At 54.4% G+C, this 57,010-nt stretch carries 59 protein-coding genes and 1 pseudogene (1 of these 60 cut by a window edge); 32 read left to right on the forward strand and 28 right to left on the reverse strand.

Annotation, left to right across the window (positions count from 1 at the left end; all coding sequences use genetic code 11):
- Positions 1–571 (reverse strand): chromosomal replication initiator protein DnaA (locus tag K9N21_13270; GenBank protein ID MCF8144880.1); only part of this gene is annotated, 571 nt, incomplete at its 3' end.
- 426 nt (positions 572–997) lie between these two features.
- On the opposite strand from K9N21_13270, the gene K9N21_13275 reads away from it, so the two are divergent.
- Entirely contained in the window at positions 998–1,930 is a 933-nt protein-coding gene (locus K9N21_13275) for a D-alanine--D-alanine ligase (GenBank protein MCF8144881.1), read from the forward strand.
- Positions 1,931–1,973: 43 nt separating this feature from the next.
- On the opposite strand, the gene K9N21_13280 is transcribed toward K9N21_13275, so the two are convergent.
- The gene (locus K9N21_13280) at positions 1,974–2,387 is read right to left on the reverse strand and encodes a PaaI family thioesterase (protein MCF8144882.1); all 414 of its coding nucleotides are present in this window, start codon (positions 2,385–2,387) and stop codon (positions 1,974–1,976) included.
- 315 nt (positions 2,388–2,702) lie between these two features.
- Between K9N21_13280 and K9N21_13285 the strand changes: the two genes are divergently transcribed.
- From K9N21_13285 to K9N21_13360, 16 genes are all read left to right on the forward strand, one after another.
- Positions 2,703–3,116 (forward strand): Rrf2 family transcriptional regulator, encoded by a 414-nt coding sequence (locus K9N21_13285; protein MCF8144883.1) that lies wholly within the window; start codon positions 2,703–2,705, stop codon positions 3,114–3,116.
- A 95-nt stretch (positions 3,117–3,211) separates the two neighbouring features.
- Positions 3,212–3,649, forward strand: coding sequence for an MOSC domain-containing protein (locus K9N21_13290; protein MCF8144884.1), 438 nt, complete (start codon positions 3,212–3,214; stop codon positions 3,647–3,649).
- A 78-nt stretch (positions 3,650–3,727) separates the two neighbouring features.
- The gene (locus K9N21_13295; protein ID MCF8144885.1) at positions 3,728–4,903 is read left to right on the forward strand and encodes a homocysteine biosynthesis protein; all 1,176 of its coding nucleotides are present in this window, start codon (positions 3,728–3,730) and stop codon (positions 4,901–4,903) included.
- A gap of 12 nt (positions 4,904–4,915) precedes the next feature.
- The gene (locus K9N21_13300) at positions 4,916–5,323 is read left to right on the forward strand and encodes a 4Fe-4S binding protein (protein MCF8144886.1); all 408 of its coding nucleotides are present in this window, start codon (positions 4,916–4,918) and stop codon (positions 5,321–5,323) included.
- Between the two features lie 996 nt (positions 5,324–6,319).
- A complete protein-coding gene (locus K9N21_13305) occupies positions 6,320–6,886 on the forward strand; it encodes a DUF2318 domain-containing protein (protein ID MCF8144887.1) in 567 nt (188 codons plus the stop codon).
- A gap of 2 nt (positions 6,887–6,888) precedes the next feature.
- Positions 6,889–8,046: an ABC transporter permease gene (locus K9N21_13310; protein ID MCF8144888.1), complete on the forward strand. Its 1,158-nt coding sequence runs from the start codon at positions 6,889–6,891 to the stop codon at positions 8,044–8,046.
- Positions 8,047–8,259: 213 nt separating this feature from the next.
- On the forward strand, positions 8,260–8,937 hold the full coding sequence (locus tag K9N21_13315) for an ABC transporter ATP-binding protein (GenBank protein MCF8144889.1): 678 nt from the start codon (positions 8,260–8,262) through the stop codon (positions 8,935–8,937).
- 216 nt (positions 8,938–9,153) lie between these two features.
- Positions 9,154–10,767, forward strand: a complete 1,614-nt coding sequence (locus K9N21_13320; GenBank protein ID MCF8144890.1) for a phosphoenolpyruvate carboxykinase — start codon at positions 9,154–9,156, stop codon at positions 10,765–10,767.
- Between the two features lie 80 nt (positions 10,768–10,847).
- On the forward strand, positions 10,848–11,894 hold the full coding sequence (locus K9N21_13325) for an efflux RND transporter periplasmic adaptor subunit (protein ID MCF8144891.1): 1,047 nt from the start codon (positions 10,848–10,850) through the stop codon (positions 11,892–11,894).
- A gap of 1 nt (position 11,895) precedes the next feature.
- Positions 11,896–13,761: an ATP-binding cassette domain-containing protein gene (locus K9N21_13330; GenBank protein MCF8144892.1), complete on the forward strand. Its 1,866-nt coding sequence runs from the start codon at positions 11,896–11,898 to the stop codon at positions 13,759–13,761.
- On the forward strand, positions 13,758–14,909 hold the full coding sequence (locus K9N21_13335) for an ABC transporter permease (GenBank protein ID MCF8144893.1): 1,152 nt from the start codon (positions 13,758–13,760) through the stop codon (positions 14,907–14,909). The genes K9N21_13330 and K9N21_13335 overlap by 4 nt, the downstream gene beginning before the upstream one ends.
- A gap of 8 nt (positions 14,910–14,917) precedes the next feature.
- Positions 14,918–16,027, forward strand: a complete 1,110-nt coding sequence (locus K9N21_13340; GenBank protein MCF8144894.1) for an ABC transporter permease — start codon at positions 14,918–14,920, stop codon at positions 16,025–16,027.
- Between the two features lie 561 nt (positions 16,028–16,588).
- Positions 16,589–17,944, forward strand: coding sequence for a KamA family radical SAM protein (locus tag K9N21_13345; protein ID MCF8144895.1), 1,356 nt, complete (start codon positions 16,589–16,591; stop codon positions 17,942–17,944).
- Between the two features lie 19 nt (positions 17,945–17,963).
- Positions 17,964–18,944: a D-alanine--D-alanine ligase gene (locus tag K9N21_13350; protein ID MCF8144896.1), complete on the forward strand. Its 981-nt coding sequence runs from the start codon at positions 17,964–17,966 to the stop codon at positions 18,942–18,944.
- 7 nt (positions 18,945–18,951) lie between these two features.
- The gene (locus tag K9N21_13355) at positions 18,952–19,962 is read left to right on the forward strand and encodes a D-alanine--D-alanine ligase (GenBank protein ID MCF8144897.1); all 1,011 of its coding nucleotides are present in this window, start codon (positions 18,952–18,954) and stop codon (positions 19,960–19,962) included.
- Between the two features lie 194 nt (positions 19,963–20,156).
- Positions 20,157–20,720, forward strand: a complete 564-nt coding sequence (locus K9N21_13360; protein ID MCF8144898.1) for a GNAT family N-acetyltransferase — start codon at positions 20,157–20,159, stop codon at positions 20,718–20,720.
- Positions 20,721–21,176: 456 nt separating this feature from the next.
- Here the strand turns inward: K9N21_13360 and K9N21_13365 are convergent, their stop codons facing one another.
- The 7 genes and pseudogenes from K9N21_13365 to K9N21_13395 all read right to left on the reverse strand — a co-directional run bounded on the left by K9N21_13365 (position 21,177) and on the right by K9N21_13395 (position 28,855).
- Entirely contained in the window at positions 21,177–21,728 is a 552-nt protein-coding gene (locus tag K9N21_13365; protein MCF8144899.1) for a nucleotidyl transferase AbiEii/AbiGii toxin family protein, read from the reverse strand.
- Entirely contained in the window at positions 21,709–21,972 is a 264-nt protein-coding gene (locus K9N21_13370) for a hypothetical protein (GenBank protein MCF8144900.1), read from the reverse strand. The genes K9N21_13365 and K9N21_13370 overlap by 20 nt, the downstream gene beginning before the upstream one ends.
- Before the next feature lie 319 nt (positions 21,973–22,291).
- On the reverse strand, positions 22,292–25,660 hold the full coding sequence (locus K9N21_13375) for a response regulator (protein MCF8144901.1): 3,369 nt from the start codon (positions 25,658–25,660) through the stop codon (positions 22,292–22,294).
- Positions 25,661–25,789: 129 nt separating this feature from the next.
- The gene (locus tag K9N21_13380) at positions 25,790–26,107 is read right to left on the reverse strand and encodes an Hpt domain-containing protein (protein MCF8144902.1); all 318 of its coding nucleotides are present in this window, start codon (positions 26,105–26,107) and stop codon (positions 25,790–25,792) included.
- 22 nt (positions 26,108–26,129) lie between these two features.
- Positions 26,130–26,708, reverse strand: coding sequence for a serine/threonine-protein kinase (locus K9N21_13385; protein ID MCF8144903.1), 579 nt, complete (start codon positions 26,706–26,708; stop codon positions 26,130–26,132).
- 293 nt (positions 26,709–27,001) lie between these two features.
- A complete protein-coding gene (locus tag K9N21_13390; GenBank protein ID MCF8144904.1) occupies positions 27,002–28,132 on the reverse strand; it encodes a GHKL domain-containing protein in 1,131 nt (376 codons plus the stop codon).
- Positions 28,133–28,213: 81 nt separating this feature from the next.
- Positions 28,214–28,855, reverse strand: a pseudogene (locus tag K9N21_13395) (MBL fold metallo-hydrolase).
- Positions 28,856–29,544: 689 nt separating this feature from the next.
- Between K9N21_13395 and K9N21_13400 the strand changes: the two are divergent.
- Both K9N21_13400 and K9N21_13405 read left to right on the forward strand, forming a co-directional pair.
- Complete coding sequence (locus tag K9N21_13400; protein ID MCF8144905.1) at positions 29,545–30,306, forward strand: AAA family ATPase; 762 nt, start codon at positions 29,545–29,547, stop codon at positions 30,304–30,306.
- Between the two features lie 6 nt (positions 30,307–30,312).
- Positions 30,313–31,158: a ParB/RepB/Spo0J family partition protein gene (locus K9N21_13405; protein ID MCF8144906.1), complete on the forward strand. Its 846-nt coding sequence runs from the start codon at positions 30,313–30,315 to the stop codon at positions 31,156–31,158.
- Here K9N21_13405 and plsY read toward each other — a convergent pair.
- The gene (gene plsY, locus K9N21_13410; protein ID MCF8144907.1) at positions 31,113–31,769 is read right to left on the reverse strand and encodes a glycerol-3-phosphate 1-O-acyltransferase PlsY; all 657 of its coding nucleotides are present in this window, start codon (positions 31,767–31,769) and stop codon (positions 31,113–31,115) included. The genes K9N21_13405 and plsY overlap by 46 nt on opposite strands.
- A gap of 248 nt (positions 31,770–32,017) precedes the next feature.
- Here plsY and K9N21_13415 point away from each other — a divergent pair, with 248 nt between their 5' ends.
- The 4 genes from K9N21_13415 to K9N21_13430 all read left to right on the forward strand — a co-directional run bounded on the left by K9N21_13415 (position 32,018) and on the right by K9N21_13430 (position 33,914).
- Complete coding sequence (locus K9N21_13415; protein ID MCF8144908.1) at positions 32,018–32,425, forward strand: DUF3842 family protein; 408 nt, start codon at positions 32,018–32,020, stop codon at positions 32,423–32,425.
- 2 nt (positions 32,426–32,427) lie between these two features.
- Entirely contained in the window at positions 32,428–32,616 is a 189-nt protein-coding gene (locus K9N21_13420; protein MCF8144909.1) for a CooT family nickel-binding protein, read from the forward strand.
- A 38-nt stretch (positions 32,617–32,654) separates the two neighbouring features.
- The gene (locus tag K9N21_13425; GenBank protein ID MCF8144910.1) at positions 32,655–33,281 is read left to right on the forward strand and encodes an MBL fold metallo-hydrolase; all 627 of its coding nucleotides are present in this window, start codon (positions 32,655–32,657) and stop codon (positions 33,279–33,281) included.
- 420 nt (positions 33,282–33,701) lie between these two features.
- Positions 33,702–33,914, forward strand: coding sequence for an HlyD family efflux transporter periplasmic adaptor subunit (locus K9N21_13430; protein MCF8144911.1), 213 nt, complete (start codon positions 33,702–33,704; stop codon positions 33,912–33,914).
- Positions 33,915–34,042: 128 nt separating this feature from the next.
- Here the strand turns inward: K9N21_13430 and K9N21_13435 are convergent, their stop codons facing one another.
- Complete coding sequence (locus K9N21_13435) at positions 34,043–34,507, reverse strand: hypothetical protein (protein MCF8144912.1); 465 nt, start codon at positions 34,505–34,507, stop codon at positions 34,043–34,045.
- Between the two features lie 135 nt (positions 34,508–34,642).
- Positions 34,643–35,785, reverse strand: a complete 1,143-nt coding sequence (locus K9N21_13440; protein ID MCF8144913.1) for a sodium ion-translocating decarboxylase subunit beta — start codon at positions 35,783–35,785, stop codon at positions 34,643–34,645.
- Positions 35,786–36,043: 258 nt separating this feature from the next.
- Here K9N21_13440 and K9N21_13445 point away from each other — a divergent pair, with 258 nt between their 5' ends.
- Both K9N21_13445 and K9N21_13450 read left to right on the forward strand, forming a co-directional pair.
- Entirely contained in the window at positions 36,044–37,723 is a 1,680-nt protein-coding gene (locus tag K9N21_13445) for a methylmalonyl-CoA mutase family protein (GenBank protein MCF8144914.1), read from the forward strand.
- A gap of 123 nt (positions 37,724–37,846) precedes the next feature.
- Positions 37,847–38,254 (forward strand): cobalamin B12-binding domain-containing protein, encoded by a 408-nt coding sequence (locus K9N21_13450; protein ID MCF8144915.1) that lies wholly within the window; start codon positions 37,847–37,849, stop codon positions 38,252–38,254.
- 56 nt (positions 38,255–38,310) lie between these two features.
- On the opposite strand, the gene K9N21_13455 is transcribed toward K9N21_13450, so the two are convergent.
- From K9N21_13455 to K9N21_13470, 4 genes are all read right to left on the reverse strand, one after another.
- Complete coding sequence (locus K9N21_13455) at positions 38,311–39,078, reverse strand: enoyl-CoA hydratase/isomerase family protein (GenBank protein MCF8144916.1); 768 nt, start codon at positions 39,076–39,078, stop codon at positions 38,311–38,313.
- Positions 39,079–39,225: 147 nt separating this feature from the next.
- Complete coding sequence (gene oah, locus K9N21_13460) at positions 39,226–40,362, reverse strand: 6-oxocyclohex-1-ene-1-carbonyl-CoA hydratase (protein ID MCF8144917.1); 1,137 nt, start codon at positions 40,360–40,362, stop codon at positions 39,226–39,228.
- Between the two features lie 82 nt (positions 40,363–40,444).
- A complete protein-coding gene (gene had, locus K9N21_13465) occupies positions 40,445–41,548 on the reverse strand; it encodes a 6-hydroxycyclohex-1-ene-1-carbonyl-CoA dehydrogenase (GenBank protein ID MCF8144918.1) in 1,104 nt (367 codons plus the stop codon).
- A 76-nt stretch (positions 41,549–41,624) separates the two neighbouring features.
- Positions 41,625–42,377, reverse strand: a complete 753-nt coding sequence (locus K9N21_13470; GenBank protein MCF8144919.1) for a 3-oxoacyl-ACP reductase FabG — start codon at positions 42,375–42,377, stop codon at positions 41,625–41,627.
- A 296-nt stretch (positions 42,378–42,673) separates the two neighbouring features.
- Here K9N21_13470 and thrC point away from each other — a divergent pair, with 296 nt between their 5' ends.
- From thrC to K9N21_13490, 4 genes are read left to right on the forward strand one after another with little or no spacing between them, the layout of a single operon-like run.
- Positions 42,674–44,128 (forward strand): threonine synthase, encoded by a 1,455-nt coding sequence (gene thrC / locus K9N21_13475; protein ID MCF8144920.1) that lies wholly within the window; start codon positions 42,674–42,676, stop codon positions 44,126–44,128.
- A gap of 40 nt (positions 44,129–44,168) precedes the next feature.
- On the forward strand, positions 44,169–44,792 hold the full coding sequence (gene nth / locus K9N21_13480; protein ID MCF8144921.1) for an endonuclease III: 624 nt from the start codon (positions 44,169–44,171) through the stop codon (positions 44,790–44,792).
- A gap of 28 nt (positions 44,793–44,820) precedes the next feature.
- The gene (locus tag K9N21_13485) at positions 44,821–45,183 is read left to right on the forward strand and encodes a hypothetical protein (protein ID MCF8144922.1); all 363 of its coding nucleotides are present in this window, start codon (positions 44,821–44,823) and stop codon (positions 45,181–45,183) included.
- 15 nt (positions 45,184–45,198) lie between these two features.
- Complete coding sequence (locus K9N21_13490; GenBank protein ID MCF8144923.1) at positions 45,199–45,597, forward strand: cupin domain-containing protein; 399 nt, start codon at positions 45,199–45,201, stop codon at positions 45,595–45,597.
- Between the two features lie 356 nt (positions 45,598–45,953).
- Here the strand turns inward: K9N21_13490 and K9N21_13495 are convergent, their stop codons facing one another.
- The 8 genes from K9N21_13495 to K9N21_13530 form a co-directional block, all read right to left on the reverse strand.
- Entirely contained in the window at positions 45,954–46,568 is a 615-nt protein-coding gene (locus tag K9N21_13495; protein MCF8144924.1) for a hypothetical protein, read from the reverse strand.
- Entirely contained in the window at positions 46,540–46,677 is a 138-nt protein-coding gene (locus tag K9N21_13500; protein MCF8144925.1) for a hypothetical protein, read from the reverse strand. The genes K9N21_13495 and K9N21_13500 overlap by 29 nt, the downstream gene beginning before the upstream one ends.
- 142 nt (positions 46,678–46,819) lie before the next feature.
- Positions 46,820–47,020, reverse strand: a complete 201-nt coding sequence (locus tag K9N21_13505) for a cold-shock protein (protein ID MCF8144926.1) — start codon at positions 47,018–47,020, stop codon at positions 46,820–46,822.
- Positions 47,021–47,274: 254 nt separating this feature from the next.
- The gene (locus K9N21_13510; GenBank protein MCF8144927.1) at positions 47,275–47,550 is read right to left on the reverse strand and encodes an HU family DNA-binding protein; all 276 of its coding nucleotides are present in this window, start codon (positions 47,548–47,550) and stop codon (positions 47,275–47,277) included.
- Positions 47,551–47,897: 347 nt separating this feature from the next.
- Positions 47,898–48,095 carry a hypothetical protein gene (locus K9N21_13515; protein ID MCF8144928.1) on the reverse strand — a complete coding sequence of 66 codons (198 nt, stop codon included), beginning with the start codon at positions 48,093–48,095 and terminating at the stop codon, positions 47,898–47,900.
- Between the two features lie 98 nt (positions 48,096–48,193).
- Positions 48,194–49,561 (reverse strand): sigma-54 dependent transcriptional regulator, encoded by a 1,368-nt coding sequence (locus tag K9N21_13520; protein ID MCF8144929.1) that lies wholly within the window; start codon positions 49,559–49,561, stop codon positions 48,194–48,196.
- 14 nt (positions 49,562–49,575) lie between these two features.
- On the reverse strand, positions 49,576–50,400 hold the full coding sequence (locus K9N21_13525; GenBank protein MCF8144930.1) for a tetratricopeptide repeat protein: 825 nt from the start codon (positions 50,398–50,400) through the stop codon (positions 49,576–49,578).
- Positions 50,340–51,809, reverse strand: coding sequence for a HAMP domain-containing protein (locus K9N21_13530; GenBank protein MCF8144931.1), 1,470 nt, complete (start codon positions 51,807–51,809; stop codon positions 50,340–50,342). The genes K9N21_13525 and K9N21_13530 overlap by 61 nt, the downstream gene beginning before the upstream one ends.
- A gap of 843 nt (positions 51,810–52,652) precedes the next feature.
- Here K9N21_13530 and K9N21_13535 point away from each other — a divergent pair.
- Together K9N21_13535 and K9N21_13540 are read left to right on the forward strand one after the other, a co-directional pair.
- Positions 52,653–53,078, forward strand: a complete 426-nt coding sequence (locus tag K9N21_13535; GenBank protein MCF8144932.1) for a hypothetical protein — start codon at positions 52,653–52,655, stop codon at positions 53,076–53,078.
- Between the two features lie 394 nt (positions 53,079–53,472).
- A complete protein-coding gene (locus K9N21_13540; GenBank protein ID MCF8144933.1) occupies positions 53,473–53,631 on the forward strand; it encodes a hypothetical protein in 159 nt (52 codons plus the stop codon).
- Positions 53,632–53,747: 116 nt separating this feature from the next.
- On the opposite strand, the gene K9N21_13545 is transcribed toward K9N21_13540, so the two are convergent.
- Positions 53,748–54,245 carry a YaiI/YqxD family protein gene (locus K9N21_13545; GenBank protein MCF8144934.1) on the reverse strand — a complete coding sequence of 166 codons (498 nt, stop codon included), beginning with the start codon at positions 54,243–54,245 and terminating at the stop codon, positions 53,748–53,750.
- Between the two features lie 13 nt (positions 54,246–54,258).
- Complete coding sequence (locus K9N21_13550; protein MCF8144935.1) at positions 54,259–54,465, reverse strand: YwbE family protein; 207 nt, start codon at positions 54,463–54,465, stop codon at positions 54,259–54,261.
- Positions 54,466–54,974: 509 nt separating this feature from the next.
- Between K9N21_13550 and K9N21_13555 the strand changes: the two genes are divergently transcribed.
- Positions 54,975–55,343: a hypothetical protein gene (locus tag K9N21_13555; GenBank protein ID MCF8144936.1), complete on the forward strand. Its 369-nt coding sequence runs from the start codon at positions 54,975–54,977 to the stop codon at positions 55,341–55,343.
- 50 nt (positions 55,344–55,393) lie between these two features.
- On the opposite strand, the gene K9N21_13560 is transcribed toward K9N21_13555, so the two are convergent.
- Positions 55,394–56,047 carry a hypothetical protein gene (locus tag K9N21_13560; protein MCF8144937.1) on the reverse strand — a complete coding sequence of 218 codons (654 nt, stop codon included), beginning with the start codon at positions 56,045–56,047 and terminating at the stop codon, positions 55,394–55,396.
- A gap of 191 nt (positions 56,048–56,238) precedes the next feature.
- Positions 56,239–57,010, reverse strand: partial view of an AmpG family muropeptide MFS transporter gene (locus K9N21_13565; GenBank protein ID MCF8144938.1) — the 3' portion only. Its footprint extends 467 nt past the window's final position; 772 of the gene's 1,239 nt are visible here — the last part of the coding sequence; the start codon falls outside the window, past its right edge — the gene reads right to left on this strand; its stop codon occupies positions 56,239–56,241.

Below are 57,010 nucleotides of genomic sequence, written 5' to 3' on the forward strand. Positions count from 1 at the left end.
GGGACGCGATCATCTCGTTGGTGAAATCCTCGGCCGTCATGTAGAAGATCCGGGATTCGGGATCCTTGTCCAGGATGGTATGCCCGATGGCCTGGGAGAGATGGGTCTTGCCCAGACCGGTGTTGGCGAGCATCAGGAGCGACTGATAGTCGCAGGAGCCGCCCGATGCCATGCTCCTGGACGCGGAATAGGCAAACTCGTTGGATTGACCGACGATAAAGCGGTCAAAGGTAAACTGGCTCTTGAGCCAGAGGTTTCTGGGCCGGGGCATGGAAGGCAGGGGCAACTGGTCGGGGTGGGTCGGGAGAGCGGCGGGAGAGGGCTCCCGCTTGCGGGCCTGGACCTTGAAGTCGACGGCCATATGGCCCATGCCCGAGGCCTCCAGTTTCTCCCGGATCAGGCTCAGGTAGTTTTCCATGACCCAGTTTCTGGAGAACCGGTTGGGGCAGCCCAGGACCATGGATGTCCCGTTCGCCTCCAGGCAGGAGATGGGATGGATCCAGAGGGAGAAGCTGTTTTTTGGAAGATAGGACCGGATTTGGTCCTTGACCTGGTCCCAGACCGCGCTCATGGCATGCTCCTCTTGTGACGTGTGAAGTTGGAAATTTGGAGTTTGAAGTTGAATGGTGAAGCTGCGGTTTGAAATTAGCCTTGTTCGTTGTGCCTTGCGCCTGCAATGTTGATCGAGGCTTTTACACGAAATCGCAAAGGCCTGTCAAAGGTCACGGCGGGGAATGAACACTTACGTTAGGTCTCCTTTTCGACACCTGCTAACCGGTCCCGTTTGCAGGCAAAAACGGATGCGCAGATGTAAGGGGGCGAGAAAAGGGACGAAATCACCTGTAGAAAATCATATGTAAAGACAATGGGTTAATCAAAATTGAAGTATTGTGGAAAATGTTATCCACATCATCGAACTCCCGATTACTTCATCTTTCACACTTTTTTGGCGATTTTCAATTTTTCTGGCTTTTTTTTTCGGTACAGGGGGGAGCGGGTGACGCGCAAAATCAGGATTGCGGTGCTGGCAGGGGGTTGGTCCGGTGAGAGACAAGTCTCTTTAAAGAGCGGAAAGGCTGTTTACGAGGCCCTCAACAGGGAGAGATACGATGTAACCCTCTACGATCCCCGGGACGACCTTGAGACTTTGATCAGAAAGAGGGGGGAGATAGACCTGGCTTTTATCCTGCTTCATGGAAGGTTTGGAGAAGATGGAAGGATCCAGGGGATGCTGGATCTGTTGCAGATCCCCTTTGTGGGATCCGGGGTACTGGCCAGCGCCATGGCTCTGAATAAACGGGTTGCAAAGGATGTTTTTAGAAGGGCCGGGCTGCCGGTGGCAGAGGATATGATCCTGAATCGCGGAGAGGGGTTTTCTGCAGACGAGGTTGCGGAGAGGCTCGGGGTTCCTCTGGTGGTCAAGCCGGTCTCCGAGGGGTCCAGTCTCGGGATCGCTATCGCACATGACAGGGAATCGATCGCGGAAGGTATAAAGAAGGCCTTTCAGTATGACAGGGAGGTGATGGCCGAGGCATATGTGGCGGGAACCGAGATTACCTGTTGCGTTCTGGGGAACCAGGCGCTCGAGGCACTTCCTGTTGTGGAGATTGTTCCGACGGATGCGTACGCCTTTTTTGACTACGAGGCCAAATATACGCCGGGCGCCACCCGTGAAATCTGTCCGGCCCCCATCCCGCAGGTCCTGGCCCAAGAGGCCGCCAAATGGGCAAAAGCAGCGCACACCGCCCTGGGCTGCCGCGTTTGGAGCAGGAGCGACATGATCATTCGGGATGAGACCCTCTATCTGTTGGAGACCAATACCATCCCCGGAATGACCGAGACCAGCCTTTTTCCCCTGGCGGCCCGGGCCGCAGGCATGTCCCTTTCCGATCTCCTGGACAGGATGATCGCCCTTTCCCTGGAGGATTAGCCGATCTGATTTACAACATCTCCCCCAGACTCCCCGCACCGGGTTAGGGCCGGCGTTTTTCAATGATCATCATGCGGCCTTTTCCGACCGCGGCCACCGATCCATCCTCCAGGCAGGCAGTGGTGTCGATATCGAGCAGTCCTTTCTCCTCCCTTTTTAACGCGGCTTTCAGGATGAGCCGGGATTCCAGGGGCACCGGCTGACGGTACCGGACCTCCAGTCTGGCCGTGACCGCGTCATATCCCAGATGGAATGAGACCCACCCCAGCAGTTCGTCAAAGATAAGACTGATCACCCCGCCATGAAGATACCCTGACCATCCGCAGTATCTCTTTTCAGCGATGAAGTCGGTCTTGACCCCCGCCGGTCCGTGATTGACGATGCTGAGCTGGAGTCCATTGGGATTGTCTTTTCCGCAGCAGAAACAATAGGCATCCTTTATAAGGGGGTGGTTCATCGGGCATCTCCTTCAGCATTTCGGGTTCAGTCCGGCTTCACCTGGTGCGGCCGCCGGATGCCGTTCCCACCGGTATTAACGCCGGAAAACACCTGTGTCAAGCCGTGAATACAGCCGACAAGATCCGATGGCCCTGCACGGTTGCCAAAAGGGTTTGGAATTATCTTCTTGTGAACAAAAACTTTTTTATTGACAGGCGAGGGACGGATTCATACTATACAAGAATGCTATAGAATGAAATGCTATAGAATCTTGGACGAATAAGGCCTGGCCGTATGGGGAGGGAGTGCATCGTATGCAGAATGAGGCGCTGGCATGAAATTATCCACGAGAAGTCGGTACGGCACGCGAATGATGCTCGATTTGGCCGCCCACTACGATGAAGGACCGGTGCAGATCGGAGATATTTCAAGACGTGAGAATATCTCTGTCAAATATCTTGAACAACTCATTATCCCGCTTAAGAAGGCCCGCCTGATCGAGAGCGCCCGCGGTCCAAAGGGGGGGCATATGCTGACCAAATCCCCTGAGGAGATTACCATTGGAGAGATTGTCCGGGTGATGGAGGGGGGGATAGACCTGACCCACTGCATAGAAAACCCGGACGTGTGCGAGAAGACCAACAGTTGCCTGACCCGTACCGTCTGGGAGGATGCCACCCGGGCGATTTATGAGAGACTCGATGCCTCAACCCTGGCCAACATCATCGAGAAGGGAAGCAACAGATAAGCGGTAGGCGATGTCGCCTGCCAGGGAATGCTTAAATGGATGAGAACACTGAAAAAGTCAGCATCGTCGACGCAGGACAGGGTGAAGGGGGCAACATGAAAATTGCCTCCATCGCCATCAGCAGGAAGAAAGGGACCCCCAAGGGGGAGGTGAGAGAAGCGTCACTCCTCAAGGATTACGGGATTGAAGGTGATGCCCACGCAGGCCCGTGGCACCGGCAGGTGAGTTTCCTTTCGGCTGAAAGCATTCAAGGTGCACGGGGTCGGGGGCTGGATGTGGCTTTTGGAAGCTTTGCAGAGAATATCGCCACAACAGGGGTTGACTGGCAAGCGATTCCAGTGGGGACCCGGATGGGCCTTGGAGATTCAGCCCTGGTGGAGATCACACAGAAAGGGAAGGATTGTCACAAGCGGTGTGCGGTCTACTATCTGTCCGGGGATTGCATCATGCCCCGGGAAGGGGTGTTCGGCAGGGTGATCAGTGGCGGGAAGATCCGGTGTGGCGACGCGGTGCGCATCGTGGGGAGGCCTTGATGCGACCCTACGACGTTAAGACGATGCCCGGATGCGTCAAGGGGCCCACGCATCCGTTTAAGGACAGGAGAAAACCAGATGGCAAGAACAATAGAAGAAATAAATGAAAAGATCCGGGCAGGGTCTGTCGTGGTGTTTACCGCTGAGGAGATAATCGAGGTGGTTCGTGAAAAAGGGATTAAGCGGGCGTCGCGAGAAGTGGATGTTGTGACCACCGGGACCTTCAGCCCCATGTGTTCTTCCGGGGCGTTTATCAACCTCAGGCAGGAACAGCAGAAGATGAAGTTTGGCGGCGGGTATGCAACCCTCAACGACGTTCCCGCATACGCCGGATTGGCCGCCGCAGATATTTACCTCGGGGCAACCGCACTTCCCGAGGGTGATCCGCGTAACAATAACGGCCGGCCGGGACGTTTCAGATACGGGGGCGCCCATGTGATTGAAGAGCTGGCGCAAGGCAAGAAGGTCCTTCTCAATGCAGGGGGTTACGGAACCGATTGTTACCCCAAGAAAAGGCGCGAGCAGATGATCGGATTTGAAGATATGAATGAGGCGTTTCTTTTCAACCCCAGAAATTGTTATCAGAATTATAACGTGGCGGTGAACCTCTCTGACAAGCCGATCTATACCTATATGGGTAAGCTCAAGCCGAGACTGGGAAATGCCAATTATTGCAGCGCTGGTCAACTTTCCCCGCTCTTGAACGATCCGATGTACCGCACCATCGGCATCGGCACCCGTATATTCTTTTGCGGTACCGAGGGATATGTGGTTTGGAACGGAACCCAGCACAACCCTGACGTCCCCAGGCTGGCAAACGGAACACCCACTGCAGGTGCCGGGACCCTGGCGCTTATCGGAAATTTGAAGGATATGGACCCCAAATGGCTGCGGGCCGTATCTTTTACCGGATACGGGGTCAGCCTGAGTGTCGCCGTCGGCCTTCCCATCCCGATCCTCGATGAGGAGATGATGCGGTTTGTCTCTATCTCTGATGCGGAGCTGAAAGCACCCGTGATTGACTACGGTGTATTTTATCCGACCGGAGAAGGTAAACCCAAGCTGGCCGAGGTAACCTATGAGGAACTCAAGAGTGGGACCATAGAGGTCAACGGAAAGAAGGTGCCGACCGGATCCTTTTCCAGTTATGCCAAGGCCAAGGAGGTCGCAGGATATCTCAAGTCCTTAATAACGGATGGAAAATTCTTTATGACCCAGGCGGTGCAGCCGCTGCCGGGGCCGAACCATAAATAAGGAGACACCGGGATGAAGAAAAAAAAGGTGGTCCTCACCTTCCCCCCCAGCAGTGTGGAAGATCCCATAATCTACCATCTGATCAGCGATCACGGCCTGAAAGTCAATATTCTGCGGGCGGCCATCGATCCAGGCAAGCTGGGCCGGATGGTGGTGGAACTGACCGGGGAGGAAAGTCGGCTCTCGGGCGGGACCGCTTACCTGGAACGCCAAGGGATCGGGATTGAGCCGCTTGCCGGGGAGATCCGGCATCTGGAAGATCAATGCACCAGTTGCACCGCCTGTGTTCCGGTATGTCCCACCGGCGCGCTCGATGTCAACCGCGAGACATGGATGGTTTCTTATGATGCAGACAGGTGTGTGGTCTGCCTGTCGTGCGTGGATGTTTGTCCGTACAGGGCCATTGTGTCGCACTTCTGATCCAAGAAGGATCTACACCAAATGAAATTACTGAGAATTCTGACTGTACGTCCGATTTCGAATCCAAAAGTTTCGCTTTCTATCCAGCCCGGCGGGTTTTCCAGCCGGCGGCCATCTGAGATGGGATGGGCATGAAGATTCGGAAAACCATATTTAAGACAACCGCTTTGGGTCTGGCCCTTTTTTTTGCAGTCGCCGGTTATGCGCACGCGGTGTCCAATAATACCTGCCAGGGCGAGTGCTGCCGGAAAAAGAGAGCCATGCAGCCTGAGAGCGCATGTCATGATGTTTCATTGCATCAAGCCGAAGAAGTGGTGCCGCGCTCTCCTCTCTGTGTTCCCCGATATGGTGACCCGGCGGCCGAGACGATCCAGAAACACGTCTGTCAAGATGAGAATCTCCCTTCATGCTGCAAGCTGGCCCAAGGGAACAGGAAGACCGACGGTCTGACACCCACATCGATACTTAGAACGGATCGGTTATTAAATTCGGGTCTCGCTGTTATCCCTTCAGCGGTTGATCTTTCGCATATGCCCAACCGGCCGGTCCCTGCTCAATATCTCCTGCCCGCAAGGGCTGCCCCCATTCCGCCACACCTCAAAAATTCCGTATTTCTCTGTTAACACCTGTGCCCCGGGTATCGGCATTGAAATCCGCTGCCCGTATAACGGCCGCTTTCCCTTTATCATCGGTCTAAATCCATAAGTTCGTAACCGGCCAGGTCCTGTCGCAGGGCCTGAAACTGGTGCCCGATGCTCAGAGAGCGTTGTGTAGTGGCTTTGCGACCGGTCAAAGAGGTGTGGCCTGGATCAGGGTTGTGTGCAAATCAGCTGGCGGTGTCGCTGCCCGGTAATCTCAGTCCCGCGGGCTGCCGCCTATGATGCCATAAAAAGAAGATCTGGAACAGGCTGTACGGAATCGGAAGGCTTCAGGCAGGTGCTGTTCGGCCAGATGATCCAGAATGGAACTAATTACTAAAATTATAAGGAGTTAACCATGTCGGATAAAAAAAAGAACCGAATCCAAGAAAAGAGCGCTGAAAAAAAGGCCTTGATCCTGAAGACAGGAAAGAACCGTCGGCTTTGGTGGGCGCTCGCAGGTGTTGTTTTCGTCCTATTGCTGGGAGCCGGTGTGCTGCTTGCCACCCAGAATACCGAAAAGGAGGGGAGGTCTGACACTTTTTCCGGTTCACAGGGGTCGTCGACCTTGGTCTCCTACCCGGTTGCGCTTTTTTCTGACGGGAAGGCCCGGCATTTTCGCTATGAAGCCGGGGATGCCATCACGGTTCAATACTTCATTCTTAAAAGCGCCGACGGTGTCATCCGGGCGGCCTTTGACGCCTGCGACGTCTGCTGGCATGCCGGAAAAGGGTATAAACAGTCAGGGGATGCCATGGTTTGTCTGAATTGCGGACAAAAATTTCCGTCCAACCGCGTGAACGAGGTCAAAGGGGGATGTAACCCGGCGCCGCTTGAGAGACAGATCCAGGGCGTGAATGTGGTGCTGCGGGTCGAGGACATCCTTGGCGGGAAAAAGTATTTTGATTTCTCAAAGAGGGGATAGAGATGAATCTGAGAGATATTGCATTCAAGAACCTCTTGCGGCGGAAGGCAAAGGCCCTGTTTGTCCTTGCCGGGCTTGTCATCGGGGTCTCGACCGTAGTTGCACTGGTTAGTTTCGTAGGCGCGATGACCCACAACATCAATCATAAGCTGGAGAAATACGGCGCTAATATCCTGGTTGTCCCGAAGACGGAGAACCTCTCACTCAGTTATGGCGGACTGTCATTAGGCGGCGTTTCCTTTGAAATGAAGGAGATCAAAGAGGAGGATCTGGCCAGGGTCGGCTCGATAAAGAATGCGGCCAATGTGGCGGGGCTGGGCCCGATGGTATTTGGGGTGGTTAATGTGTCCGGTCACAGGGTTCTGCTGGCCGGAGTCGACTTTGAGGTAACTCCCATTCTGAAACCGTGGTGGAAGATCGACGGGACCCTGCCGGGTGGATCGTGCGTTCTCTTGGGGGCGGACACGGCCGCGGTTTTAAACCTGAAAGCGGGGAGCACAATAGAGATGAAGGGGAAAGCCTTCTCTGTTTCGGGTGTCCTGAGAGCGACAGGATCTCAGGACGATCAGCTGATCTTTGTTCCCCTGAAGACCGCCCAGGGGATCTTGAACATGGAGGGCCGCGTGTCCATGGCCGAAATCGCGGCCCTTTGCAAGGATTGCCCGATTGAAGATATGGTGAGCCAGATATCAGAGGTGGTACCCGGGGCCAAGGTAATGGCTATTCAGCAGGTGGTAAAAGGCCGGATGGAGGCCCTGGCCCATTTCAGGAAATTCTCATATGGCGTTTCTATGGTGGTTGTGCTGGTGGGGAGCCTGGTGGTTCTCGTCACCATGATGGGAAGCGTAAGAGAGCGTACCGAGGAGATCGGGGTTTTCAGGGCCATAGGGTTTCGAAAGCGCCATGTCTTCAAAATCGTGCTCCTTGAGGCCGGGTTTATTTCTGCAATCGCCGGGATTATCGGGTATATCGCCGGGGTCCTGGTTGCGGCGGGCGCCATCCGCTTCTTTTCCGAAAGCGGGGGGGCATCGGTTCACCCAAGCTTGGGGCTTGCGATCGGGGCATTTGCGTTAGCGGTCCTCGCAGGACTTGTTTCCAGTACCTATCCGGCGTTCATGGCCGCACGCATGGATCCGAATCAGGCGCTGAACGCCCTTTAGACGCGTTATCTGTAACTTCTCTGCAACGTGCGAAGAAGTCTTGATGGGTCTGTTCCGATCCTGGAAGAAAGATTCAGGATCAGAACAAACCCAGCCCTGCCGGGCGGTAGTCCGTTATTCGGTAGGAGCCTTTGGACAAAAAAAGCTTTGTGTCTCTGTGCCTCTGTGTGAGACATTTTTTGGTTGTGGTTGCACCGCGTTAGGAGGTAAATCATGAGCTACATAAAAGCAGAGCATCTTGTAAAACAATATGGTGTCGGCGACACATCCGTGATGGCCGTTCGCGATATCAGCTTTGAGGTCCAGGCCGGTGAATTTGTCGCCATCATGGGGGAGTCGGGGGCCGGGAAATCGACCCTTCTTTCAATTATGGGGGCCATGAACCCGCCGACTTCGGGAGGGTTTTTTGTCGATGGTATCGATGTCTACGGCCTCGGTTCCGAAAGAAGAACAGACTTTCGAAGGGAATTCATAGGCTTTGTGTTTCAAAGCTTTCATTTGATCCCTTACTTGACGGTTGCGGAAAACGTCATGCTTCCGCTGACCACGGTCAAGATTGGCAGGAAAAAGAAACGTGCGCTCGCAGAGGATGCCCTGGATCAGGTGGGTCTTTCAGGAAAAGGAGGGCGTCTTCCCAGCCAGATATCCGGAGGTGAAAAGGAACGCGTCGCCGTGGCCCGGGCCATCGTGAACGGTCCGCCGGTCCTGTTGGCAGATGAGCCCACTGGCAATCTTGACTCCATAACATCCCGCGAGGTGATGCGCCTTCTTCAAAGAATCAACCAAGAGGGGGCGAGCATTCTCATGGTCACCCACAGTTCCGATTGTGCCGGTTATGCGGAAAGGGTGTTGAGGGTCTCGGACGGTCGCCTGGCGGCAACGGTTGAGTAATGGCCGTGCAGCAGCTGCTTCCAGGGAGGCGCAAAGGAACTTCAGTTTATTGTTTACACGACTGTGTCTTCGAGTGAGTCAGTATTTTTGATTTGTGTTTCGTGTCGGTTCTTCGTTGCCTTAAAGGGGGGTTCTGTGCAATATAGGGGTGGGTTGGACGCATGTTTGACGCGCCTGTCACCTCCCTGGTGCAGCAAGATGGAAAGGAGAAGGACCATGGAAATGCATGATCTGATTCCCGATTACGGGCTGGAAAACGCGGGGCTTAATGATCTTGGGCAGGTGCACTGGAACCTGTCGACGCCCATGCTGTACGAATGGGCCGTCCGCAGATACGAGGGGACCATTGCCCACCTGGGGCCGCTGGTGGTGAGCATGGGACAGCACACCGGCCGGGCTGCCAAGGACAAGTACGTGGTGGATGACCCGGAAACCACCAGGGACGTCTGGTGGGGAAAGGTCAATGTAAAATATCCCGAGAAGAAATTCCATGCACTTCACAGACGCATGGCGGCTTACCTTCGGGGGAAGACCGTTTTTGTCCAGGACTGTTACGCAGGGGCCGAGGAGCAGTTCCGGCACTCGGTTCGCGTAGTCAATGAGTATGCCTGGCACAACCTCTTTGTCCGAAACATGTTCATCCAGATGCCCCGCGATCGGGAGATCATCCGGCAGTTTGTTCCCGATTTCACGGTGCTTCACTGCCCCAATTTCAATGCGGATCCGGACGATGACGGGACCCGGAGCGGGACTTTCGTGGCGCTTCACTTAAGTAAGAAGCTGATCCTCATCGGCGGAACGGCCTATGGGGGGGAGATCAAGAAGTCCATCTTTACGGCCCTCAACTTTCTCCTTCCGGGCCGGAAGGTCCTTTCCATGCACTGCTCGGCCAATGTGAGCAAGGCGGACCCCGATGATGTGGCCATCTTCTTCGGCTTGTCAGGCACCGGAAAGACCACCCTTTCCGCGGACCCCAACCGGCTGTTGATCGGGGATGACGAACACGGGTGGTCCGACGCGGGGGTCTTTAATTTCGAGGGGGGGTGTTACGCCAAGGTGATCCATCTCTCCAAGGAGGCGGAACCGGAAATCTATGCGTGCACCCGGCAGTTCGGCACCATCCTGGAGAATGTGGCCATGAATCCCGCTATCCGGCGTATCGACCTGGACGACAGCCGCCTCACGGAAAACACCCGGGCCTCCTATCCTCTCTCCCACCTCCCCAACATCGTCCCTTCCCGGATGGCAGGGCATCCCAAAAACATCATCATGCTGACGGCCGACGCCTTCGGGATCCTTCCTCCCATCGCCAGGTTGACGCCCGAGCAGGCCATGTATCATTTCATCAGCGGTTACACGGCCAAGGTGGCCGGGACGGAGAAGGGGGTTACCGAGCCCATAGCCACCTTCAGCGCCTGCTTCGGGGCCCCTTTCATGGTGCGGCACCCCTCTGTCTATGCCCAGCTCCTGGCTGACAAAATCGCCGGGCACGGGACCGCCTGCTGGCTGGTGAACACGGGCTGGACCGGCGGGCCTTACGGAACCGGGTCGCGCATGAAGATCCAACACACCCGGGCCCTTCTCGATGCGGCCCTTAACGGCGCCCTGGAAGGGGTGGAGATGCGAATCGACCCGCTGTTCTCTTTCAAGGTCCCGGTAAAGGCCCCTGACGTTCCGTCGGAAATCCTGAATCCGAGAGACACCTGGTTCGACCCTGCGGCCTACGATGCCCAGGCGAAAAGACTGGCAGGGCTGTTTCAGGAAAACTTTGTTCAATTCCAGGATCAGACGCCCAAAGCGGTGTTGGAGGCCGGTCCCAGGGTGGGTTAACGTCAAGGGATAGGGTTCTGAATTCCAGCAGAAATCGGCATGCCGATCCATGGGGGTCGGGTGCGTTTTTTGAGGATGGTATGGCAAAAAGAAAGACGGTCCGGGTGGTGCTCCTCCTCTTGCTGGCAGGGGCCGCGGCCGTAGCGTGGGTTTCGTTTGGGGAACGGGAAAAGGCCCCGCAGCGGGTGCTGACCCTTTACGGAAATGTGGACATCCGTCAGGTTAACCTGGCCTTTTACGATACCGGCCGCATCCTTCGTCTCCTGGTGGAGGAGGGGGATCGGGTCGAGGCGGGGCAACTGGTGGCCGAGATGGACCCGGTCCGCTATTCAATCGATGTGAGGCAATTGGAGGGGAAGCTGGAGGCCCAGTTTCAGGAGGTGACCCGCCTCCACAACGGCACCCGGCCTCAGGAGATCGAACAGGCCAAGGCTGCGGTTCAGGCCAACGAGGCCACCTTCAAGGACGCGGAGCTCACCTACCATCGGATCAAGGGGCTGGTGGCCACGGATTATGCGCCCCAGCAGGAGCTGGACGATGCCACGGCCAAGATGGATACGGCCCGGGCCCGCCTGAAAGAGGCGAAGGAGGCCCTTGAACTGGCGGTGATCGGGCCCCGGGAGGAGGACATCAAGGCGGCCGAGGCCCAGCTTCGGGCCACCCAGGCCGGCCTGGATATGGCCCGGCAGCAGCTTCTGGATACCCGGCTCTACGCCCCGGCCCCCGGGATTATTCGGGACCGCATCCTGGAACCCGGGGACATGGCCTTTCCCCAGAGTCCTGTTTTTACCCTGGCCCTTACCAGGCCCATGTGGGTCAGGGCATATGTGCCTGAGCCCAGCCTGGGCAAGATCGTCCCCGGAATGCAGGCCCACATCAGCACAGACAGCTATCCCGGGAAGACATACAAGGGGTGGATCGGATTCATATCCCCCACTGCGGAATTCACGCCCAAGAATGTGGAGACCCCGGACCTCCGCACCCGCCTGGTCTATGAGGTGAGGGCTTATATCTGCGATCCTCAGGACGAACTCCGGCTCGGCATGCCGGCCACGGTCTCCATCCCCCTGGATCAGCCTCCCTCCCGGGCGGGCGGTTCCGATGGGGGATCGTGTCAGGACGGATGATATGGCCAAGGAGACGGACGCTGCTTCGGATCCGGATGCCCTGGCTCTGGATGCCGTGACCAAACGCTTCCGATCCGGCAGGCATAAGGTGACCGCGGTCAAGGAGGTCTCGGCCAGGGTGAAAGCCGGGGTGGTTACCGGCCTCATCGGCCCGGACGGGGCCGGCAAGACCACCCTCATGCGCCTCATTGCTGGTCTCCTCCTCCCGGACAGCGGCACCATTCACGTGCTGGGCATGGACGTGAAGCAGGAGGCCCTTCGGGTGCAGGCGGCCATCGGATACATGCCCCAGCATTTCGGCCTGTACGAAGACCTGAGTGTTCAAGAAAACCTGGACCTGTATGCCGACCTTCAGGGGGCCCCTAGGACCGAGCGACCGGCCCGGTATGAGACCCTCATGAAGATGACCGGACTCGGCCGGTTTACCAAAAGACTGGCCGGAAGGCTCTCCGGCGGCATGAAACAGAAGCTGGGCCTGGCCTGCACCCTGGTCAAGCCCCCGGCCCTTCTCCTCCTGGACGAACCCACCGTGGGCGTGGACCCGGTCTCCAGACGCGAGCTGTGGGAGATCGTCTATCACCTGGTGGAGGAAGAGGGAATGAGCGTCCTTTTGAGCACCGCCTATCTGGACGAGGCCGAGCGATGCCAGGAGGTCCTTCTCCTTCATGAAGGGACCGCCCTGGGCCAGGACGCGCCGTCGGTCTTCAGCAGCCGGCTTCAGAATCAGACCTTTTTCCTTACGTCCCGGTCCCTCCGCAGGCGAAAGATTCAGAAGGCGTTCCATGGAAAGCCAGGGGTCTTGGACGCCGTGATCTCAGGGGACGGGGTGCGCCTGGTCATGGGCACTCCCCTGCAACCTGAGGCCGTGGCCGCGCTTATGGAGGCCTCTCGTGAGGTCGGCGGTCAGGACTTATCTGCCCGCGCTTCAACCTCCAAGCCCCGAGGCCCGAGCCCCGAGCCCGCGGTAACGGTCACCCCGACGCCGCCCCGGTTCGAAGACGCCTTTATCGCCCTGCTCACGGCCCATGTCGATGAAAAAGGAGGATCGCAGCCTGCAGATGACCCGAAGATGGCTGCCGGCATTCCCACCGGACCTGACAGGGACGGGGATGTCATCGTGGTGGAGGAGGTGGAGCGGCGATTTGGTGAGTTCGTGGCGGTGAACAAGATCAACTTCCGCGTGCGGCACGGCGAGATATTTGGTCTCCTGGGGGCCAACGGGGCCGGCAAATCCACCACATTCCGGATGCTTTGCGGTCTTCTTCCGCCCTCCGGGGGCCGGTTGACCGTGGCCGGAGTGGACCTTCGAACCGCGCCGGCCCATGCCAGGGCCCGAATCGGCTATATGGCCCAGAAGTTCTCCCTCTACAGCGGACTGAACGTGACCCAGAACCTCCGGTTTTTCAGCAGTGCCTATGGGTTGTGGGGGAAGCGCCAGAAGGATCGGATCGACTGGGCCATGGCCTCCTTCGGCCTGGGGCCTGTGGCGGACAGGGCCAGCGGGGACCTTGCTTTAGGCTTCAAGAAGCGGCTGGCCCTTGCCGCCGCCCTGATGCATGAACCCGACATCCTGTTTTTAGACGAGCCCACCTCCGGGGTGGATCCCATTGCCCGGAGGGAATTCTGGCAGCGCATCGGTCAGTTGGCCGAGGCCAACGTCACGGTCCTGGTGACCACCCACTTCATGGATGAGGCCGAATATTGCGACCGTCTGGTCATCATGGCCCAGGGCGAGATCTTAGGGGAAGGGACCCCGTCGCAGATCAAGGAACGATATCGCTCCCCGGACCTTCCGGACCCGAGCCTGGAGGACGCCTTTATCGCCATGATCGCATCCGGCGAAGAAGCAGTGAGGGACGCTGCATGAACCGCCCGAATCCATCGGAACTCCCGACCGGAAAGCGCCTGATGCGTCTGAACGGCCTGATGAAGAAGGAGTTTCATCAGATCGTCAGGGATCCTTCCAGCATTGCCATCGCTTTTGTGCTTCCCGTGATCCTCCTGATCCTTTTCGGATACGGGGTGTCCCTGGATGCCGAGCATGTCCCCATCGCCCTTGTGGTGGAACACCCGGGAACCGAGACGGCCTCATTTGTGGGGGGATTTCAGGAGTCCCGCTATTTCAGGCCGAAGACCATGAACACGATTCAGGTTGCTGAAGAGGCCCTGATGCATCGGGAGGTGGATGGGATCGTATGGCTCCGCGGCAATTTCGCCAGGGAGATGCGGGGCCCCGGATCTGCCTCCATCGGGGTGATTGTCAATGGCGTAGATGCCAATCAGGCCAGGATCATCGAGGGGTATGTGACAGGGGTGTGGTCGAAATGGCAGGAGCGACTGGCTTTGGAGCGGGACAGCCCCCTTAGCGTCCCTGTGGCGGTGGAACAACGCATCTGGTTCAATGCGGAGATGCGGAGCCGGAGCTTCCTGGTGCCCGGTCTCATTGCCATCATCATGACCCTCATCGGGGCCCTCCTCACCGCCATGGTGGTGGCCAGGGAGTGGGAGCGGGGGACCATGGAGGCATTGATGGTGACGCCGGTCCGGGTACAGGAGATCCTCCTGGGAAAGATCATCCCCTATTTTATCCTGGGCATGGGCGGCATGACCCTGTCCGTGGCCATGGCGGTCTGGGTCTTTGACGTCCCGTTTCGCGGTTCCTATTGGGTCCTCTTTGCCACGGCCGGACTCTTTCTCCTGACCTCTCTGGCCATGGGGCTCCTGATCTCGGTGGCCGCCAAGAACCAGTTCGTGGCCGGCCAGATCGCCATTATCGCCACCTTTCTCCCGGCATTCATCCTCTCCGGCTTCCTCTTCGACATCGGTTCCATGCCGAAGGCCGTGCAGTTCATCACCCATATCATTGCCGCCCGATATTTCGTCAGTATCCTTCAGACCCTCTTTCTTGCGGGCGACGTATGGAGCGTGGTGGCCTGGAACTCCCTGGCCCTGGGGATCATGTGCGTCCTTTTCCTGGTCCTGGTACGGAAGCGGATGAAAAAACGTCTGGAATAGGGGATAGAATGCTGCGCCGCATACTGGCCTTGATGATCAAGGAAATATTCGCCATTGTCATTGACCCCAAGAGCCGGATGGTCCTGATCGTCCCCCCCATTGTCCAGCTCATGGTGTTCGGATATGCAGCGACCTTCGATCTGGAGCATGTGACCTATGCCGTGTACAATGAGGACCGGGGCCGGGCCTCGAGGGACCTCCTGGCGCGGCTGGAGGGATCGCCCAACTTCCAACTGGCGGCCCGGTTAGAGAGCGACCGGGAGGTGAGGCCCCTCATCGATGACCGGAAGGTCATGGCCGTGGTCCACATAGGGCCCAGGTTTTCGGAGGACCTCCTGCGGGGCCGACCGGCGCGTGTTCAAGTGGTGGTGGACGGCCGCAACTCCAATACGGCCATGATTGTGCTCAATTATGTGCGGGGCGTTGTCACGGGCTTCAACACTGCCTGGTCCGCGGGCCGGGGAGATGCCCCGGCCCCGGCAGAGTTGCGCATTCGATTCTGGTTCAATCCCAACCTGGATTCCCGCTGGTTCATTATTCCGGGCCTGGTGGCCCTCCTGACCCTGGTGGTAAGTCTCCTCCTGACGGCCCTGTCCGTGGCCAGGGAGAGGGAGGCCGGCACCTTCGATCAGATGCTGGCGACCCCCCTGAGGCCGGTGGAGATCCTCATCGGCAAGGCCCTCCCCGGATTTATCATCGGCATGGCCGAGGCCACCTTTATCCTCCTGATGGCCATGTTATGGTTCGAGGTCCCTTTCAGGGGCGCCTTCCTGCCCCTCTATGCGGGTCTTTTCATGTTCCTCTTATCCGCGGTGGGCGCGGGCCTCATGATCTCGTCCCTCTCGGTCACCCAGCAGCAGGCCCTTTTGGGGACTTTCCTGTTTCTGGTCCCTTCCATCATCCTATCAGGCTTCGCCACCCCCATCGCCAACATGCCCCCGGCGGTCCAGTATCTCACCTACCTCAACCCCCTGCGTTATTTCCTCATCATCGTCCGGTCGGTCTTCTTGGAGGCCGCATCCTTCGATCTCCTCTGGAACCTCTACTGGCCCATGGCCCTGATCGGCGCGGCAAGCCTGGTCATTGCCGGGTGGCTCTTTCGTCGAAGGATGTATTGAGGGATTGAGGAATTGAGGGATTGAGGAGTTTGGGGATTGAGGGATTGAAGGCAAAGATATTTGAGGTCGGGACGGGCTACTCCTTGCGCGTTGCAGGTCTTGGGCACACCCTCTTACCTTCTTCCGACGGCGGCTTACGGCGTGTGAGAGATGAACGCTCAGGATGATGGCTGTTTTGCGGCCCGGTGTGAGATCTCAGCGATTCTCATTTTGGGAAAATAGCCATGTGGGAGCGGCTTCCCCCGCTAAAGACGGGATCTGCGACAAGCCGCGAAACGTCGTGGCAAGATGCCGCTCACACAGGATGTTGATACCGGGTCTGCCTCATTAATGAGAATTGCTGGTGAGATCTTTTCTGGTTGACGACATGCCGCATTAAAAAAAATGCACATTGCGCGCACGTCTGTTCACTTTTTTGTTGCAATGCGCTAGAAAAGGCCTATATTAGCCCGCCAAAAGGACGGCCCTCGGGTCATTTTTTCTGAAAATTCAGCCAGAGCAACAGGTTATATGCCGTTTCAGACGTTTTGGCGACCCACACTGAAAAGAGAGGAACACGCTATGCACGAGACCACGCAAGAAAGTAGTCCATCTGAGTTCCTGATAGACGAAAACGACGAACCTCCCAGCGGAGAAGAAGCCGAGGAGCCCCCCAGCGGATTTGCGGCGCTCCCCTTCCAGCACGCCCATTCCGCCCCGTTTGTCATTACCCCGACCCATTCCTTTCCTGTTCCACCCTTTGTCCAGCCCAGACGCGTTGCCCGGACCAGCCCCGGGACCCGGGCCTTCCGCAAACGGTTTTATCCCCAGGTGAAAGACACCCAGTGGAACGACTGGCACTGGCAGATCCAGAACCGCATTCGAACCCTGCAACAGGCCGAGATGATGCTCCACCTGTCGCCCCCGGAGCGGGATGCCCTGGTGCATCTCGGGACATCGCTCCCCTTCGGGGTAACCCCCTATTATATGAGCCTGCTCGCTGTGGACAATCCTCTGGATCCCCTGCGCCGCTGCGTGATCCCGACCGCATATGAGCAGATGGCGTCGCCGGGGGAAGCGGATGACCCTTTGGGCGAGGACTCCCAGAGCCCGGTACCGGGCCTGGTGCACCGGTATCCCGACCGGGTCCTTTTTCTGCTGAGCGATTTCTGCTCCACCTATTGCCGCTATTGCACCCGCTCCAGGATGGTGGGCCATGGATCGCTTACACCTCAGCGGGATCGATTAGAGGCGGCCCTGGCCTATATTCGACGGACGCCCACGGTTCGGGATATCCTACTTTCGGGAGGCGATCCGCTGACCATGGGAGAGGAGAAGCTGGAGTGGGTCCTCAAGGGATTGAGGTCCATTCCCCATGTGGAGATCGTGAGGATCGGGACCAAGGTCCCGGCGGTGCTCCCCCAGCGCATCACTCCGGCCCTTGTGCGCATGCTGAGAAAATATCACCCTCTCTGGATCAGCGTGCACTTCATCCACCCGGACGAATGTACGCCCGAGAGCGCCAGGGCGTGCGCCATGCTGGCGGACGCCGGTATTCCTTTGGGATCTCAGACCGTGTTGCTGAAGGGAATCAATGACCGGGTGGAGACCATGACCGCCCTGGTTCACGCCCTCCTCAAGATGCGGGTCCGGCCCTACTACCTCTACCAGTGTGACCCCATCTCCGGCTCGGCCCATTTCAGGACCCCGGTGGAGAAGGGCCTGGAGATCATTCGAGGGCTCAGGGGCTTCACCAGCGGCTATGCCGTGCCCACCTATGTCATTGACGCCCCCGGCGGGGGGGGCAAGGTTCCGCTGATGCCCGATTACGTGGCCGGAAGGCAGGGCGACGCCCTGATCCTGCGCAACTATGAAGAGAAGTTTTTCAGCTATCCCGATGCCGCGGACGCCTCCTGTCCGGACGGGCTGTATCAATAGGTCCGAGAGAAGAGAGGCTATGCGCATCGGACTGACCTACGACCTCCAGAGCGAATACCTGGCCCAGGGATACGGCGAGGAGGAGACGGCCGAATTTGATCGGGACGACACCATCGAGGCCATCGAAGGGGCCCTGGCCGAGCTGGGCCACCAGGCCGAGCGCATCGGAAATGCCCGGAACCTGGTGGAGGCCCTGGCCGGGGGCGCAGCGTGGGATCTGGTCTTCAACATTGCCGAGGGGCTTCACGGCATGGGCCGCGAGGCCCAGGTCCCGGCTATCCTGGAGGTGTACGGCATTCCCTATACCTTCTCTGATCCGTTGGTCCTGAGCCTCACCCTTCACAAGGGGATGACCAAGCGGGTCATCCGGGATGCGGGACTGGCCACTGCGCCGTTCCTGGTGGTGGGGCCCGGTGAGTCGGTCCCATCGGTTCCCTTTCCGCCGCCCTATTTTGTCAAGCCCGTGGCCGAGGGGACGGGCAAGGGCGTGACCCCGGAGTCCCTGGTCCACCGGGAGGAGGACCTGCCCGGGGTCTGCACCCGGCTGGCAGCGCGATTTCATCAACCCGTGCTGGTGGAAGGCTTCCTCCCCGGCCGGGAGTTTACGGTGGGCATCGTGGGCACCGGGTCGAAGGCCGAGGTGCTGGGCGCCATCGAGGTGGTCCTGGGGAACCGGGCCGAGGCGGGCATGTATTCCTATGGGAACAAGAAGCACTACGAAGACCGGGTGGAATACCGGCTCTGCCGTGCCCAGGATGATCCGCTCATCGCCCAGGTGGAGGCCCTAGCCCTGATGGCCTACACGGTCCTGGAATGCCGGGATGCGGGGAGGGTGGATATCCGGTGCGACGGGGAGGGCCGCCCCCATTTTTTGGAGATCAACCCCCTGGCCGGGATTCATCCGGTCATATCCGACCTGCCGATTATCTGTAACTTTTTGAAAATTCCTTACATCTCTCTCATCGGCCGGATCGTGGCCTCGGCCCTGGAGAGGGTTTGAGGCCCCTGTGCGCTTAGCTGTTGTCCACCATGCGGTCGGCCCGGATGCCCCAGCCGACGAACAGGATGTCCTGGACCAGGCTGCGGCCGTGGCCTCGGCCCTCGAGGCCCTGGGACACGAGATGAGCGTCCTTCCCTGCACCCTCAATCTGGAACATATTCGTGGGAACCTGACGAGCCGGCGGGTCGAGGCGGTCTTCAATCTCGTGGAATCGCTCCATGGAACAGGCCGGCTGATCCATCTGTTTCCTGCCCTTTTAGATGCGATGGGCCTCCCCTATACGGGGTCGAGCGCCCTCTCGATCCTGACCACCAGCCATAAGATCCTGGCCAAGAGACGTCTTCGGGCCGCAGGGATTGCGACCCCTTCCTGGGTGGGACCGTTTCCGCCGGACGGGAGCGGGGACGATGTTTCCGGTGCTGTAAAAGACGCAGGGGATGTGTGGATCATCAAGTCCCTGTGGGAACACGCATCCATCGGTCTGGACGAAACATCCATTGTTGAGGGGAGGAGGGAGGACGTGGCCGCCATGCTCCCGCAAAGGGCGTCCCTCCTGGGCGGCGCCTGTTTTGCCGAGCGGTTTGTGGAGGGCCGGGAGTTCAACCTGTCCGTCCTGACGGGGTCTGAAGGTCCCCAGGTCCTCCCTCCGGCCGAGATCCTGTTTAAGGACGTTGCGCCAGGCGCCCCCCGCATGGTAGGCTACCAGGCCAAGTGGGACCCGGGCTCCCATGCCTGTCAGAACACCCCCCGGCGATTCTCAGAAGGCGGCGAGGATGGCCCACTGCTTCACGAACTTACCGAGGTGGCCCTCCGGTGCTGGGACCTTTTTTCATTGAAGGGCTATGCGCGGGTGGACTTCCGGGTGGACGACCAGGGAAGGCCGTGGGTTCTGGAGGTGAATGCCAACCCGTGTCTCTCGCCGGACGCCGGATTTGCCGCGGCCCTGCAGCAGGCGCGCATACCTTTTGAGGAAGCCATCAGGCGAATCCTTGAGGAGACTGTTGGAATTGGCGATTAGATTCTGGTTACTGGATACTGGATATTTGCTGCAATTGAAAAATGAAAATGGAATATTGAAGAAGTGAAAGGCTGCCCGATCACCTATGACCTCAGCCTTGTGCTCGATACAGGAATGAAACAGGTCGTTAGCCGTTCGTCACCGGGTATTGCTCATTAATTGTTGCTCTTTCGACATTGGATGTTCGGTGTTGAATGTTGGACGTTGATCCTTTTTTTGGTAAAAGCGTGCCTGCCCTAAAACATGACCAGGAAGATCGTCTAAAAGGCGTAGCGTTCCGCTACGAGGTCCTCCCCAAGGATGTGGAGGACGTGCGCGCCCTTGTAGAAAAGACCGGGTTCTTTCGCGTCGACGAGATATCGGTTGCGGCCGAGCTGGTGGCCGAGCGCTTGAACCGGGGGCCGGAGAGCGCATATTATTTTGTCCTGTCTGAGGAGGGGAGTCGGCTTTCAGGGTATGTGTGCTATGGCCCCATCCCTTGTACAATCGGGTCTTATGATCTGTATTGGATTGCTGTGGATCCCACGTTCCAGGGAAAAGGCCTTGGTAGATCTCTTCTCCATGAGGCCGAGCGTCTCATCCGGGAGATGGGCGGGACCCGAATATATGTGGAAACCTCCTCCCGGGGCCAGTATGTCAGCACCCGTATCTTCTATGAGCGTTGCGGGTACATGCTCGCATCTGTGCTCGATGACTTCTACGGCCCCGACGACAGCAAGGCAATCTTCCTCAAGGTACTGACGTCTTCCACAGGGTAACCCGCGGCCTAATCCCCGACAGAACACAGTCCTCTTCTCCATCTTGACCGTGATTTCTATCCCATCGTCCGTCACCCTCGGCATATCCTCGCAACAAACGATGATCCTCCGTCGAATGGCTCTGCCGCGACCTCTCTCTTCAGGTAATTTGCCACAGAGGCATTCAGGAATCGATGCGGCTGGTCGGCAAGATATATGACAGGAAGCTATCCATGATTCAGAAGCCTGTTCAGATCGAAGTCAGGGGCCAGCTCCGCGGCGTTGAAGCCGAACAATTCATAACGGACGTGCAGGAAAGGGACACCCTTTATACCTGTATATTCACCAGATCTATCACTCTCTGGAGATCGACCCCTTAAGCTGCCAGAGCGGGTTTCCTTTCCATGGCACGATAAAAGTCATTCATTCACCGGCACTGTGGGAAGCCGGAGATTGGAGACGATAAGACACTCGCGTTCAAGAGGCATTTTTCAGAACACTCTCAAAACGATCAACAAAAGACTCACCTGTGGCCTCTGCCAGGTCATTCAGCCAGCGACGGATGTAAGGGGTGTCCATTTCGGGGTTTTTGATCAGGATGGATTTGACATCTTCCATATCACGGGGCCTTCCGGCAAAGATTTTATGTATTACAAGATCCTCAGCCGATGCGAACTTTACGTCGACGCCTTCCATGTTCACCAGGCGTACCATTTCCATGGCTTGACGCTCATAGGGAGAAAAAGAAAAGATGAAATCAACACGGATGTGGCTTTTGGGATCTTGACAGGGAAGGACCATGGTTCGAAGAGTAAAATCGGTAGGGTCTACGAGAGGTTTTAATCCAACTGATCCAACGGCATCCAACATCTGATCAATTTTGTCGGTTCCAATCCCAACGGTCACATCGATGTCTCGAGTCATGCGGGGCTCTCCGTGGAGGAGAACAGCCTGCCCTCCAATGACCATATAGGGGATGCGTTTTCGATCCAGCACCAGGGCGATTGTTCTAAGAAGTTTTGTGAACATTGAGTACACGCGCAAGTCTGATATCGTTTTCAATCCCTTCCAGCGGATCTTTCAGCGGTAACGCCCCCATTGCAATGGCCTCGCGATAAAGCCCTTCAAAGAGAGCGAGATTCTCGAAATAGTCGGGGGTGGAAGACCGAATCAGAACTTTGTTCAGCTCTTCAATCAAATGGATATTCTGAATCATGCGCTGCACGAACTTTCTTTTGATAAGAGGTTTGGAAAGGGGGCCATTAGCCGTCACGCCCTCCTATTCTCTCACGCATGGATCGGATAATTCGAGCGTGGTGGATTACACTCAGCTTAAGAATATCCTATTGATTTGTCAATTAATATTCCTTTCTTTAAACCGCATCCTATTCAAATTTCCTGGCGGCGAAATGTAGAACCAGAAAAGCCACTCCGTCACGAGGTCTTTTTTGCTTCTGCATCTGATTTCTACGGCAGCACCGGTCCTTCCATGCTGCTTCGGTTGGGAGATGGCGCTCCGGTCGGAAAGTAGACCAGGATTGCCGGCAAGCGGTATTTCGACGAATCTACCGGCATGAACGGTCTCCCGGTTGTCATCCACGGCTGAAACTGGAATAGACAGAAATCTTGTCAAAGAGTGCTGCCTTTTTCAGCGGCTTGGACAGATAATCGGTGCACCCTGCATTCAGGCATTTCTGACGGTCATCCGCCAGGGCATGGGCGGTGAGGGCGATGATCGGAGTGGCGTCTTTGTTGGTTTCCTTTTCCCACTTCCGGATCTCACGGGTCGCGGTATAGCCGTCCATGACCGGCATACGCATGTCCATGAGCACAAGGTCATAGTCTCCGGATACGAATTTATCCACGGCGATTTCCCCGTTTTCGGCGACTTCAATGGTGTGCGGACTCTTTTTTAAGAAGGCCTTGACCACGATCTGGTTCTCTTTTGCATCTTCCACCAGGAGGATATGGAGAGGACGGATCGTTTCTTCCGTTTCTCCCTTTGTGTCCGGGGCTTCCTCCTGAGGGGGCGCCTCTGCCTTTCCAAGTGCTGTTTGAATCGCCTCTTTCAACTCCTGGCGCTTGACCGGTTTAACCAGATAGATCGAAATGCCGATCTCCCTGGCCCTTGAGATATCCCGGCTGCTCTCTTCCGAGGTAATCAGCAGCAAGGTTTGTTTCATATGATCGAAGCGCTCCTTGATCTTCCGCGCGGTTTCAAACCCGTCCATTCCAGGCATTCTGCTGTCTAACAGGATCAAGGGGAACGGTTGATGGGTCCTTTCGGCCTCCGCAATGATCTCCAGGCACTCCGAACCGCTTTTGGCCTCACTGACCTCCAACCCCCAGGAGGTCAGTGTTTCATTGAGAATGAGGCGATTGGTGGCATTGTCATCAACCACCAGGGCCCGAACCCCTTTAATATCCGAAGGAACCGGCATCTTTGTTGCCGCGGGCTTGGGATCGACCTGGAACCACGCGGTGAAAGAGAAGGTGCTTCCCTCACCCGGGCGACTCTCTACCCGGATATCCCCGCCCATCAACCTGGCCAGACGCCGGGAAATGGCCAGGCCCAGACCCGTACCCCCATACTCCCGTGTGGTGGAGGTATCGGCCTGGCTGAAGGTCTCGAAGATTATGTCCTGCTTATCCTTTGGGATGCCGATCCCGGTATCCCGAACCGAGAATTCGAGCGACACTGTGCCCTCACGCTCCTCAGCCGTCCTTACTTCCAGGACGATCTCGCCCTTGTGGGTGAACTTCACCGCATTTCCGATTAGATTCACCAGGACCTGCCGTAACCTGATAGGGTCTCCCACAAGGTGCACCGGTGTGTCGGGCAGCACATGACAGAGGAGTTCCAGTCCCTTCTCGTGGGCCCTCAGTGCCATGAGTTCACCGATCCGCTCAACCACGGCCAGGAGATCAAAACCGGTTTCCTCCAACCCAATCTGTCCGGCCTCCACCTTGGAGAGATCCAGAATATCATTGATCAGGTCCAGAAGTCCTTCTCCGGCATTGCTCAGGATATGGACATATTTTTTCTGTTCAGGGGTCAGAGAAGATTCCCGGAGGAGATCGGCCATGCCCAGGATGGCATTCATCGGCGTCCGGATCTCATGGCTCATGATGGCCAAAAACTCACTCTTGGACTGGTTTGCGCGGGCCGCCAGTTCCTTTTCCTGTCTGAAGGTACGGATGCGGTCCCCGAGGGCCAGGGAGAGCAAAACGGCCTCCAGAGAGATCGAGGTCTCAAATATTTCAAAAGACAACTGGAAGTAGGGGAGTACCCCCTCCAAGATGAGGGCGTAATAAACGCCTGAAATACATGCGATAATTTCAGCCAGCAAAAAAAACCTCGCCGGTTTGAAACCCCGCTTCCAGCATGCCAGGCCGATCCAGACAAAAATAAAGGATGAGATAAAAATCAATAGTGAAAGGCATTGACTTAAGACCCGGATATCACCAAACAGGCTCGACACCACAAGTATCAGGCATAAGGCCAAAAAGATGACCAGCACCTTGTCGCCCAGGGGGTAGTTTTGTTTTGTGGCCAGGAATGATCGGGTAAACATCACCAGGAAGACGAAAAATGTCCCCCCAAAGAAGAGGACCACGCGCCCATGTCGCATAAATTCGTGGGGGCCGATGCCCCCTAAGAAAGTGGTGTCAATATGACCATACACATAGACGGCGAAAGACAGCAGGTAAAGGACATACCAGAGGTAGCTTCTGCTCCGAAGGCTGATAAAGAGAAACAGGTTGAATGCTGCCATGGAAAAGATGACGCCATAGTTGATGCTTTTCCATGTCTTTTTCACAATGGATACGTCAAGATAGGCGGCATCTTGATAGATATTGAGGGGCAACAGGATATCTGATGCGCCTTGTAATCGCAGATAGCAGGTGACGGGTTTTTCAAGATCGTTCGGGAGATGAAAAAAGGGGAGTTTCCGATGGGATCGGCCGGGGAAGGCGCCTGCGGAGGTTCCAACCTCCTCCATGATCCACCCCTCTGATGCGCCGCCCGTATCCCTGGCGGACCTGGGGATATAGAATTGTGTAAACAAAGGAAACGGCCAGTCCACGTCAAGAAGCCATTTTTGTGGGGTCGGGCTGTCTCCTGGGCCTGGCTCGGCCTTGACTGTGAAACGGAGCCAGAATGCAGAAGCGCTCATGCCCAGGTTCGGGGTCTGTGAGTCCACAAGTTTGAATTGGTCCGACAAGGGGGGAGTCGTCACATCATCGATGGTCCATTTTCTCTCTTTGTCCTCTAGGATTTCTGCGTAGGGCGACAGGTCATAGTGATCCTGACCGGGCTGGAGCTGAAGCGTTGGAACATCTCCTGCCGTGCAGACAGGGGCCATGAACAGGCACAGGATCAGGATTATCGTGAGCTGACGGATAACCCCGCCCTTGGCCGCCTTTTCCAGCTTTTCGGGCGGTATCGCGCCCAAGTCCTTGATGTCCTCGACGACATTCACCACATCGGCGGTGTATTCTGCCTTGTCAAGTCCTTTTATGATCGCCTCATCGGAGGGATATGAACGGATCAGGATGTCCAGAACCTCATGTTCCGTGGCGATGACCACATGGACACGATAGCCGCAAACAAAGGTCACCTCATCCATGGCCTCGTAGTCAATGGGGTTGCTCATGGCCACGGCAACCTCCCGGCCCCTGATGGACAGGGGTATCAAGCGCCTTTTGAAACAGAGCTTTGCAGGGAGGAGTCGCAGTATCTTGGGGTCCACTTTGACATTCTTGAGGCTGATCATCCGGATGCCCAACTGTTTGGACAGGGTGCGGCAGATGTCCATCTCGGAGACCCACCCCATTTCAACGAAAACCTTCCCGATGCGTTTCCCTGTCTGGCCGGATATTTTCAGGGCCTCCTGGACCTGCTCTTCGCTCAGAACGCCGGCTTCCTGAAGGATCTCGCCAAGTTTTTTGCGTTTCATGATGTGTCCTTGTGGGAGCTTAAAGGTGAAAGCTCAAAGCTGAAAGCTCAAAGGATCGTTCAACCCGCTTTCAGCTTTCAGCTTTGAGCTGAGGGACGAAATTGGGCGGGTACGTCCCGCCTTCCCCTTTCAGCTTTCGGCTTCTTCGTAGACGACCTCTACTCGGTCGATATATTCGGAAAGGTTCTGGACCTGGTTTTTGATATCACCCGTATTCAGTTCCTTTGCCGCCATTTCAATGGATTTTCCTATCTCCGAAACCGCGTCAAACCCAAAGGTTTCCCCGCTTCCCTTCATGCGGTGGCCCGCATCCCGAATGGTTTCGAAATCGTCTTTTTCAAGGGCCGCACCAATGGCTTCTATATATTCCCGTACCTGCCCCATATACCAGGGAATGTCATCGGCCAGGTCCGGGTCCGCATGCACGACGATCCGTTCTGTTTCCATAGCCATCTCCTCCTATCTGTTTTCAGGGTTCCAGGCCCTGATGCATGCGGCCTGTCTGCTCTGGAGAGATGTACGCCAAGGCCCCTTCCAGGGAATGCGGGTTTTCCGAGGCGACGGTTTCAATGGATTCGAAGGTGGAAATTCTGAAGCCGATGATTTTGACCCGGTCTGATTCCGGATGATGGAGGATATGGGATGGGTTGATGTTCTTATGGATGATGCCTGCGGCATGGATGACCCCGAGGTGTTCTGAAATTATGGAAGCCATCTGCAGAAAAACATTGGGGTCTGCATATGTGCCGGATCCCTTCAGCCGGTACAGAGAGCGGCCGCCAAAGTCCTCCAGTACCAGTACATGGCGGTTTCTCAGGGCCAGATCTCCATGCAGTTTAATGATGCCGGGGACATCGGACTGATTCAAAATGGAGAGGATGTTATATTCCTGTTTATACCGGGTCATCTCCGCAATGGAAGGATAAGCGTTCCTCATTGCCATGAGGACCACCGGAAGATCGTCCTTGATCCGACGAGCGCCGAGGATCAGGGACGTGTGGCTTTCACATAGGGTTTCCTTTGGCTGATATCCGGGAATTGACATCATGGCCATCGACTTCCACAGGTTTTTGAGATATTCCAGGATGCTGCATCTGCGGTACTCTTAGATAAGAAAGAGAGGTTTGTCAAGGAAGTTGTCGCCGTTCGCCACGAGCATCACCGAAGATCAGAAGTCGGCTTTCGGAGCCGCGCGCGCCCGGAAAATTTCTGGGAGTTGCACCAATACCTTTTTGGTTGCGGCTGTTAGACCGCCTTGGGAAGAGAGGGGTATAGAACTCAATCTAGCGAGTGCTCTGCAACTACGAAAAAATTGATATCCGTTTGATAATGCTCTTCAAATTAGCTGCATGGGAGGGATATTAAGAAGGTGGTGCCTTCCGCCTCTGTGGAGGTGAAAGACACATGCCCGTTCAGATATCGTTCGGTGAGAAGCTTAATGCTGTAGGTTCCGAGGCCTCTTCCCTTTCCTTTGGTAGAGAAGGATCGTTGAAAGACCTGGAGCTGGCTGTCCCTGGGCATGAAGCCCGGATTGTGAACCCATATTTCAACACGGTTTTCTCTCCGTCTGGCGCCAAGAGTCACGGTTTCTCCGGCGGCAGAGGCCTCCAGGGCGTTTTTCATCATATTGCCCAAGACGCGTCTTAGAATAGTTAAATCAGCTGTGAAATCAAATGGTTGTGCTTCAACATGAATGGCCGTACGCCGGCCCTTCGATACCATATGGTTCTCATATAGACCGGCGACCTCCTCCAGGAGAACATCGGCCCGAACCGTCTCCGGATCAACTGTGAGTTCGCCGGTTTCCGCTGCGCTGAGCGCCTTCTGGGCTTGTATTTCTTCAATGAGACTATGGGCCCCGATGCGGATGATGTCAATGAGTTCACCGGCCTTCCGGGGATCGGCCTCCTCTTTCAGAAGTTCTGCCAGACCCTGGACCCCGCCGGCAGTATTGAGGACATCGTGAAAAAAGATCCGCTCAAGGGCCCGGCGCCGCTTCTCATGGGTGATGTCTTCAAGGGCAAAGGATATAAATTCATTTCCATCTGTCCATGGGCAGGCAAAAGCCCTCAGATCCAGCGCTTCTCCGTTTCGGGTGGTGATCCGGCACTCCTGCATATTTGTTTTCCCGCCGATGGCGGCAACAATGGCCCGGGCCGCCCCGCACGTCCTGCAGAATTCGGTTGTGCCGCATCCTCCCGCTATCTCATCCAGATGGACGCAGTTAAGTGCTTCCCCGGGCCGGAGCCCGTATAAGGCCTGGGGGTGTTTTTTTCCGGCGAGATCCGCCAGGGCCTGGTTTGCAAAGACGATCTGGCGATGGGTGTTGAGCACCACGAAAATGGTGGGGAGTGCGTCGGCAAATTGTCTGAGATAGGATAGGTTGGAAAAGAACGCCGATTGGATCTGGATCTCCTCCGGGGGCAGCCTTTCTGCGGGTGCGAACCGGGTCGGGAGGGCGGATGGTTCCATTTTTGTCTCCTCGGATATAGGGGGCCCTGACCTGAGGTGAAAAACGTGGGCTATCAGCGATATGGAAGGGACTCGATGTCGCTATTCCAGGAATCCGGTGATATAGGGGTTTGTCTCCCTTTCCCGGGCGAGGGTCGAAACCGGCGCGTCGCCGTAATCGTGTCCCGGCCATACCCGCGTTTCAGGCGGCAGGGTTAAAAGTTTTTTGAGAGAATCCAAAAGAGTCTCGAAAGACCCGCCCTTCATATCGGTCCTGCCGACCGCCCCGACAAAAAGGGTGTCGCCTGTAAAGAGGTTTCCTTCTCCATAGAGGCAGATGGCGCCGGGGGTGTGACCGGGCGTATGAATGACCTTGAGACCGGTCTTCCCGATCCGGATGACATCCCCGTCGGTCACCAGTAAATGGGGCGCCGGCGAGGGTCATTTCCCCATGGCCATGCTGAATGCGCGGTTCAATCCCCTGAGGATCTCGCCGGCCTCCTCCCGGTGCATCACCAGGTCGGCCCCGGTTTTTGCCAAGACCGCCCGGTTGCCGCAGGTATGGTCCGCATGGCCATGGGTATTGACCACATATCGGATGGTGAGTCCCATGTCCCCGGCCTTTGAAACGATCTTACTTTCGGATCCGGCAGGATCGATGACCAGGCCTTCTTTCTCCTGTTCGCAGGCTACGATATAGGAAAAGACCGCCATAGGCCCGATCCGCATCTGTTCTACAATCATGGATATCTCCGTTTAACTTTAACCGTATAGCCTGTTTTCATAGGAGGCGTCAAGGATGATGCCGTATCGAAACCAATGAAATCGTGAATCTTTCCTTTAATCCCTCGACCAAACCAACCCCCCGAGGCTGTTTCTGCTTTGGGGATCTCAAAGCTGCCTGTATGGCTCAGCCTATTGATATTAAGTTATTTGAGAGGATTTGATCCGTTGGTCTTGATAAATACCTGCCTCTGAGGAACGTATGCCGCTTAGGTTGGATGAGTCACTTGACGCCGCGAGAGATAAACGGACTTCCTGCCGGTGCTCCCTTTTTCGGTGCGTAACCCCTTTGTTCGTGCCGATAGCGCGATTCCGGCCTTTCCCTCCTCTGCATCTGGAATCTACATTGAATTCCTCGGCCGGCCCTCCCCCAAGCTTATTCCAATTTTAAAGATGGCAAAACTGGCCCTGAAAGGACTCCCTGTGATCACTTTCGAATTTCCAGGATGTTTCACGTGAAACACCGGTATTCGGAATGAGTGTTCGAATTGGTGTTTTGCGATCCGATGTTTCACGTGAAACATGGTTTTGTCTTTTCAATCCGGAAGGATTGTGCTATCAATCCACTTGTCTTTGATTCACTTGTGCCCAGGGGCGGAAATTTCCCGGGGCGGGATCTAACATTCCTTAACAGGCGGTTACTTTCAGTCATGGGTCATGTCATCTCCATCTCCAACCAGAAGGGCGGCGTGGGAAAAACCACCACCGCGGTCAACCTTTCCGCCTCCCTCGCCGCAGGAGAGAAGGAGTGTCTTCTTATCGACTGCGATCCTCAGGGGAATGCCACCACCGGGCTGGGCATAGACCCGGCCGACATAGCGCACGGCCTCTACGATGTCCTCCTCGACGGAGTGCCGCCCCATGAAGCGATCACCGCGACCCTCCTTCCCAGGCTCCATTTGATCTGCGCCAGCCGCAATATGATCGGGGCCGAGGTGGAGATGGCCTCCATGGAGGGAAAGGAGTTCCTCCTGCGGAATGTGGTTGCCGCACTCAGGAATGAATACGACTACGTATTTATTGACTGTCCCCCCTCTCTGGGCTTTCTGACGGTGAATGCCCTCACTGCCACCGAATCCGTCCTGGTTCCGCTTCAATGTGAATATTATGCCCTGGAGGGACTCTCTCAACTCCTTACTACCGTCAATGCGGCGAAAAAACGACTTAATCCGCGGCTTCAGCCACCGGATATTCTCCTGACCATGTATGACAGCCGCAACAATCTCTCACGCCAAGTGGAAGAGGAGGCCAGGTCGCTCTTCAAGGACCGGGTGTTCAAGACGGTAATTCCGCGGAATGTCCGTTTGAGCGAGGCCCCGAGTTATGGAAAACCAATTATTTTGTATGACATCAGCTCCAAAGGGGCCCAGAGTTACCTGGCCCTTGCCAGGGAACTGATCAAGAGGGGATAGGGTATCATGACCAAAAGGAAGGCCCTCGGAAAAGGCTTGTCCGCACTGATCCCGGATGCCGACCGTCTGGATGGGGAAGAAGCGGTCTTTTTTCAGTGTCCCATAGAGACGATTTCGCCGAATCCCAATCAGCCGAGGCAGCAGTTTTCCCCTGTCGAGCTGGATGAGATAGCGACATCAGTTAAGGAAAAAGGGATTCTCACACCGCTTTTGGTCAGCCGGATCGAAGGCGGGTATCAACTCATTGCAGGCGAACGCCGGTGGCGGGCGGCTCAGAAGGCGGGTCTTGAGCGCGTGCCGGTGGTGGTCAGGGACGTCACCCCTGTGGAGGCCCTTGAACTGGCGCTCATTGAGAATATCCACAGGACGGACCTGAATCCCATCGAGGAGGCGGCTGCATACCACAACCTGTTGGAACAGACCGGGATGACGCAGGAGGAACTGGCCAGGAGGCTGGGCAAGGATCGGTCCTCGGTAACGAATCTGCTGCGCCTTTTACGGCTCCCGCGTGCCATTCAGCAGGATGTGATGGATGGGCGGTTGAGCATGGGGCATGCCCGGCTGTTGGCCGGACTCAAGGACGCTACGGCGCAGAAGGCCCTGTGGGATGTCATCGTGAAGAGAGGGCTTTCTGTCAGGCAGGCGGAAGCGTTGGCAAAAAGAGGAAAGGCCTCTTCAGGCGCAGGGGGAAAAAGACCGTCCAGGGATCCCTATGTTCTATCCCTGGAGGACAGGCTCAAACGCTCCCTTGGCACCAAGGTCGAGATCAAAACAAGGGGCGGGAAGGGCCATATTATGGTGCACTTCTATTCCGATGAGGAATTGGACAGACTGATGGAATTCTTTGGTTGATGGCCCTTTTTTTTCCATTTCCGCTCTTCTCCCCTGATAAGCTGTCTTATGTTTTCCCTGTGTTTGAAGCAGATAAGCACCGCCATGACCAGGGAGACAGCGATGAACGGGTATGGCTTTCCAAATAGAATGAGGAAAAGGGGGATGGCGCAGGCTGCAATGAGAGAGCCCAGGGAAACAAAGTCCCATATGGCTACCACCAGGAGAAAGAGGATGAGCCCGCACAGGCAGGATAGGGGCGACATGACCAGGTAGATACCCAGTGCGGTGGCCACCCCTTTGCCGCCCCTGAATTTTAGAAAAAGCGGAAACATGTGCCCCAACAGGGCGCACAGGCCGATGCCGGCAAGGGCGATTTCATAGGAGGTTCCTGATTCGGACGTATGGAGAGCAAAGACGCTCATAGGGACCAAGCCCTTTAGCATATCCAGAATGAGGGTGATGATCCCCCATTTCATGCCGATTTCTCTGGCGACGTTGGTCGCTCCGATATTACCGCTTCCCCGACGAGTGATGTCGATATGGGCCACATACCCTGCAATGAGTTTCCCAAAGGGGATGGAGCCGACGATATAGGCCGCGGTGGCAAAAAAAATGGACGGATATGCCATGATATACCTCTTCGAATTGATGAATTGAAGATTCCGCCATCCGGTGATGGATCTTTACACTTTCCAAGAGCTTTGTTATTCTAACAGCAACATGATCGCATCTTCGATTAAATTTTATGAAACTTTAGAAAAACCATTGAAATTGAAACCATTGCACTTCTGAACCCATGAACGGGTACATATATTCTTTTTGATACGGATGCAAATTCTTTTTTGGCGCCGGTCTTTGCCGGTGGACAGGGGTCGGGATGAAATTGATGGTGATGGACGGACAGGGCGGTGGCATTGGGGCAGCCGTCATCAAGGGGTTGCGGCAATCCATCGGGAGTGATCCGGAGATTTTAGCCCTCGGCACCAATTCAATTGCCACATCCAAGATGATGAAGGCCGGGGCAAACCGGGGCGGTACGGGTGAAAATGCCATCCTGTGTACCAGCCGGATCGCGGATGTGATCATCGGGCCGCTCGGTATCCTGATGACGAATGCCATGATGGGCGAGGTGACCGCTCAAATGGCGTCCGCCGTGAGTTCAAGCAGGGCAACTAAGATCCTGATTCCGCTGACGCAGGAGAAGGTCCGACTTGTGGGGTTCTCGGGGGAGCCCCTGCCGCACCTGGTGAATCGGGTCATTGAAATGGTAAAGGAGATGATGTGAAGATGTGTGAATCGACAGCCTATCTTTTGAAGGACGCAAGGGAAGAGATGGTTTTTGAGGACATCGAATCCCTGGAGAACAGCGGCGGTGAGATAAAGATGATCAGCATCTTCGGGGAGGAGAAAACCATTCGCGCGAGGCCCAGACGGTTTTCGCTGGTAGATCACAAGATCGTATTAGAGCCTCAATAAAGGAAGATGATGGACTATTTTTCGAAGGAGGTGGTGAGATGATTGCGTCGTTTGCCGATAAAATTACGTGGCTGGGTCACGATGGGTTCCGCATAGACGCGGGCAAGACGATCTATTTTGATCCCTATCAGATCGCCGGCGGTCCTACGGCGGACCTGATTCTGGTCTCCCATGAGCACTTCGATCATTGTTCACCTGAGGATATCGAAAAAATTCAAGGACCTGCAACCACTATTCTCACAGAAAAAGACTCTGCAAAGAAGCTTACCGGAGATGTGAGGGTGATGAAACCGGGAGATGTCCTCGATCTGGGTGACGTAAAAATAGAGGCCGTTCCCTCATACAACATGGACAAGGAGTTCCATCCCAAAAAAAGGGGGTGGCTGGGATTTGTTGTGGAGACGGAGGGGGCCAGGATCTATCATGCCGGCGATACAGACTTTATTCCGGAGATGAAAAACTTAAAGGTGGACATCGCGTTCCTGCCGGTGTCCGGGACATATGTCATGTCGGCGGAGCAGGCCGTTAAGGCGGCCCTTGGCATTCGACCCAAACTTGCCATCCCGATGCATTACGGGGCGATTGTGGGAGATGCCGGAGATGCGGACCGTTTCCAGAAGGCCCTTTCAGGGAAGGTGGATGTGCGGATTTTTGAAAAAGGGTAGCAGTCGGTTTGGGGATATTGTTCTTGACAAGGCATGCCGGTTAAATGTTATATGATGCCCACACCAGCGGCTGTTAAAGGCTGCGGTTTTGTTGAGAGGCACAAAGAATCCGACGCATGGTGCCGAGCAGCTTTGGGGTGTTCTTTACGACAACTCGCAATTAGAGGTCCCGGGAATAACTTTTTATAACAGGGCGTGTTTTCAGATTTCCTTCGGCGACAGCTGACTGTGTCGTTGATCTGGAATGATGAAAATGGGGAATAATGGAATGACGGGCATGAAAAACAGAAAGTCATCTTTTTCTAGGCTTTCCATTCCGCTATCCCATATATTCTAAATGCTTCATCACTGCAATTGGGTCGAAACCCACTAACGTATTTATTTTATTATCATATTATTAATTCAAAGGAGGTAATGAACGTGAGCGACATTATTGCTCCCATGGGAGGAAAGGTCATCGATGTGAAGGTAAACGTAGGTGACGCGGTTAACGAAGGGGATGAGGTCGTGATCATCGAGGCCATGAAAATGGAACTGCCCATCACAGCCGAGGCATCCGGGACGGTCAAAGAGGTCAAATGCAAGAAAGGCGATACGGTTGAAGCAGAGGGCGTCCTGATCGTATTGGAGTAATAAAGCCTGAAACAGGGGGATGGTCTTATCGAACACCCTCTGTCACCAGAAATGGTAATGCCGGAGGATGCTAATGTTCTCCGGCATTTTTTTGTGTCCCCCGGCAGAGGAATACCCGCTATGGCTGATCAGTGAGCCGCCTTTTTGGCGTCCATTCTGGCCACCGACCTGGAGATAATCCTTCCGGAAACAGACATCCCGATGAGGAGCACCATCAGGACCATAAAAACTCCGATATATCGGAGAACAAGGGTCCCGATTATCCATGTCCAGTTGTCTTTGACGATAGTGATCTCCGTCTCGGTTTCCCCGCCTTTTGAGACGGTGATGGAATGCCACGGCATCCTGCCGTCGTCTTCAATATAGGTGGCGTCTTTCCAATTCCTGAATTTGATATCCTGAAAGTCCTTCAGGGCCTCCCTGTAGAAAGCGATGACTTCGTCGTGGGAGAGCCCGACCTTCATCTCCAAGCGGTCATCGGTCTTTTTGGTCGTCGTCCCCTGGGGAATGACCGGCGCCCCGAGAAAATCCTCGCCATAGGAGGCGACGGGCAGGAAGATCACGAATGAGAGTAACAGTATCCATTGTTTCATGATTCATCACCTTAAAATATTATAGGTTGAACCGTTGTGCTTAACCTCTCGAAGTTTTTTACAACTTTCTGTAACTGTGTATCTTATGTGCTTGTTTTCCAGGTTGACCCATTATTCCAGAATTCCACCATTCGATTAATCAAACATGGCGATAAACATGCCTGCTGCAGCGGCCGATCCGATAACCCCTGCCAAATTGGGTCCCACGGCATGCATCAGGAGATGATTGGTCTTGTCATACTTAAGCCCCTGCATCTGGGAGACGCGTGCCGCCATGGGTACTGCGGAGACGCCTGCCGAGCCGATGAGGGGGTTGATCTTCTCCTTCAGGAAGAGATTCATGATTTTCACCGTAACAATCCCCCCGACGGTACAGACCGCAAAATCCACAAGGCCCAGGCTGAAGATGAAGAGGGGTTTCCAGCTTAAGAATTTATCGGCATGCATGGTGGCCCCCACTGAAATTCCCAAAAATATAGTGACAATATTCATGAGAGAACCTTGGGCCGTATCGGTCAGCCTGCCCACGACGCCGCTTTCCTTCATCAGATTGCCCAGCATGAACATCCCCATCAGGGGGATGACGGAAGGCACCAGCAGGGCGATGATGCCCGCGGTGACCAGAGGAAAGAGGATTTTTTCCTGCCGTGAGACCGGTCGCAACTGGTGCATGCGGATCTTTCTCTCCTTTTCATTGGTCATCATCCGCATGATGGGAGGCTGGAGAAGGGGGACCATGGCCATATAGGAATAGGCCGCCAGGGCATTGGGGCCTAAGAGCTGGGGGGCCAGATGCTGGGTCAGATAAATGGTGGTGGGGCCGTCTGCGCCCCCGATAATGCTGACAGAGGCCGCCTCCTTGAGAGTGAACCCCACCAGGACCGTACCAGTAAAGGTGATGAAGACCCCTAATTGTGCGCCGGCCCCGATCAAAAGGGTCTTGGGGTTGGCAATGAGAGGACCAAAGTCGGTCATTGCGCCCAGTCCCAGGAAAATGATGCAGGGGATGACCTCCCATTCCAGCCCATAGTGGTAAAATACCTGCAGGAGCTGGGCATGGCCGTGGGAGTAGCCCATTAACGGGACCAGGGGGAAGTTGACGATAAATATCCCGAAACCGATAGGGAGGAGGAGGAGGGGCTCATATTTCTTGGCGATGGCCAGGTAGATGAAGAGGCTTCCTATGCCCCACATGATGATCAGGTTCCACTGGAAATTGTATACCCCGGTTGTACGGAGGGTCCCGTACAGCAGGTCCAATATCTCATTTGCTGTCATGGCAACATCCTCTCCCAGAAATCGTTTCATGCGTGCTGTCCCGAAAAGGGGGCCAGCATTTTAATTGTTGATGATCACAGGTGTAGCTATAATAAAGCTACAATCCGTTGTCAAGATCAAAATCAGAACACCGGAGCGAAAGATGTCGGGCCGGAGCCGTTTAAAAATGATTTGACAGATGTCAGGGTGTTGAAATAGTTTCTCATGAAAACCCGCAAGTTTTAGAAGCGTTTCTCAGAAGACAATCAGGAGGCTTAGATGGGGAATCAAAAAGGTCATGAGGACTTGCAGACCGCCCTGAAACGGTGGTCGGAGGCGGTGGAAAAGACCGTGAGCAAGCGGCCGGAACGGAAGGCTGCATTTGTCAATACCTCGGACATTCCGGTCAAACGACTCTATACGCCCCTTGACGGGAACGATGTCGACTATCTGTCGGAAGTGGGCCTGCCCGGGGACTACCCCTTTACCCGGGGAGTACAGCCTACCATGTACCGGGGACGATACTGGACCATGCGACAGTATGCCGGATTTGCCACGGCCGAGGAATCCAACCGGCGATACCGGTTCCTGTTGGATCAGGGTCAGACAGGACTCTCTGTGGCCTTCGATCTTCCTACCCAGATCGGGTATGATTCGGACCATGAAATGGCCATGGGCGAGGTGGGCAAGGTGGGAGTGGCCATCGACTCGCTCAAGGATATGGAGATCCTTTTTGATCAGATCCCCCTGGACAAGGTGAGCACCTCCATGACCATCAATTCGCCTGCTGCCGTACTGCTGGCCATGTACATTGCCGTGGCGGAAAAGCAGGGCGTTTCAGCCGACAGGCTGACGGGCACCATTCAGAACGACATCCTGAAGGAATACTCATCCCGGGGCACCTATATCTTTCCCCCCAAACCGTCCATGCGGATTATCACGGACATCTTTTCCTATTGCGGGGATCATGTGCCGATGTGGAACACCATCAGTATCAGCGGGTACCATATCCGGGAAGCGGGATCTACGGCCGTGCAGGAGGTGGCCTTTACCCTGGCGAACGGGATTGCCTATGTTCAGGCGGCCCTGGACGCCGGTCTGGATGTGGATACCTTCGGGCCCAGGCTGTCATTCTTCTTCAACGCCCATGTGGATTTCCTGGAAGAGATCGCCAAGTACCGGGCAGCGCGGCGGTTGTGGGCCGAGATCATGAAGGAGCGGTTCAAGGCCAGAAATCCCAAATCCATGATGATCCGATTTCACACCCAGACCGCCGGGTGCACCCTCACTGCCCAGCAACCCAAGAACAACATCGTGCGGGTGGCGTTTCAGGCCCTCTCCGCGGTCCTGGGGGGCACCCAGTCGCTCCACACCAATTCCATGGATGAGGCGCTCTGTCTCCCGTCGGAGGAGGCCGTGCAGATCGCCCTTCGGACCCAGCAGGTGATCGCCCATGAGACGGGCGTGACCGATACGGTGGATCCCTTGGGTGGATCCTACTATCTGGAGACACTCACCCGGGAAATCTATGCGCGGGCCGGCGATTATATCCGGAAAATCGATGAATTGGGCGGTGCGGCCGAGGCTATTGAGAAGGGTTTTGTGCAGCGGGAAATCCAGGACAGCGCCTACCGATACCAGCGGGAGATCGAAAAAGAGGAAAGGATCGTCGTAGGACTCAATCGATTCCACGTTGCGGAAGAAAAGCCGAAAAACCTCCTCAGGGTGGACCCGGCGGTTCGCACTTCCCAGGTCGATCGTCTCAAGCGGCTCCGATCGGAAAGGGATGGCAAAAAGGTGGAAACATGCCTGGCCGACCTGAAGCGCGGGGCTGAAAGCGACCGGAATCTGATGCCACTCATCCTGGAGGCCGTCAAGGCGTACGCGACCCTCGGGGAAATCTGCGACGTATTGAGGGAAGTGTTTGGGGAATATCAGCCGGTCAATACGCTGGGGTAGCCCAGGTAACGGAATGCTGAATGCTCGATACCGGATGCAGGGATAGCGGCCGCGCCGGTGAACCATGGCGATAATCTGTGCCAATCTGCGAAATCTGCGGATCAGGCAGCAGGAGGGTGGGAGATGACCAAAGACAAGAAGATACGGGTATTGGCGGCAAAGCCGGGCCTTGATGGGCATGATCGGGGGATCAAGGTTGTGGCCTCGGCCCTTATGGACGCCGGGATGGAGGTGGTTTACACCGGCCTGAGACAGACACCCTCGCAGATCGTCTCATCCGCCATTCAGGAAGATGTGGACGTGATTGCCATGAGCATCCTTTCCGGGGCCCATGATTATCTCTTCCCAAGAGTTATGGAACTCTTGAAGGAGAAGGGCGTAACAGACATGCTGGTGGTCGGCGGCGGGATCATCCCGGACGAAGATATCCCGCCTTTAAAGACCGCGGGCATTGCCGAGATCTTCGGTCCAGGGACGACCACCACGGAAATCATCGATTATATAAAAAGCAATGTAAGAATCCGGAACTGATAATAAAGAGAGGCCCTGATGACCTTGGCATCATAAGGCCTCTCAATGCTTGTTCATTACTCATTTTTCCATTCCGGCTTCCGCTTTTCCAGAAAGGCTTTCAGGCCCTCCTGGGCGTCGGCGGTCTTCATGAGTTCGTCTAAATAGATCCCTTCGATAACCTTTAAGGACGGTTCCAGCTCATCCATGAGACCGGCCATGACGGCCTTTCGGGTCTTTCTCAGGACCTCGGCGCTCAGCTTGAGGTAGGGCTTGAGAAATTCCTGGGTAGCTGCCTGCAGGTCTTCCTTGCCGACCACCTTGTTGATTAGGCCCATTGCCAGGGCCTCTTGAGCGGAGATGATTCTCCCGGAGAGGATCAGGTCCATGGCGGCCTTTCTTCCGATGATTCGGGGCATGATCTGCGCGGCAATGGGGGGGAATACTCCCACCTGTACCTCCGGCTGCCCATATTTGGCGTCATCCGAAGATATGACGAGATCGCAGAAGATGGCCAGTTCACATCCTCCGCCCAGGCACGACCCGTATACCGAGGCCAGGGTAGGTACGCCCAGACGATCCATCAGACGGAACATCCCATGAAAGACCCCAATCATCTTGGGGGCCAGGTCCCCCATGTGTTCTCCCACATCCACGCCGGCAGAGAAGCATTTTCCTTTGGCATCGAAGAGGACGGCCTTGAGGTCTTTCTTCCCCCGCCAGTCCTCCAGCACCTCATTGATCTCTTCCATCATCGCGATATTCAGTATGTTGACCGGGGGCCGGTTCAAGGTGATGGTCCCCAGCCCATCCTGGAAGCCGGTCTCAATATGTTCATAAGCCATGATTATCTCGCTCCTCTTGTTCGGGTTATCTTCATCATGGGTCAATGTCTGATCATCAACCCGGAATCGCATTTTTAAAAAAAATGGCAGGAGGGTTTGGTCTTGCCGCCCTGCCTGCCACATGGGTTCTTACCGTCAATAAGGCGACTATTCCTGAGGCTTTCCAAGAACTTCCGCGAACATATCCATATCCCATCCTTTGGTTTCCGCAATGTTCTGGCGGAATTTGATAAAGTCGATGGTATCCTTGCCGGTGATCTTTTTGGTGTTAAAGGCCCCGAAGCCTAAGAAGGCTTCGCCGCCCATGTTGGCTGCCAGCCAGTGCCTGTGGGCGTTTTTCATGGTATCCCAGAAAAATTTCTTCTTCTGGCGAACGCTGTCGATGGATTCGATAAGACATGCGGGGAAGAGATTGGCAAAGGTCCATACCATTTTATCCACTTCCTTGTCCAGGAGCTCGAAATCCGCATTGGGCTGATGTTCCTTGGCAAAGGCGCGGGCCTCTTTGGCCTCAGGACCTGTCTTGAATTCGCCATAGACGATCTCGCCGTCCTGGATATACTGATCCGTGATGATCATGGGGTTTCGGACCCACTTGCCATCCACCTTCAGGACCGGGACAATCTTGCTGATCAGGTTCTTGGCCTTCATTTTGTAGGCGGACCACATCTCGCACGAGATACAGTTCCACATGGCGTCTTCAATGCTGAGATACCAGGGGAGAAAATCCGAGGCCCCGCCCACGGGGGCCGACCCGTGTCTGGGCCCGGCCTGTCCATAAATGGCCAGATCCGACGAAACGGCCAGGTCGCATGCCATGCCGATCTCCTGACCGCCGGCCACCCTCATGCCGTTGACCCTGCAGATAACAGGCTTTTTACAGGCGAGGATGGAATCGACCATATGGTTGAAAAGCTCCATGTACTGGCCGTATTCATCCGGTCTTCGGCTGTAGTATTCACTGTATTCCTTGGTATTTCCGCCGGTGCAGAAGGCAAAAGGCCCGGTGCCCGTAAAGACTACGGTGACAACGCTCCTGTCCAGGGAGGCGTTTTCAAACCCGGCGATGACGCCTTTCACCATCTCCGTGGTATAGGAATTGTATTGTTTAGGGTTATTGAGACGAATCCACGCCACATAAAGACCCTCCACGACGTTTCCCTGCGGATCTGTCAAGGGTCTCTTTTCATAGACCACGCACGGGGCATCGGTTCCCCAGTGGCCGTCGGTGTGCAAAATGTGATCTTTCTTCTCATCTTCTCTCGGCATCCATTCTAAAGCCATAATGTCTCCTCCTTTTTCTTTTTAGTTGTTTCTCTGCTCTGGTTTAACGCCTCTGTTTCAAGCCTGGAACGGCTGGACCGCCCTAAAAATCAGGCGTGAGAACGATCCGTTTCATGGGCGGCGTCTTGTGGGCCTCGGCAAACGTCTCGGCGATGGTGCTCATGGGCCGGACTTCCACGAAGTTTGCCATGTTGATCTTGCCGCTTAAGACCATATCCAGGACAATCGGATAATACTCGGGGAGGCATCCCCAGGTACCGATAATCTCCGCGTCAAAGGCCATTAATCGACCGATGGCGTATTCGTTTTTGGCAAGGCCGAATCCCACCACAACCAGTTTGCCGGTGAATCCGAGCAGGGCCAGCGCAATATCCTGGCCGCCTTTGGCACCGGTGACCTCAAAAATCTTCCAACCGAAATTGGGAAGTTCGTTTTCCTTGCAGATAGTCTTAAATTCCTTGGAAACGGCCTTGGCATCCTTGTCCCTGGAATTGATGACAAAGTCAGCCCCGTACTGAAGGGACCTGTCCAGCTTCTCCTGATTGCGGGCGATCCCGATCACCGTCTTTGCACCCAAGGCCTTGGTGATCTGACCCACATACTGGCCTACCCCGCCGGTGATCCCCACCACCACCACATTGTCGCCCGGCTGCAGGTCGACCCGTTTGGCCGCCTGATAGGGGGTTGTGGCGGCGTCGGCCACCACGGCAAGGTGGGCGAGGGGGACATCTCCACGGGTTTTGACCTCGCACAAATCGATGCTGGGGACAGGAATATGGCTGGAAAACCCCCCATAGAGGCCGAGGCTGTTTCCGGGCATTTTCTGGTCCAGGCATCGGTTTCCGCGGCCGGTCTTGCAGAGGATACATTTCCGGCAGGGCATTACCGCAGGGATGATCACCTCTTTGCCGATCCAGGCATCATCTCCAGCCACGACCGTCCCTGAAATTTCGTGGCCCAATGTCAAAGGGGGCTTTGATACAGTGGGGACGCCATCATAGAAATAGCCCAGGTCTGTGTGGCACACGCCGCACCCGGCCACCTCCACAAGGACCTCTCCGGCCTGCAATTCGGGAACAGGGATCTCGGTCTTCTCCAGTTTGCCGGGCGTGGACTCTTTGGTTTCCCGGTTGAATGTCGTGGGCTGAACCATCTGCCAGGTCTGAATTTTATCTGGTACTGTCATGATATCCTCCTTGCTTCTGGATTGATGTGGTTGAGTCCCGCATACCTGAGGCGGGATTGATGGTCAATTTTTCATGTTAAATCATTCCGTAGCCTCCGTCCACACAGAGCAGCTGGCCGGTGATGTAGTTGCTTTCGTCTGAGGCAAGAAATACAAAAGCCGGAGAAATATCGCCGGGTTCGGCAAACCGCTTCAAGAGTATCCGGTTCATGTATATCTCTCTGAGTTTATCATCGCTTCGTATCTTCTCCGTCATATCGGTGGCCACAATGCCGAGAGAGATGACATTACAGCAAACATTATAGCGGGCCAGCTCGCGGGCAATGGACTTGGTCATACTCAGGATGCCCCCTTTGGCAGCGCTGTAGTTGACCTGTCCCACGGTGCCCACCAGTCCCGCAACCGACATCACGTTGATGATTTTGCCGTTGTTTTGCTCCTTCATGCGCAGCCCGGCGGCCTGTGAGCAGAGAAAGGCCCCTTTCAGGTGGATATCCACCACCTGATCCCATTGGTCTTCCGTCATCTTGAGGAGTAGGGCCGGTCGGGTAAACCCTGCGTTGTTAACCAGGATGTCGATTCTGCCGAAGGTCTCAACGGCCGCCCCCACCAGGTCTTCTGCGTCTTTTTTCCGTGCCACATCCGCCTTGACGGCAACGGCCTTGGTCCCGATGGCCTGAACAGCGTTTACCGTCTCCTTAGCCGCATCTTGGTTGGAAGTGTAGTTGATGACGACATTCGCCCCCTGTTGTGCGAAACCGAGGGCAACGGCCTTTCCCACACCCCTGCTGCTGCCCGTTACTATTGCAACTTTGTCTTTCAATCTCATAACTTAACCCTCATCATCAGGTCCGCTGCCGAAGCGGAATGAAACGTTTAGGGACCTCACGGATCCGTAAAAATATAATCACATTGTAATCACAATATAGTTACAGTGCCAATTTAAAAGAAATGCCATTTTCATGTCAAGAAAAATCGAATGAGGAAGATTGCCGGGACTTTATTACCCTTTGACACGCGAAACCTTCAAATATATACTCTTGCCTGAGTCAGGAGGGGCCGGGGAAGGGAAACGACGTTCCCTACTGCCTACTGCTTACTATCTACTTTTTACGGGAGCCTTACATGGGCCGGATCACCTACTACAGCACCAATAACCCGTCAGAACATGCCAGTTTCGAGACCGCATTGATGAACGGCCTTGCCTCCGATTATGGTCTGTACATGATTTCGAAGAGAGATATCCCTTCACTCCCCCCTGATGCAATTCAGGCGATGAAAGGGCAATCCTACGCACAGATCGCTTATCAGGTACTCTACCCGTTTTTAAAAGAGGACATTGAAGGGTCGGACCTGAGGGAGATGCTCGCGGATGCCTATGATGAGGAGATCATCCCCACCCAGGTAGCCCATGTCACGGGTAAGACCCATATCATGTGGCTGACCCGGGGCCCGACCTATTCCTTTAAGGATTATGCGGCCCGGTTTTTCGGAAGGGCCCTCAATTATTTTCTCACCCGATCGGGGTCCCGGCGGGTGGTCGTCGTGGCTACCAGCGGGGATACGGGGGGGGCCGTGGCCGATGCCCTGCATGGCCTGGAACAGATCGACAATATCGTCTTTTTTCCAAAAGGATCTGTCACCGAAAGACAGCGGAGACAGATGACCACCCTGGCCGGCAACGTGTATGCCTTTGAGATAAACGGCGATTTTGATGTGTGTCAAGCCCTTGCCAAACGTCTCTTAGGGGACAGGGCCTTTGCGGAGGGCCTGTTCGGGGACCCTGCGCGGTTCACCTCTGCCAATTCCATCAGCGTGGGCCGGCTCCTGCCTCAGGCCGTCTACCCTTTTTTCGCCTATTCCCGCATTGCCGCATATGACGAGCCGATGATTGCCAGCGTGCCCTCCGGGAACTTCGGAGACATGATGGGCACGGTCTTGGCCAAGGAGATGGGTCTTCCCATCCGGAAGATCGTCTGCGGCGTCAACGAGAACGATGAGTTTCCCCAATTCCTGCAAACTCAGGATTACCGGGTCAAACCCTCCAGGAAATCCCCGTCGTCTGCCATGATCGTCTCCAATCCGAGCAATTTTGCGAGACTGGTGGATCTGTATGGGGGGCATGTCTACGACAAAAGGGATGAGGAGGGAAATGTGATTCAGGAAGGCGTCATGGACGTGAGGCCGGACATGGCAGCCATGCGAAGAGATTTTTATTCCATCAGCGTCAGCAACCCGGATCACTATGCAGCCATTCGGGAGGTCTATGAGAGATTCGGGATCATCCTCGAGCCTCATGGGGCCGTGGGCTGGCGGGCCCTGGACGATTTCCTTGAACATCATCATGACCGGCTTGCCGTCATCTATGAGACCGCGGACCCGGGGAAATTTCCCGATGACGTCAAATTGGCGATCGGCGTGACGCCGGATGTGCCTGAACGGATCGCCAGGCAGGCAACACTCAAGGAACGGATATATCGTGTCGGGGCGCCCCCCTTGCAGCGGAAGGATGGTTCCATGGCGCTGAGCGACGGGCAGTACAGGGAAGCAAGAGAGGTCCTAAGAGAGATCTTCGGCTGAGGAATTGAAGGGTTGAGGAATTATGGAAAGCGCAAAAAAGATGAAGGAAAGGGCCGGTCTGATCTACGAGACGCTGGATCCCATCTATACTCACGAAAAAACCGCTCTCACCTATAAAACCCCGTTTCAGCTCCTGGTATCAACCATCCTGTCGGCCCAGTGCACGGACAAGCAGGTGAATATGGTGACAAAGGACCTGTTCAAAAAGTACAAATCCCCCCGGGACTATGTCTCAGCGCCCATTGAAGAACTGGAAGCGGACATCCGGCCGACCGGATTCTACAAGAATAAGGCAAAATCCCTGAAGGGATGTTCTCAGGGTCTGCTGGATCTCTATGGAGGAGAGGTTCCTGCCAGCATGGAGGCGTTGATCAAGCTGCCGGGCGTGGGGAGAAAGACAGCCAACTGCGTACTGGGAGCTGCCTTTGATATCCCCGGTGTAGTGGTGGATACCCATGTGAAGCGGCTTTCCCTTCGGTTGGGGCTCACCCAGAACGAGAATCCGGACAAGATAGAAACCGACCTTCAAAAAATCCTTCCAAAAGAGCGGTGGCGTCGCTTTTCAGACCTTCTCATCTATCACGGAAGGGCGGTCTGCAAGGCCAGAAACCCGGACCATGGCCGTTGCGTTATCTCGGCATATTGCCCATCACGATCAATATGAAGTGCATGATAGGAAAGGGTGAAGACAGATGATGAAAATAGCAGTAAGTATCCTCCTCTTAGGGGCGTTGATGCTTGGAGGATGTGCGGAAACCCCCTACCGGGAGTCCAAAATTCGATATCAGTATCCCAAATGGGATGATGCCACGATCCGGAAGGTGGCCAAACGGGAAGTGGAACCGGGGATGACCGGCGACATGGTGCGGGCCGCTTTGGGGATCCCTGACGCCATTTCGCGCCAGGGCGATGAGGAACGGTGGGGGTATGCGGTCATGGTAGGCGATATTCAGCCGCAGGAAGAACTGGTTTTTTTCGTTTATTTGAGGCATGGCGTCGTGACACGAACCGCCGGGGACAGGGATCGACTCAAGACACTTTCCTGGCATGACTGAGAAAGGGCAACCACAATGGATATCTTGAATGTCAACGACAGGGAAGAAATGCGGATTGAGAGCTTTCCGTATAAGGGTAGATCCCTGAAGGTGCGCGAAGTGGGAATCCGATGGTTGAGCCAGGCCGGTCCCGACGATTCCCCGGAATACGGCCTCAGATTCTTTACCGTCGGCCCCGGGGGTGAAATTCCCATCCATAATCATTTCTATGTGCAGACCATGTTTATCCTGAGCGGGCGGATGGTCGTCTATTCATATGACAGGGAGACGGATGAGCAGACCAGCGAACGGACAGTGGGACCCCATGATATTATTTTTGTCCCCAGCATGGAGCCTCACGGCATGAAGAACGCCAGCGGGACCGAGGAGGCCACCTTCCTCTGCTGTATTGCCAATGTCTATGAAGAGGAATGAGTTCTCACGGTACGCTCATATGGCGATGATGTGCAGATGCGGGAAACAGTCCGAACTTGTCAGGAGATGATCAGGGGTTTTTATCGTCTGCAGGTCCTGCGGACGGGAAAGACCTCTGAGGGTGGATGATATAACCGACGAAATAGAGGCGTTGCTGGCCCGAATGCGATGCGATCGCATTTGATTCAGCCCATGATACGGCACTCCAGACGGTTTCCTTGACGCCGTCGCCGTCCCAGAAAGCCCGAGCCCGGGAAAAAATGGCTGGGAAGAAGGAAAAAAACACAAGCCAGTTGAGATCCAACGCCTGCAGGTGAGCTCAGCCGGGGGGTCTCCGATAGAAGCTGATTAACCCCTTAACTGCGTAACCTTGCAGCGGCGGGTCTTCTGGCAGGTACATTTGAGCTGTTCACAGGTCTTTTTACTTTTTTTTCCCGCAGCCGGATGCCGTTTTCTTCAAGGTCAATCAACCTTTTTTTGTACAGATTGCCGATGGCCTTCTTGAATGATTTCTTGCTGATGCCGAAAAGGTCGGCGATCAGCCTTGGCCGGCTCTCATCGGTGACCCGGATAAATCCCCCCTGTTGCTGCAATTCGTCCATAATTTTTCGTGACACAGCATCGACGGATTTGTAGCCGGGTCTTTGCAGACAAAGATCTATTTTCTTGTCGTCGCGCACTTTTTTGATAAATCCGTCAATTTCCTGACCGATCTTCAGCGGCTGAAACACCTCGTTTTTATAAAGGATGCCCTTGTGGGTGCCGTTGATGTCGGCCAAAAACCCCATCTCGGTTTGAGAGGAGATGCGCAGCGCCACCTTCTGGCCTTTAAGAAAATCATTTTTCGCCGAAATGGCCCGGCCCTTCTTATTTTCCGGCCTTAGCCTTTGAATAACCCCGGCAATAGGTGCGGATCGATCCCTGCGACTATCGATCAATGGTTCAAGAATTCGGGGACTTTTCAGCATCATCGTTTTCCACCGACTTGTTTTCCTGCTTGCGTTGTTTTTTTTCCTCTTTTTTCTTTTTCTTGGCTAATTCTTTCTGGCGTTTCTGAAACTCGTAATTGGGTCTTGCCATGGTATTTCCTTTCAGGGTGTATGGATAGGGTCTCTGGTAACAGGGAAAGAACCTCCGCCTGTATGAAAGATTTGATGGGAAAAACGACAAAAAGGCATCCCCCGCTTCACAGGAGATGCCTTTAATTGCCTTTTAAAGCATGTTAGACAGCCGTCACATTGACAGCAGCCGGACCTTTTGGCCCTTGCTCGATGTCAAAGGTCACACGCGCACCTTCACTGAGGGATTTAAAACCGGCTGCATTGATTGCGCTGTGATGCACAAATACATCCGGGCCGTTTTCCTGCTCGATGAACCCAAAACCTTTATGGTCGTTAAACCATTTAACAGTTCCGTTTATCATAATATCATCCTCCTTTCGAAAAATTTCAACGTTACCGACTGAAGGATGACAGCGTTTGAGAAACGGATACTTCCAACAGAAAGAAACTCTTCCGCCCAATTGGCGGCGGAACTTTATTGATAATTTATGTTAACCATCTTTATATGAATAACAAGGCAAATGCGACTTGTCTACTGAAATTCTGCAGCTTAAGACCCTTCTTTAAGCTCCTGACTCGAGCGCAAGATCTCCATAGAATCTTGGAGCCCTGGTGCTTATCTGTTAATCCGCTCCTTAAGCGTTGCGCCTGGGGCAAATTTAATCGCCTTGGAGGCCGAAATCTGAATTTTTTCACCCGTGCTTGGATTTCTTCCTTCTCGAGCAGCTCGCGTCACAGTCTTAAAACTCCCGAAGCCTACCAGGGAGATAGAATCCCCTTTCTCCAATGCGGAAGTGATGCCCTCCAACACGGCGTTAACGGCTTCACCTGCGGATTTCTTGGTGATGTCTGCCTTTTCTGAAACAAATGCCACTAATTCTTCTTTTTTCATCTCTTTTCTCCTTATGCGAATCATTAAAGTGCAATTTCGGACAATTCCCGATGGTAAGATCAAATAGCCTTGTAACCCTCTAAAGGTCAAGGAAAAAGATTGATGTAGAGGAAATTTGAACGCCGGGAGCGAGATCCTGTCTCTGAAAAAGAGAAACGGCCATAATTGTTGAGCACAAATGGGTTGAAATTGTGGGACAAGCGTTCGACCCAGTATGAATACCCACATATTTGCAGAAAATCATTCAGGGAAGACTGAATTTTTGAAGCGCACAATGGGCCGATGGTCAACTAAGCCCAAAAATTATGATCTGCTTCGATATAATGTTAAGCATCGCATGGTCTGGGTCAGTCCTTCCCCTCAATCCCCTCCTTTTGTCTTTTTAACTTTTTTCTCCAGGAGGACTCTTCTGCAAGATAGATGTCTGCCAGCCGATTAAACCCCCGGGCCTGATCCAGCACGTGTAATTCCGCCCGTTGTTCGGGTCCAGGCTGACAGCCCGTTCCAGGATCCTTTTCGTACATGAGTTCCTTGATAACGGCCATGAGCATTTCCTTGAGCTTCCTGGAAAAAGTCTTCTCAGGTGTTAGAAAATAATTCTTCTGAACCGGACAGGGAAAATAAAGAAACTTGGATCAGTGACTTACTTTGCCTTTTTGAACGCCGAAGGAGTCAGGTGATGTTTCTTCATGAGGGCGTAGAAATCGCCCCTGTATTTTCCGGCCAGTTTCGCCGCCTTGCTCACATTGCCCTCTGAAAGCGACAGGATGTTGGAAATATAGCCCTTTTCGAACTGATTTTTGGCTTCTTTTAATGAACTTAACTTATCATCTTCTGATGCTCTGGTATGTAGAATCATGTCTTCGCCAATGATCTCCTGAGCAGTCATGGCCACCGCATACTCGATGGTGTTTTCCAATTCTCTCACATTGCCGGGCCAGGAATAAGCCAAGAGCTTCTGGAGGGCGGGCGTAGAAATTCCCTTTACGCCCTTTTTCAATTTATTGTCAAATTTGTTTAAAAAATGATCTACCAAAAGGGGGATATCTTCTTTCCTCTCCCGCAAAGGGGGGAGGTAAATAGGTATGACGTAAATGCGATAAAAAAGATCTTCACGAAATCTGTTATTTTTGACTTCGTCTTCCAGATTTTTATTTGTGGCTGTCAATATCCTTGCGTCCACATGCGTTGATTTTTCCCCCCCCAGAGGATAAAACTGTTTTTCCTGAAGCACCCGGAGCAGTTTTACCTGCATGGATTCCGGCATCTCCGACACCTCGTCAAGGAAAAGAGTCCCTTCATGGGCCTGGGCAAAAAACCCTCTCTTATTTCTGTGGGCGCCGGTGAAGGCCCCCTTTTCATAACCGAACAGTTCGCCTTCATGTAACCCTTCCGGAATGGCGGCGCAGTTTACCGCCACAAACGGCTTATCCTTTCGGGAACTTAACAAATGCAGAGACTTGGCGATAAGTTCTTTGCCGGTTCCACTCTCTCCAGAGATACAGACGTTGGAGTCTGTCTCTGCCGCTCTAGCGACCTGCTCCATGACGTCCTGCATTATTTTGCTCTTGCCGATGATGTTTTCAAAGCCATACCTTTCCCCTACCAAGGCCTTTAGCCTTCTGACTTCTCTTGAAAGACTACTCTTTTCTAAGCCGTTTTTGATCTGAAGAAGCAGTTCTCGACGGTTGAACGGCTTAGTGAGGTAACTGTAGGCGCCGCGCTTCATGGCTTCTACCGCCGTGTCGATTGTTCCGTAGGCGGTGAGAATGATCACCGGCATTTCAGGAGCTACCAGGTGCAACTTTTCCATCAAGTCGATGCCATTTTCCCTTCCGGCCAACTTGAGATCAACAAGCGCAAGATCAAACAGCTCATTTTCAACCATTTTTAAGGCATCTTGGGCTCCGGCGGTGGCAGTGACGGTATATCCTTCCGCTTCAAGCCTTAGGCTCAGGACCTCAAGCATGTTTTTGTCATCATCCACTATCAGAATGTTCTCTGCAGTCATACCCGCTCACCTGCTTATTTTCGGGGTCGATCTTCCCTCTTTTTTTCTTCAATCCTTATGTCTATTTCTTTTAGAATATTCAGTCGCTTATTCAACACGCTGACCGATTTTTCAAGATCTTGGACTCTCTCCTCATATCGGATAAGTTCGTTAGTGGCGCTCACCCAGATGCTGGCTTGTTCCTTTAAAGGGCTTCCAGGAAAATCGCGGGAAAGCCGCTGAAAATATCGACGGGCCTTTTCATAATTCCTCTGTGGATTGGCAGGATACGCGCAGATAAGCCCCATATAAAACAAGGCCCTGTCTCCCGGCGATTCGCCGGGAAATACCCTTACAACCTCCTCATATGCTTTGAGCGCTCCTTTGTAGTCTCCTTTGATTGCCAGGTTGTGTGCCTCTTCAAGCTCTTCTATTCTGCCGTTGCACTGGATGATGTGATTAATGGCGTTTACCCATGCCCCGGCGTGTTCCTTTAGGGGGCTGCGGGGAAAATCCCGGGAAAGCCGCTGAAAATATGGAAGGGCCTTTTCATAATCTGTCTGTGGATTGTCCGGATGCACCCAGATAAGTCCCATGTGAAACAGTGCCCTGTCACCCGGCGAATCGCCGGAAGACAATCTTACAGCATCTTCATATGCTTTGAGCGCTCCCCCATAGTCTCTTTGGGTTGCCAGGTTTTCGGCCAATTCAAGATGTTTGTTCGCCTGGTATTTGTTCTCGTCCCACTTCTTTTGAAAGGCCGGGCTATTGAGGCATCCGGCGCTTAACAGCAGGACGGCTAAAAAACAGGCACCGTGAAGAAAAAGGTGCTTCCTATTTTTTCTTCGCTTTTTACCCATATATGGCCTCCGTGGGCACTGACAATTTGCTTTGCTATATAAAGGCCCAACCCTGTGCCTTTCTCATGCAACTTCTTAAATTTTTCAAACACGTCTTGAAGATGTTCTTTCGGGATCCCGCACCCTGTATCTGATACAAAAACCTCTATGAACTCTTTTTCTTCATTGCCGAGATGGTTTGAGGGCTCCTTATCTTTGAGAACTGCTCCGATTGACACCTTCCCCCTTGCCGAGGTGAATTTCAACGCATTGTCCAACAGGTTATCAAGTACCTGTCCGATCTTTTCTGTATCTATTGCAGCATTTGGCAGGTTGTCGACAAGATTCACCTCAAGAGAAATTTTCTTCCTTTCCGCTATCGGCCGTATCTTCGAAACGCTCATCTCTACCAACTGGGAAAGGCTGTATTCCTCCATATGATAGTCCATCATTCCGGCATCCATCCGAGACAGGTTGAGTACCTTATTGACTGAGGTTATCAGTCTCTCGCATTCCTCTGCGATGATACCCAAAAGCCTGCGTTGTTTTTCTATGGGACCTTTGGAGATAGCGTCCAGCTGCAGGCTTACCGCTTCCCTGATTACCGCCAGAGGGGTTCGAAATTCATGCGATATATGGGCGATAAGATCCGCCTTCATCTCGTCGAGTTCCTTTAAGCGGTCACACATATGATTGAATGCATTTGTCAGTTCATTTATCTCTGGAGGAGAGGGTATGGTCAAGTGTTTTTCGAATTTTCCTTTGGCGATCTCCTTTGTCCCTTTTATCAGGAGAACAATAGGTCGATTGATCGTCCGGGCAATGAAAAATGCGATTAAGATTCCCATTGCAACGGATGCTATGGTGATGATCACGATAACTTTCGATGCCTGCGAACCGATCCTTTTGGACATGTCAATTTTGTTATCGATAGCCGCCTTTGTCTCTTTTATCAATGTTTCAAGCTTCTGAATGATCTGTTCGGTAAGCTCCTCCTTTATCTGCTCATATTCTTGCTGGGAATATCTCTCCCTGCTCTTTATCAAGCGGACTTCCTCTTGAACCGTAAAAAGATAACGGCGATAAAACGTCTTTACGTCGGTAAGGAGATCCTCGCTTTCAGTGTCACCCATAAGGGGGCTCATCTGCTCGAGATCCTTTTCGATATATTTCTCAGTCTCCAGAAACTGGCGATGAAAGTCCGTGTCTTTGGAAACCACATATTTTTTTTCAAACTTCCTCTGAGTGAGGAGGGAATCCCTCAGCCGATTTGCCATCCTCATGGTTTCATTGTCGATAGAACTGATGGATCGGATGATCTGGTTCAACTGCCCCAGCTTCAAGGTTGAGTACACCCCGAGAGCAGTAACAACCAGCAGGATTACGAGGAAACCCAGGACAAGTCTTTTAAAAATAGTAAATTTAGCCATGATACGTGTGGTGTCGGAAGCGGCGAAATGGGTTATGGGCGAAAAATGACGAGCTGTTTACCAAAATGTAATATGATTAAAGGAAGTTTAGATTAAGTTCTTTCTTTTCCCATCGAAAAGAAAAGAACACTCTGTGAAAGTAGGTTCGGAGATAAGTTGTTGGCAGTTAATGCATCTTGGCTTTCTGAAAGCTGTCAAAGAGTTGCCGCAGGAGTTTCAGTTGCCGGAAGGCGCACTGTGTCAGCACCTCTCATTTTCTGGCTGCCATCCGACCCATACACTTTTCCCTTTTGAGGCCGTACCATACCACATCTTTTTGCTAAATGCGGCAGAGAGTTAACGATTTTAAAAAAAAATATCAAAATTTTATGGTTTTAAGGTCCCCGGGCAGCGTGCCCGCCGGACCCATCGAGAGTCAGCTCAATCAGAGAGGCGCCGGAGTAAACGCCTCGCCTGCATCAGCTCAGTCCCTGTGGTTGAAGACATATAGATTGAAAGAATTTCAAGACCTTGTCAACACTTGTGCATGATCCTGGAGATGAGAGGGGATGTTGATTTGGTGAAACCTCGGTGACACGCCTCAATGGTAACTCATGGGTGTGAAAAGACCTTGGACTTTCCGCCGTTCTCGCACCGGCAAAGAAACAAGAAAACGCCTTTGCATCGCGGTGAAAACCACCTGAATGTCCAATGTCATTGCCCTGGCCAAATGAAAAAGTCCAATATTTTGGATTGATTTTCCTAACCTTTCAGTAGTATCCAGAACATATGAATTCGACGCCTTGGAATCGGAAAACCAAATTATCTCCAAATGACGAGGACGCTCACAGAGGGAGGGACGGCATGGATAAGGGACAAATCGCAGAAATAATCCGGAGGAGATTGAACCTTGAAGACCAGGATTGGTCAATGATTGAAAAAACCCCTAGATTTCAAAAGCTTTTTCAAAACGCAATTGAAGCATCGAAATACAGACTGGTTGCCGAAGTGACCGAATCAAAAGGCTGCCACTCAGGACATGTCGTCGGTCAACAGCTGATTTTTGATAATTCCGGCAATCTGCTTACCAAGGAGAATCCGGATCGGATATGTGCATTCCTGATGCCGAATCTGACGGTGCTTATAAATGCATTCTTTGAAAACTTTATGAACGGACGCAATCCGAACGAGGTGATGTTCAACACCACCGGATGTTTCGATACAGGCCCTTCCTGTGGCGGTTGGGGACATGTCGTGGTGAGAATGCAGGCGGAGTTGATTCCAAGATAAATTGAGACTTCGCACTCTCTGTAGCTTTTCAGTAATTACTGGGAAGTCCGAGCCCGAGTCAATCCCTTCCCTCAGTCAACCGCCACCCACCAACCCAAAGCAGAGCGTCTCTGAAGCCGCAGGAGCCGGACCCGGTTTGCGGCCAAGGACCTGCCGGGCTGGCAGCCGGTCCTTGTTTTCCTTGACATCCAAGATCCATCTCAGGATACTCTTATATGAATGGACGTTCTCTGTCACCTTATCACCTCCACGAGCAAACACGAGTTAATATACCGAAAGGAGGTGGGCCATGTACGCCCTCATCTATGACCAACACCAACTGGATCACCCGCAAAAACGAGTCTTTTCCGTCCATAAGAGTCGGACAACTGCTGAGAAAGCCTTGGAAAAGAGGATGAAAACCCTTGATCGAAGGGTCTGGGAATGCCATACCCGAATCGTGTGGGTAAGCCGAAAGGTCGGTGCCGGGGACCTGCTCGGGCCCGGGGATTACGACACCTGGCGTCCGGGTGAAGAGATTCCCCATGGAGACCTGTATTCCGATTCAGACTGATGCCCTTTGGGTGAAGAAAAAAAGGCAAGAGACGGGATGCGCGGGGAAAAGGGTCTAATATAGGCAAGGCTTGGCCAAGTTAGATATTCCAGCCCTTGCTTACAACGAAAGTATACCTAATCCTCAGTTCGCAACTCCGGTGTCCGGAGCTGATCGCATCCCCCCTTCTCCCTCTGGATTTGGTTGATGGCATTGTCCAGCGACTGCAGGAAGCGGGAACGGTCGCGCTTATCAAACGGCGGAGGTCCTCCCGTAACCTCACCCCACTCCCGCAGCTCGGAGAGGAGGTTTCGAGTGGCAAGGGCAGAACCGATGTTGTCTTCTGAGAAGGGTTTCCCCGTGGGTCCAAGCACATAGGCGCCTTTGGCAACGCACCGGGCTGCGAGAGGAATGTCCGCCGTGATAACAATGTCGCTCGCCTCCATATGTTGGACTATCCAGTCGTCGGCTGCATCCATGCCCTGACCAACAACTTGCAGGTCTATGTTCCCGCTCTCCGGGATCCGCATTCTTACCCCTGCTACCAACGTGACGCTCAGCTGGTAGCGGTGAGCCACTCGATAGACCTCCGGTTTCACCGGACAGGCGTCCGCGTCTACGAAGATGCGCAGCAATCAATCTCTCCTTTCAATTCTCCCGCTGAGGGATGATCCCCTTTACCCGGCCAACCACCCCGTTTTCCAGGCGCACCTTTATGCCGTGGGGGTGAGTGGCGGAACGTGTCAGAATTGTGTGTACAATCCCTTCCGTCAACCTGCCGGAGCGCTGGTCCTGTTTCTGCACAACCTGCACCCGATCCCCCGGCCTGATGTGGGATCGTTTTTTATTGTCCATTCCTGTCCACCATGAAAAGCACCATCGCTCCTTTGGCAAATGATACCCGATTCTTCTCTCTGCCTAAAATAGTTGAATGGATTGGTAAACTGCCTCTTCTTGAGTATACAGGACGCAAGACACCGTATCTACCACCGTCCAAATCCTGAAATCACTTCAAACGAAGCACCTTCTCTGCACCCTTGAAGAAAATGGTGCCTTATCGGCAAGCGCGTGGGGGTCTCTTTCTCCCGCTCTCCATTTTCCCGATTGCTCTGCAGTGACCTCACAGAGAAGGGAATTGTATCCAAGGCGATTTGAGGGCGTATGTTTGAATGTCGTCAAAACATTGACGATTCCTTCATAGAAGCGCCCGGGGCGCCCCTTGCATATCCCCAATGTGCCCATGACATCGTCCAAATGAACCGTTTACAATAGATCTCTCGTTTTGGCATCATATTTGCATTTCTCCACATGGCGGAAGCCCCAGGACTATACAGGTAGACTCATGACCAGAGGAGGCATACAGAATGGGATTGATTGAAATTGAAGAAAGCAAGAGAGGGACAGGCCCTTATGCACCCGATCTATCCACAAACAAATACTATAGCGTGGAGTTCTCAGTCAATGGTTCGTTTTTTGTCCACCAGTTTAAGATTCGGAATCTGACAACGTCATCCATTGGGGTTCTGGTCAATGAGAATTCCGAGATTATCGATTTGCTCAGGGTCGGCGATGTCATCAAAATGAAGTACTATCCCAAAGATTCATTCCTCCCTCCAGACCTGATGGATACGGAAATCCGGCATATCAAAAAAGAACGCCAGGGACGCTTTAACGGACACTATCTCATCGGCCTGGCCATCCGATCTCAGACGCTCCAGGAGCAGCTTCACTAGGATAACCGGCCTGGGCTCGGCGGTTGCTTTTCAGGCATAATCAACTCCTTTCAATAAACCCATCCCAGGAATCCCAGACAGATGATATTGGCGATTACGGCCGTGAGGTAAAGGCACGTCACAACGGCAATTTTGGCCGTGTGGGACCTGAGGGAGAGGACCAGAATGGTGGCCACGTAAAAGTGGAAGTAGCCGAAGAAGAAGATGAGCCAGATCCCGCCGAAGCTGCGGTTCCACCAGGGGTATTCCCAGACCAGGAGACCTCCCTTATTGAGCGCGCATTCCACGAACACGCAGAACGCTGCATAGCCGATGGCCCAGAACCATCGATTGGGGATTCCCAAGATTCTTTCGGCCGGGTCCTCCGACAGGGTGTGATAATAGATGATGCCGGCAATGGCGAACATGAACATGATCTCGATGTTCCAGCCCACCATGGTCCGGAGGGCCGTTTCGCCGGGCACGGTCCAGCAGGCGGAATGCTGGGTAAAGTGAAGCACCCAGCCGTTCCAGGTCTCGTTGATAAAATCCATGCCGAACAGGGTCAGCCCGGCATAGACCGCATCCCAGTTGCCCGATGACCGCGCCGCCTTGATTTCCCGCGCGTAAATATAGAACACAACGGCCAGCAGAGGGATGACATACCACTTGAGTGTGGACAGGTCTCTCAAGTGTTGAAGGGCCAGTTCGGATGCGTGCGTCACGGGATCCTCCCTTCAGGACAAACAGCCGGTTGTTTCAGAAAGACGGCAGAAATTTTCAGAACATATATGACATGTTCCGTCTGTTCAGTCAATTCTCTTGATGGTGCGGGCCGCATAAACAACCATGCGTTTTTGTGGATTCGAAGCATTCTGAGGGCTCTGTGAGAGACCTGCCGGGTCGGAAGCTCGGGTCAGCGGGAGGATGGTCGCCAAGGGGCGAACTTGAGGAGGAGGAGCATGCCCGGGGCGGCGATGAGGGTGCAGGCGATGAAAAAGCCTTCCCAGCCAAAGTGTTTTGCCAGAAAGCCGGTGGGGGCCGAGGCTATCACCCTCGGAACGCCCATAAGACTGCTCAGGAGGGCATACTGGGTGGCGGTGAAGCGTTTGTTGGTGATGCTGGCCATGAAGGCCACATAGGCCGCAGTCCCCATGCCGCCGCTCAGGTTCTCAAAGGCGATGACCCCGGAAAGGAGCGGGACGCTGTGCCCGACGCGGGCCAGGAGGGCAAACCCGGCCGTGGATACGGCCTGAAGCACGCCGAAGATCCAGAGGGACCGGTTGATCCCGAGCCTGAGCATGATCACCCCGCCGATCAGGCTCCCCACCACCGTGGCCCAGAAGCCGAAGAGCTTGACCACGGCCCCGATCTCGGTCTTGGTGAATCCGATGTCGAGATAAAAGGGGGTGGTCATGGCGCTGGCCATGGTATCGCCGATCTTGTAGAGGAGGATGAAGGCCAGTATCCAGAGGGCCCCTTCCCTGCTGAAATACTCGGTCAGGGGATCGATGACCGCCTCCCGAAGACGCCTGGGGGCCCCGGGCGGGAGCGGGGGTTCCGGGGCCATGAGGGTGGTCAGGATCCCCGGCAGCATGCCGCCGGCCATGATGAGGTAGACCGAGGCAAAGGGGATGTGGTCCGCCAGGATGAGCCCGCCCCCGGACGCCAGGAGCATGCCCAGCCTA

It is taken from the genome of Deltaproteobacteria bacterium (assembly GCA_021737785.1).
In the GTDB taxonomy this organism is placed as follows: Bacteria; Desulfobacterota; DSM-4660; order Desulfatiglandales; family Desulfatiglandaceae; genus AUK324.

Coding starts and splice junctions, on each gene's coding strand:
- K9N21_13280 (MCF8144882.1), bottom strand. CDS start 2,387: ATGAACCACCCCCTTATAAAGGATGCCTATTGTTTCTGCTGCGGAAAA.
- K9N21_13285 (MCF8144883.1), top strand. CDS start 2,703: ATGAAATTATCCACGAGAAGTCGGTACGGCACGCGAATGATGCTCGAT.
- K9N21_13290 (MCF8144884.1), top strand. CDS start 3,212: ATGAAAATTGCCTCCATCGCCATCAGCAGGAAGAAAGGGACCCCCAAG.
- K9N21_13295 (MCF8144885.1), top strand. CDS start 3,728: ATGGCAAGAACAATAGAAGAAATAAATGAAAAGATCCGGGCAGGGTCT.
- K9N21_13300 (MCF8144886.1), top strand. CDS start 4,916: ATGAAGAAAAAAAAGGTGGTCCTCACCTTCCCCCCCAGCAGTGTGGAA.
- K9N21_13305 (MCF8144887.1), top strand. CDS start 6,320: ATGTCGGATAAAAAAAAGAACCGAATCCAAGAAAAGAGCGCTGAAAAA.
- K9N21_13310 (MCF8144888.1), top strand. CDS start 6,889: ATGAATCTGAGAGATATTGCATTCAAGAACCTCTTGCGGCGGAAGGCA.
- K9N21_13315 (MCF8144889.1), top strand. CDS start 8,260: ATGAGCTACATAAAAGCAGAGCATCTTGTAAAACAATATGGTGTCGGC.
- K9N21_13320 (MCF8144890.1), top strand. CDS start 9,154: ATGGAAATGCATGATCTGATTCCCGATTACGGGCTGGAAAACGCGGGG.
- K9N21_13325 (MCF8144891.1), top strand. CDS start 10,848: ATGGCAAAAAGAAAGACGGTCCGGGTGGTGCTCCTCCTCTTGCTGGCA.
- K9N21_13330 (MCF8144892.1), top strand. CDS start 11,896: ATGGCCAAGGAGACGGACGCTGCTTCGGATCCGGATGCCCTGGCTCTG.
- K9N21_13335 (MCF8144893.1), top strand. CDS start 13,758: ATGAACCGCCCGAATCCATCGGAACTCCCGACCGGAAAGCGCCTGATG.
- K9N21_13340 (MCF8144894.1), top strand. CDS start 14,918: ATGCTGCGCCGCATACTGGCCTTGATGATCAAGGAAATATTCGCCATT.
- K9N21_13345 (MCF8144895.1), top strand. CDS start 16,589: ATGCACGAGACCACGCAAGAAAGTAGTCCATCTGAGTTCCTGATAGAC.
- K9N21_13350 (MCF8144896.1), top strand. CDS start 17,964: ATGCGCATCGGACTGACCTACGACCTCCAGAGCGAATACCTGGCCCAG.
- K9N21_13360 (MCF8144898.1), top strand. CDS start 20,157: ATGTTGGACGTTGATCCTTTTTTTGGTAAAAGCGTGCCTGCCCTAAAA.
- K9N21_13365 (MCF8144899.1), bottom strand. CDS start 21,728: ATGTTCACAAAACTTCTTAGAACAATCGCCCTGGTGCTGGATCGAAAA.
- K9N21_13375 (MCF8144901.1), bottom strand. CDS start 25,660: ATGAAACGCAAAAAACTTGGCGAGATCCTTCAGGAAGCCGGCGTTCTG.
- K9N21_13380 (MCF8144902.1), bottom strand. CDS start 26,107: ATGGAAACAGAACGGATCGTCGTGCATGCGGACCCGGACCTGGCCGAT.
- K9N21_13385 (MCF8144903.1), bottom strand. CDS start 26,708: ATGATGTCAATTCCCGGATATCAGCCAAAGGAAACCCTATGTGAAAGC.
- K9N21_13390 (MCF8144904.1), bottom strand. CDS start 28,132: ATGGAACCATCCGCCCTCCCGACCCGGTTCGCACCCGCAGAAAGGCTG.
- K9N21_13400 (MCF8144905.1), top strand. CDS start 29,545: ATGGGTCATGTCATCTCCATCTCCAACCAGAAGGGCGGCGTGGGAAAA.
- K9N21_13405 (MCF8144906.1), top strand. CDS start 30,313: ATGACCAAAAGGAAGGCCCTCGGAAAAGGCTTGTCCGCACTGATCCCG.
- plsY (MCF8144907.1), bottom strand. CDS start 31,769: ATGGCATATCCGTCCATTTTTTTTGCCACCGCGGCCTATATCGTCGGC.
- K9N21_13415 (MCF8144908.1), top strand. CDS start 32,018: ATGAAATTGATGGTGATGGACGGACAGGGCGGTGGCATTGGGGCAGCC.
- K9N21_13420 (MCF8144909.1), top strand. CDS start 32,428: ATGTGTGAATCGACAGCCTATCTTTTGAAGGACGCAAGGGAAGAGATG.
- K9N21_13425 (MCF8144910.1), top strand. CDS start 32,655: ATGATTGCGTCGTTTGCCGATAAAATTACGTGGCTGGGTCACGATGGG.
- K9N21_13435 (MCF8144912.1), bottom strand. CDS start 34,507: ATGAAACAATGGATACTGTTACTCTCATTCGTGATCTTCCTGCCCGTC.
- K9N21_13440 (MCF8144913.1), bottom strand. CDS start 35,785: ATGACAGCAAATGAGATATTGGACCTGCTGTACGGGACCCTCCGTACA.
- K9N21_13445 (MCF8144914.1), top strand. CDS start 36,044: ATGGGGAATCAAAAAGGTCATGAGGACTTGCAGACCGCCCTGAAACGG.
- K9N21_13450 (MCF8144915.1), top strand. CDS start 37,847: ATGACCAAAGACAAGAAGATACGGGTATTGGCGGCAAAGCCGGGCCTT.
- K9N21_13455 (MCF8144916.1), bottom strand. CDS start 39,078: ATGGCTTATGAACATATTGAGACCGGCTTCCAGGATGGGCTGGGGACC.
- oah (MCF8144917.1), bottom strand. CDS start 40,362: ATGGCTTTAGAATGGATGCCGAGAGAAGATGAGAAGAAAGATCACATT.
- had (MCF8144918.1), bottom strand. CDS start 41,548: ATGACAGTACCAGATAAAATTCAGACCTGGCAGATGGTTCAGCCCACG.
- K9N21_13470 (MCF8144919.1), bottom strand. CDS start 42,377: ATGAGATTGAAAGACAAAGTTGCAATAGTAACGGGCAGCAGCAGGGGT.
- thrC (MCF8144920.1), top strand. CDS start 42,674: ATGGGCCGGATCACCTACTACAGCACCAATAACCCGTCAGAACATGCC.
- nth (MCF8144921.1), top strand. CDS start 44,169: ATGAAGGAAAGGGCCGGTCTGATCTACGAGACGCTGGATCCCATCTAT.
- K9N21_13485 (MCF8144922.1), top strand. CDS start 44,821: ATGATGAAAATAGCAGTAAGTATCCTCCTCTTAGGGGCGTTGATGCTT.
- K9N21_13490 (MCF8144923.1), top strand. CDS start 45,199: ATGGATATCTTGAATGTCAACGACAGGGAAGAAATGCGGATTGAGAGC.
- K9N21_13495 (MCF8144924.1), bottom strand. CDS start 46,568: ATGATGCTGAAAAGTCCCCGAATTCTTGAACCATTGATCGATAGTCGC.
- K9N21_13500 (MCF8144925.1), bottom strand. CDS start 46,677: ATGGCAAGACCCAATTACGAGTTTCAGAAACGCCAGAAAGAATTAGCC.
- K9N21_13505 (MCF8144926.1), bottom strand. CDS start 47,020: ATGATAAACGGAACTGTTAAATGGTTTAACGACCATAAAGGTTTTGGG.
- K9N21_13510 (MCF8144927.1), bottom strand. CDS start 47,550: ATGAAAAAAGAAGAATTAGTGGCATTTGTTTCAGAAAAGGCAGACATC.
- K9N21_13515 (MCF8144928.1), bottom strand. CDS start 48,095: ATGGCCGTTATCAAGGAACTCATGTACGAAAAGGATCCTGGAACGGGC.
- K9N21_13520 (MCF8144929.1), bottom strand. CDS start 49,561: ATGACTGCAGAGAACATTCTGATAGTGGATGATGACAAAAACATGCTT.
- K9N21_13525 (MCF8144930.1), bottom strand. CDS start 50,400: ATGGGTAAAAAGCGAAGAAAAAATAGGAAGCACCTTTTTCTTCACGGT.
- K9N21_13530 (MCF8144931.1), bottom strand. CDS start 51,809: ATGGCTAAATTTACTATTTTTAAAAGACTTGTCCTGGGTTTCCTCGTA.
- K9N21_13535 (MCF8144932.1), top strand. CDS start 52,653: ATGGATAAGGGACAAATCGCAGAAATAATCCGGAGGAGATTGAACCTT.
- K9N21_13540 (MCF8144933.1), top strand. CDS start 53,473: ATGAAAACCCTTGATCGAAGGGTCTGGGAATGCCATACCCGAATCGTG.
- K9N21_13550 (MCF8144935.1), bottom strand. CDS start 54,465: ATGGACAATAAAAAACGATCCCACATCAGGCCGGGGGATCGGGTGCAG.
- K9N21_13555 (MCF8144936.1), top strand. CDS start 54,975: ATGGGATTGATTGAAATTGAAGAAAGCAAGAGAGGGACAGGCCCTTAT.